55 protein-coding genes, 2 pseudogenes and 1 riboswitch (2 of these 58 cut by a window edge) are annotated in these 57,671 nt (G+C 39.4%); of the genes and pseudogenes, 43 read left to right on the top strand and 14 right to left on the bottom strand.

All coding sequences use genetic code 11. The features are described from left to right. Nucleotides 1-888, top strand: the 3' portion of a protein-coding gene (lacD, locus tag ACFQRG_RS19010) for a tagatose-bisphosphate aldolase (RefSeq protein ID WP_380969055.1). 84 nt of this gene lie to the left of the window's left edge; 888 of the gene's 972 nt are visible here — the last part of the coding sequence; its start codon lies off the left edge, out of view; it ends in the stop codon at nucleotides 886-888. A 152-nt stretch (nucleotides 889-1,040) separates the two neighbouring features. Here lacD and ACFQRG_RS19005 read toward each other — a convergent pair whose 3' ends face one another. After that, nucleotides 1,041-1,892 (bottom strand): Cof-type HAD-IIB family hydrolase, encoded by an 852-nt coding sequence (locus ACFQRG_RS19005; protein WP_380969052.1) that lies wholly within the window; start codon nucleotides 1,890-1,892, stop codon nucleotides 1,041-1,043. A 224-nt stretch (nucleotides 1,893-2,116) separates the two neighbouring features. On the opposite strand from ACFQRG_RS19005, the gene ACFQRG_RS19000 reads away from it, so the two are divergent. The 3 genes from ACFQRG_RS19000 to ACFQRG_RS18990 all read left to right on the top strand — a co-directional run bounded on the left by ACFQRG_RS19000 (nucleotide 2,117) and on the right by ACFQRG_RS18990 (nucleotide 5,124). Beyond that, a complete protein-coding gene (locus tag ACFQRG_RS19000; RefSeq protein ID WP_380969050.1) occupies nucleotides 2,117-2,263 on the top strand; it encodes a hypothetical protein in 147 nt (48 codons plus the stop codon). Between the two features lie 631 nt (nucleotides 2,264-2,894). Further along, complete coding sequence (locus ACFQRG_RS18995) at nucleotides 2,895-4,127, top strand: aminopeptidase (protein ID WP_380969047.1); 1,233 nt, start codon at nucleotides 2,895-2,897, stop codon at nucleotides 4,125-4,127. A 46-nt stretch (nucleotides 4,128-4,173) separates the two neighbouring features. Further along, entirely contained in the window at nucleotides 4,174-5,124 is a 951-nt protein-coding gene (locus ACFQRG_RS18990) for a D-2-hydroxyacid dehydrogenase (RefSeq protein WP_380969045.1), read from the top strand. A 143-nt stretch (nucleotides 5,125-5,267) separates the two neighbouring features. On the opposite strand, the gene ACFQRG_RS18985 is transcribed toward ACFQRG_RS18990, so the two are convergent. Next, nucleotides 5,268-6,158, bottom strand: coding sequence for a LysR family transcriptional regulator (locus ACFQRG_RS18985; RefSeq protein WP_380969043.1), 891 nt, complete (start codon nucleotides 6,156-6,158; stop codon nucleotides 5,268-5,270). Nucleotides 6,159-6,473: 315 nt separating this feature from the next. On the opposite strand from ACFQRG_RS18985, the pseudogene ACFQRG_RS18980 reads away from it, so the two are divergent. From ACFQRG_RS18980 to ACFQRG_RS18970, 3 genes and pseudogenes are all read left to right on the top strand, one after another. After that, a pseudogene (locus tag ACFQRG_RS18980) lies at nucleotides 6,474-7,319 on the top strand (amidohydrolase family protein); the annotation flags it as partial. Nucleotides 7,320-7,364: 45 nt separating this feature from the next. Then, nucleotides 7,365-8,585, top strand: coding sequence for an amidohydrolase (locus tag ACFQRG_RS18975; RefSeq protein WP_380969041.1), 1,221 nt, complete (start codon nucleotides 7,365-7,367; stop codon nucleotides 8,583-8,585). A 283-nt stretch (nucleotides 8,586-8,868) separates the two neighbouring features. Beyond that, a complete protein-coding gene (locus ACFQRG_RS18970; RefSeq protein ID WP_380969038.1) occupies nucleotides 8,869-10,323 on the top strand; it encodes an APC family permease in 1,455 nt (484 codons plus the stop codon). 47 nt (nucleotides 10,324-10,370) lie between these two features. Here the strand turns inward: ACFQRG_RS18970 and ACFQRG_RS18965 are convergent, their stop codons facing one another. After that, nucleotides 10,371-11,705, bottom strand: a complete 1,335-nt coding sequence (locus ACFQRG_RS18965) for an APC family permease (RefSeq protein ID WP_380969036.1) — start codon at nucleotides 11,703-11,705, stop codon at nucleotides 10,371-10,373. A 398-nt stretch (nucleotides 11,706-12,103) separates the two neighbouring features. On the opposite strand from ACFQRG_RS18965, the gene ACFQRG_RS18960 reads away from it, so the two are divergent. From ACFQRG_RS18960 to ade, 4 genes are all read left to right on the top strand, one after another. Then, nucleotides 12,104-12,856, top strand: a complete 753-nt coding sequence (locus ACFQRG_RS18960; protein WP_380969034.1) for a class I SAM-dependent methyltransferase — start codon at nucleotides 12,104-12,106, stop codon at nucleotides 12,854-12,856. 147 nt (nucleotides 12,857-13,003) lie between these two features. Next, complete coding sequence (locus ACFQRG_RS18955; protein ID WP_380969032.1) at nucleotides 13,004-13,765, top strand: SDR family oxidoreductase; 762 nt, start codon at nucleotides 13,004-13,006, stop codon at nucleotides 13,763-13,765. 185 nt (nucleotides 13,766-13,950) lie between these two features. Continuing rightward, nucleotides 13,951-15,252 (top strand): NCS2 family permease, encoded by a 1,302-nt coding sequence (locus tag ACFQRG_RS18950; RefSeq protein WP_380969029.1) that lies wholly within the window; start codon nucleotides 13,951-13,953, stop codon nucleotides 15,250-15,252. A 25-nt stretch (nucleotides 15,253-15,277) separates the two neighbouring features. Beyond that, complete coding sequence (gene ade, locus ACFQRG_RS18945; protein ID WP_380969027.1) at nucleotides 15,278-17,050, top strand: adenine deaminase; 1,773 nt, start codon at nucleotides 15,278-15,280, stop codon at nucleotides 17,048-17,050. Nucleotides 17,051-17,208: 158 nt separating this feature from the next. Here the strand turns inward: ade and ACFQRG_RS18940 are convergent, their stop codons facing one another. The 4 genes from ACFQRG_RS18940 to ACFQRG_RS18925 all read right to left on the bottom strand — a co-directional run bounded on the left by ACFQRG_RS18940 (nucleotide 17,209) and on the right by ACFQRG_RS18925 (nucleotide 19,225). Next, nucleotides 17,209-18,114: a sigma factor regulator N-terminal domain-containing protein gene (locus ACFQRG_RS18940; RefSeq protein ID WP_380969025.1), complete on the bottom strand. Its 906-nt coding sequence runs from the start codon at nucleotides 18,112-18,114 to the stop codon at nucleotides 17,209-17,211. Continuing rightward, nucleotides 18,114-18,605, bottom strand: a complete 492-nt coding sequence (locus ACFQRG_RS18935; RefSeq protein ID WP_380969023.1) for an RNA polymerase sigma factor — start codon at nucleotides 18,603-18,605, stop codon at nucleotides 18,114-18,116. Before ACFQRG_RS18935 ends, ACFQRG_RS18940 begins: the two co-directional genes overlap by 1 nt. A gap of 336 nt (nucleotides 18,606-18,941) precedes the next feature. Further along, on the bottom strand, nucleotides 18,942-19,064 hold the full coding sequence (locus tag ACFQRG_RS18930; protein WP_380969100.1) for a DUF4177 domain-containing protein: 123 nt from the start codon (nucleotides 19,062-19,064) through the stop codon (nucleotides 18,942-18,944). Further along, nucleotides 19,061-19,225 carry a hypothetical protein gene (locus ACFQRG_RS18925; RefSeq protein ID WP_380969021.1) on the bottom strand — a complete coding sequence of 55 codons (165 nt, stop codon included), beginning with the start codon at nucleotides 19,223-19,225 and terminating at the stop codon, nucleotides 19,061-19,063. Before ACFQRG_RS18925 ends, ACFQRG_RS18930 begins: the two co-directional genes overlap by 4 nt. A 487-nt stretch (nucleotides 19,226-19,712) precedes the next feature. Between ACFQRG_RS18925 and ACFQRG_RS18920 the strand changes: the two genes are divergently transcribed. From ACFQRG_RS18920 to ACFQRG_RS18885, 8 genes are all read left to right on the top strand, one after another. Further along, nucleotides 19,713-20,714 carry a DUF4030 domain-containing protein gene (locus ACFQRG_RS18920; protein WP_380969019.1) on the top strand — a complete coding sequence of 334 codons (1,002 nt, stop codon included), beginning with the start codon at nucleotides 19,713-19,715 and terminating at the stop codon, nucleotides 20,712-20,714. A 281-nt stretch (nucleotides 20,715-20,995) separates the two neighbouring features. After that, the gene (locus tag ACFQRG_RS18915) at nucleotides 20,996-21,358 is read left to right on the top strand and encodes a DUF2089 domain-containing protein (RefSeq protein WP_380969017.1); all 363 of its coding nucleotides are present in this window, start codon (nucleotides 20,996-20,998) and stop codon (nucleotides 21,356-21,358) included. 15 nt (nucleotides 21,359-21,373) lie between these two features. Then, the gene (locus ACFQRG_RS18910; RefSeq protein WP_380969098.1) at nucleotides 21,374-21,766 is read left to right on the top strand and encodes an SHOCT-like domain-containing protein; all 393 of its coding nucleotides are present in this window, start codon (nucleotides 21,374-21,376) and stop codon (nucleotides 21,764-21,766) included. A 5-nt stretch (nucleotides 21,767-21,771) separates the two neighbouring features. Then, the gene (locus ACFQRG_RS18905) at nucleotides 21,772-22,059 is read left to right on the top strand and encodes a hypothetical protein (protein WP_380969015.1); all 288 of its coding nucleotides are present in this window, start codon (nucleotides 21,772-21,774) and stop codon (nucleotides 22,057-22,059) included. A 258-nt stretch (nucleotides 22,060-22,317) separates the two neighbouring features. Then, nucleotides 22,318-22,638 (top strand): PadR family transcriptional regulator, encoded by a 321-nt coding sequence (locus ACFQRG_RS18900; protein ID WP_380969012.1) that lies wholly within the window; start codon nucleotides 22,318-22,320, stop codon nucleotides 22,636-22,638. Between the two features lie 71 nt (nucleotides 22,639-22,709). After that, nucleotides 22,710-23,051: a DUF1048 domain-containing protein gene (locus tag ACFQRG_RS18895; protein ID WP_380969010.1), complete on the top strand. Its 342-nt coding sequence runs from the start codon at nucleotides 22,710-22,712 to the stop codon at nucleotides 23,049-23,051. Between the two features lie 168 nt (nucleotides 23,052-23,219). Continuing rightward, on the top strand, nucleotides 23,220-23,981 hold the full coding sequence (locus ACFQRG_RS18890) for an ABC transporter ATP-binding protein (protein ID WP_380969008.1): 762 nt from the start codon (nucleotides 23,220-23,222) through the stop codon (nucleotides 23,979-23,981). Further along, nucleotides 23,982-24,731 carry an ABC transporter permease gene (locus ACFQRG_RS18885; RefSeq protein WP_380969006.1) on the top strand — a complete coding sequence of 250 codons (750 nt, stop codon included), beginning with the start codon at nucleotides 23,982-23,984 and terminating at the stop codon, nucleotides 24,729-24,731. 389 nt (nucleotides 24,732-25,120) lie between these two features. On the opposite strand, the gene ACFQRG_RS18875 is transcribed toward ACFQRG_RS18885, so the two are convergent. Continuing rightward, the gene (locus ACFQRG_RS18875; RefSeq protein WP_380969004.1) at nucleotides 25,121-25,927 is read right to left on the bottom strand and encodes a carbon-nitrogen family hydrolase; all 807 of its coding nucleotides are present in this window, start codon (nucleotides 25,925-25,927) and stop codon (nucleotides 25,121-25,123) included. Nucleotides 25,928-25,938: 11 nt separating this feature from the next. Beyond that, a complete protein-coding gene (locus ACFQRG_RS18870; protein WP_380969002.1) occupies nucleotides 25,939-26,598 on the bottom strand; it encodes an MBL fold metallo-hydrolase in 660 nt (219 codons plus the stop codon). A gap of 102 nt (nucleotides 26,599-26,700) precedes the next feature. Here ACFQRG_RS18870 and ACFQRG_RS18865 point away from each other — a divergent pair, with 102 nt between their 5' ends. Continuing rightward, the gene (locus ACFQRG_RS18865) at nucleotides 26,701-27,072 is read left to right on the top strand and encodes a winged helix-turn-helix transcriptional regulator (RefSeq protein ID WP_380969000.1); all 372 of its coding nucleotides are present in this window, start codon (nucleotides 26,701-26,703) and stop codon (nucleotides 27,070-27,072) included. A gap of 360 nt (nucleotides 27,073-27,432) precedes the next feature. Here the strand turns inward: ACFQRG_RS18865 and ACFQRG_RS18860 are convergent, their stop codons facing one another. Further along, nucleotides 27,433-27,558, bottom strand: a complete 126-nt coding sequence (locus tag ACFQRG_RS18860; RefSeq protein ID WP_380968998.1) for a hypothetical protein — start codon at nucleotides 27,556-27,558, stop codon at nucleotides 27,433-27,435. 789 nt (nucleotides 27,559-28,347) lie between these two features. Next, a riboswitch (SAM riboswitch) is annotated at nucleotides 28,348-28,493 on the top strand. A 191-nt stretch (nucleotides 28,494-28,684) separates the two neighbouring features. On the opposite strand from ACFQRG_RS18860, the gene ACFQRG_RS18855 reads away from it, so the two are divergent. From ACFQRG_RS18855 to ACFQRG_RS18800, 12 genes are all read left to right on the top strand, one after another. Further along, nucleotides 28,685-28,828 (top strand): YezD family protein, encoded by a 144-nt coding sequence (locus tag ACFQRG_RS18855; protein ID WP_380968996.1) that lies wholly within the window; start codon nucleotides 28,685-28,687, stop codon nucleotides 28,826-28,828. A gap of 136 nt (nucleotides 28,829-28,964) precedes the next feature. Next, complete coding sequence (locus tag ACFQRG_RS18850; RefSeq protein WP_380968995.1) at nucleotides 28,965-29,687, top strand: phosphoadenylyl-sulfate reductase; 723 nt, start codon at nucleotides 28,965-28,967, stop codon at nucleotides 29,685-29,687. Beyond that, nucleotides 29,684-30,748 carry an inorganic phosphate transporter gene (locus tag ACFQRG_RS18845; protein ID WP_380968993.1) on the top strand — a complete coding sequence of 355 codons (1,065 nt, stop codon included), beginning with the start codon at nucleotides 29,684-29,686 and terminating at the stop codon, nucleotides 30,746-30,748. Before ACFQRG_RS18850 ends, ACFQRG_RS18845 begins: the two co-directional genes overlap by 4 nt. An 88-nt stretch (nucleotides 30,749-30,836) precedes the next feature. Continuing rightward, on the top strand, nucleotides 30,837-31,976 hold the full coding sequence (sat, locus tag ACFQRG_RS18840) for a sulfate adenylyltransferase (protein ID WP_380968991.1): 1,140 nt from the start codon (nucleotides 30,837-30,839) through the stop codon (nucleotides 31,974-31,976). Between the two features lie 17 nt (nucleotides 31,977-31,993). Then, a complete protein-coding gene (gene cysC / locus ACFQRG_RS18835) occupies nucleotides 31,994-32,587 on the top strand; it encodes an adenylyl-sulfate kinase (protein WP_380968990.1) in 594 nt (197 codons plus the stop codon). A gap of 426 nt (nucleotides 32,588-33,013) precedes the next feature. After that, nucleotides 33,014-33,829 carry an ABC transporter ATP-binding protein gene (locus ACFQRG_RS18830; protein WP_380968987.1) on the top strand — a complete coding sequence of 272 codons (816 nt, stop codon included), beginning with the start codon at nucleotides 33,014-33,016 and terminating at the stop codon, nucleotides 33,827-33,829. Nucleotides 33,830-34,099: 270 nt separating this feature from the next. Continuing rightward, complete coding sequence (locus ACFQRG_RS18825) at nucleotides 34,100-34,975, top strand: ROK family protein (RefSeq protein WP_380968985.1); 876 nt, start codon at nucleotides 34,100-34,102, stop codon at nucleotides 34,973-34,975. Nucleotides 34,976-35,086: 111 nt separating this feature from the next. Beyond that, the gene (locus ACFQRG_RS18820; RefSeq protein WP_380968983.1) at nucleotides 35,087-35,377 is read left to right on the top strand and encodes a hypothetical protein; all 291 of its coding nucleotides are present in this window, start codon (nucleotides 35,087-35,089) and stop codon (nucleotides 35,375-35,377) included. 72 nt (nucleotides 35,378-35,449) lie between these two features. Then, nucleotides 35,450-36,238 (top strand): membrane protein insertase YidC, encoded by a 789-nt coding sequence (yidC, locus tag ACFQRG_RS18815; protein ID WP_380968981.1) that lies wholly within the window; start codon nucleotides 35,450-35,452, stop codon nucleotides 36,236-36,238. Nucleotides 36,239-36,587: 349 nt separating this feature from the next. Further along, a complete protein-coding gene (locus ACFQRG_RS18810) occupies nucleotides 36,588-37,220 on the top strand; it encodes a bifunctional 4-hydroxy-2-oxoglutarate aldolase/2-dehydro-3-deoxy-phosphogluconate aldolase (protein WP_380968979.1) in 633 nt (210 codons plus the stop codon). A gap of 13 nt (nucleotides 37,221-37,233) precedes the next feature. Continuing rightward, nucleotides 37,234-38,382 carry a galactonate dehydratase gene (gene dgoD, locus ACFQRG_RS18805; protein WP_380968977.1) on the top strand — a complete coding sequence of 383 codons (1,149 nt, stop codon included), beginning with the start codon at nucleotides 37,234-37,236 and terminating at the stop codon, nucleotides 38,380-38,382. Between the two features lie 354 nt (nucleotides 38,383-38,736). Further along, nucleotides 38,737-40,065 (top strand): M20 family metallo-hydrolase, encoded by a 1,329-nt coding sequence (locus tag ACFQRG_RS18800; protein ID WP_380968975.1) that lies wholly within the window; start codon nucleotides 38,737-38,739, stop codon nucleotides 40,063-40,065. A gap of 79 nt (nucleotides 40,066-40,144) precedes the next feature. On the opposite strand, the gene ACFQRG_RS18795 is transcribed toward ACFQRG_RS18800, so the two are convergent. Together ACFQRG_RS18795 and ACFQRG_RS18790 are read right to left on the bottom strand one after the other, a co-directional pair. Next, complete coding sequence (locus ACFQRG_RS18795) at nucleotides 40,145-41,794, bottom strand: thiamine pyrophosphate-binding protein (RefSeq protein ID WP_380968973.1); 1,650 nt, start codon at nucleotides 41,792-41,794, stop codon at nucleotides 40,145-40,147. A gap of 126 nt (nucleotides 41,795-41,920) precedes the next feature. Continuing rightward, entirely contained in the window at nucleotides 41,921-42,520 is a 600-nt protein-coding gene (locus ACFQRG_RS18790; protein ID WP_380968971.1) for a phosphatase PAP2 family protein, read from the bottom strand. Nucleotides 42,521-42,845: 325 nt separating this feature from the next. Between ACFQRG_RS18790 and ACFQRG_RS18785 the strand changes: the two genes are divergently transcribed. Continuing rightward, on the top strand, nucleotides 42,846-44,141 hold the full coding sequence (locus ACFQRG_RS18785; protein WP_380968969.1) for a LysM peptidoglycan-binding domain-containing protein: 1,296 nt from the start codon (nucleotides 42,846-42,848) through the stop codon (nucleotides 44,139-44,141). Between the two features lie 122 nt (nucleotides 44,142-44,263). Here the strand turns inward: ACFQRG_RS18785 and ACFQRG_RS18780 are convergent. Beyond that, a pseudogene (locus ACFQRG_RS18780) lies at nucleotides 44,264-44,443 on the bottom strand (C40 family peptidase); the annotation flags it as partial. A 278-nt stretch (nucleotides 44,444-44,721) separates the two neighbouring features. On the opposite strand from ACFQRG_RS18780, the gene ACFQRG_RS18775 reads away from it, so the two are divergent. The 3 genes from ACFQRG_RS18775 (at nucleotide 44,722) to ACFQRG_RS18765 (ending at nucleotide 47,658) form a co-directional block, all read left to right on the top strand. Beyond that, nucleotides 44,722-45,639 carry a permease gene (locus ACFQRG_RS18775; protein ID WP_380968966.1) on the top strand — a complete coding sequence of 306 codons (918 nt, stop codon included), beginning with the start codon at nucleotides 44,722-44,724 and terminating at the stop codon, nucleotides 45,637-45,639. A 93-nt stretch (nucleotides 45,640-45,732) separates the two neighbouring features. Beyond that, nucleotides 45,733-46,659: a TIGR03943 family putative permease subunit gene (locus ACFQRG_RS18770; protein ID WP_380968963.1), complete on the top strand. Its 927-nt coding sequence runs from the start codon at nucleotides 45,733-45,735 to the stop codon at nucleotides 46,657-46,659. A 75-nt stretch (nucleotides 46,660-46,734) separates the two neighbouring features. Next, entirely contained in the window at nucleotides 46,735-47,658 is a 924-nt protein-coding gene (locus tag ACFQRG_RS18765) for a nucleoside hydrolase (protein ID WP_380969094.1), read from the top strand. Nucleotides 47,659-47,781: 123 nt separating this feature from the next. On the opposite strand, the gene ACFQRG_RS18760 is transcribed toward ACFQRG_RS18765, so the two are convergent. Beyond that, complete coding sequence (locus ACFQRG_RS18760) at nucleotides 47,782-49,356, bottom strand: sigma-54 interaction domain-containing protein (RefSeq protein ID WP_380969092.1); 1,575 nt, start codon at nucleotides 49,354-49,356, stop codon at nucleotides 47,782-47,784. Nucleotides 49,357-49,547: 191 nt separating this feature from the next. Between ACFQRG_RS18760 and pruA the strand changes: the two genes are divergently transcribed. The 7 genes from pruA to ACFQRG_RS18725 all read left to right on the top strand — a co-directional run. Then, on the top strand, nucleotides 49,548-51,095 hold the full coding sequence (pruA, locus tag ACFQRG_RS18755; RefSeq protein WP_380968961.1) for an L-glutamate gamma-semialdehyde dehydrogenase: 1,548 nt from the start codon (nucleotides 49,548-49,550) through the stop codon (nucleotides 51,093-51,095). Between the two features lie 144 nt (nucleotides 51,096-51,239). After that, nucleotides 51,240-52,211, top strand: a complete 972-nt coding sequence (locus ACFQRG_RS18750; protein ID WP_380968959.1) for a proline dehydrogenase family protein — start codon at nucleotides 51,240-51,242, stop codon at nucleotides 52,209-52,211. Nucleotides 52,212-52,440: 229 nt separating this feature from the next. Continuing rightward, a complete protein-coding gene (gene putP / locus ACFQRG_RS18745) occupies nucleotides 52,441-53,949 on the top strand; it encodes a sodium/proline symporter PutP (RefSeq protein ID WP_380968957.1) in 1,509 nt (502 codons plus the stop codon). Between the two features lie 149 nt (nucleotides 53,950-54,098). Next, on the top strand, nucleotides 54,099-56,240 hold the full coding sequence (recQ, locus tag ACFQRG_RS18740; protein WP_380968955.1) for a DNA helicase RecQ: 2,142 nt from the start codon (nucleotides 54,099-54,101) through the stop codon (nucleotides 56,238-56,240). A 175-nt stretch (nucleotides 56,241-56,415) separates the two neighbouring features. After that, nucleotides 56,416-56,823, top strand: coding sequence for a GntR family transcriptional regulator (locus ACFQRG_RS18735; RefSeq protein WP_380968953.1), 408 nt, complete (start codon nucleotides 56,416-56,418; stop codon nucleotides 56,821-56,823). After that, complete coding sequence (locus tag ACFQRG_RS18730) at nucleotides 56,820-57,536, top strand: ABC transporter ATP-binding protein (RefSeq protein ID WP_380968952.1); 717 nt, start codon at nucleotides 56,820-56,822, stop codon at nucleotides 57,534-57,536. The genes ACFQRG_RS18735 and ACFQRG_RS18730 overlap by 4 nt, the downstream gene beginning before the upstream one ends. 2 nt (nucleotides 57,537-57,538) lie before the next feature. Beyond that, nucleotides 57,539-57,671 carry the beginning of an ABC transporter permease subunit gene (locus tag ACFQRG_RS18725; RefSeq protein WP_380968950.1) on the top strand. It continues 668 nt past the right edge of the window, so the window shows 133 of its 801 coding nt (coding positions 1-133); it begins with the start codon at nucleotides 57,539-57,541; the stop codon falls past the right edge of the window.

Raw genomic sequence — 57,671 nt, 5'->3', positions numbered from 1 at the left:
CAACGCGGGGCTTTGAAAAAAATGATGGGGGAACAAGCATCACAAGAAGCGATGGAATCTTTTAAAATTCTCGTTTCTGAAACCTTAACACTGCATGCTTCTTCCATTTTATTGGATCCTGAGTACGGATTGCCCGCAGCAAAAAAACGTGCATCGGGCTCGGGTCTGCTGATTGCCTATGAAAAAACCGGATATGATACGACGCAGCCTGGCAGGCTTCCGGATCTTTTGCCGGTTTGGTCAGCCCATAGATTAAAAGAACAAGGCGCGGATGCGGTGAAGTTCCTGCTATATTATGATATTGATGAACCGGACGCAATAAATGACCAAAAGCATGCTTTTGTGGAACGCATCGGTTCGGAATGTCTGGCGGAAGACATTCCTTTCTTCTTAGAAGTTGTCACTTACGATAGTAAAATTGATGATGTGAAAAGCAAAGAATACGCCAAAATGAAACCCCACAAAGTCAATGATATGATGGCAGAGTTTTCCAAGTCAAAGTACCATGTCGATGTATTAAAGGTGGAAGTTCCTGTCAACATGGATTATGTTGAAGGATTTGGGACTGAAGTTGTTTATACGAAGGAAGAAGCTGAGCAGCATTTTAAAGCGCAAAGCGATGCCACCGATTTGCCATTTATTTTCTTAAGTGCGGGTGTCAGCGCGAAATTGTTCCAAGACACCTTGCTCTTCGCCCATGAATCGGGCTCACAGTTTAATGGTGTTCTTTGCGGACGGGCAACCTGGAAAGACGGGGTTCAAGTCTTTAAAGAATCAGGTGTGGACGCGGCGAGAGAGTGGTTACAAACTCAAGGGAAAGCAAATATTGAAACATTAAATGAAGTCATTCAAAAGACAGCAGTCCCGTGTTTCGAAAAGCTGAAATAAACTAAAATATAAGGCGCAGTTGCACCAAAAATAAAAAGGATGGCAACCGCGCCTATCTCTATTAGAATAAGTATGAGTTGATCTAAAAACCGATTCTACCCTCTATAATGGGATCAACATCGCCGATCAACCTGTCACACCCTAACCTCAATCTACAATACATAATGTCTTAAGGCATAGGCGACGCCATCTTCATCATAATTTTTCGTTGTATAGGTGCTTTCTGCTTTAACTTCTTCTAAGGCGTTACCCATCGCTATGCCCATTCCGGAAACATGGAACATGGAAAGGTCATTTAAGTTATCCCCGATAGCCACGGTATCTTTGATTGGAATGGTTAAGTGATTTGCCATCATTGCTAATGCATTTCCCTTACTGACTTTGGTATGAGCAATTTCAAGTTTATACCATCCTGATGACGTTATGGACAGATCCTGACGTTTATTTAAGAGTCTTTCCAGTTGCCGCAGCATTTCTTGATCGAAAGACAAGATAAAAATTTTATAGACGCCTAAATCGGCAAGATTTATATCCTTATAGTCATTGATATAATGCAAACCATATTGTTGAAATTGTATATCCTTTTCTTGGGTTGCCCATTCCACTGGAAAATGTGCATCTTTTTCTTTTAAACGGCGAATTTCTTCTTCCAATTGCCCTTTTCCTTTTTTCAAAAGGTGAATGCCTTGGTTGGTATAAAGTTCAAAATATAAACCCCATTTTTCAAGCAACGGCAGAAGCTCTTTTATCACCTGTTCGGGAAGGATCAGTTCTTGTAAAAGTTCTTTCCCATGATAGCTGACTGCACCGTTACCTGTAATGATCGGGCAATTAATATCAGCCCTCTTAAGGATATTTTTTGTATCATGTAAAGAACGTCCAGAACAGATTACAACGATATGTCCTTGTTTCTGCGCTTCATGTATAGCATTTATATTTTCTGTGCTGATCGTTCCCTTTTTCGATAACAACGTTCCGTCTAAGTCAATGGCAATGAGTTTCACGATTGATCTTCCTCCCAACTATCCCTCTATTTTACAACAGGAATTGAAAAAAATCTTTTGTGAAGGGAAGGCATTTGATCAATTTAAGGCCAATTTTTTCTTCTGCAAGTTACCGATAAATCTAGATTAGATAAGGCGTTTTCGTGATGTTTCAGTAACGAAAGGGCAAGGTTTGGAATAAAATAACCAAAGTTGTGAAACCTTACTGACAAGGAGGGATTCATTTGGATAAGAAAAATTCATTAAAGCAAAGTTATGAATCAGACGGGAAAATGAATCTAACAGAAGCTGAAGCAAAAGAAAAGGAGCAAGAAGTTAAAGATAAAGAGAACGCTAATATGTTTTTCAACTCAACGCAATCAAGTGAGTAGTATAATTATTTAATAAGGAAGTAAAAAATTAAGAGTACTATCGAACATAGCTGCCGAATTAATTCGGCGGCTTTTTCATTAAATTGATTTAGGAACGAGTTAAGGGTAGCAAGAGATAGTTTATGAGCGACTTAAGCAATTTAAGAGTGGAAATTTGTTTTTATGAGCGACTTAAGTAATTTAGGAGCGGAAATTCGTCATTTAAGAGCGAAATTAAGCAATTTAGGAGCGGAAATCTGTTTTTATGAGCGAACTCAGCAATTTAGGAGCGAGAATTCGTTTTTATGAGCGGCTTAAGCAAGTTAAGAGCGGAAATTCGTTTTTATGAGCGATTTAAGCAATTTAAGAGCGGAAATTCGCTTTTATGAGCGACTTAAGCAATTTAAGAGCGGAAATTTGTTTTTATGAGCGACTTAAGTAATTTAGGAGCGAAAATTCGCCATTTATGAGCGGACTAAGCAAATTAGGAGCAAAAATTCCTTTTTATGAGCGAACTCACACAATTAAATTAATGGGAGAAAGTCATTATTAAGTTTAACGCTGTTTGGAATCAATCTTTACAGTTTCCGATCAGCTTCCCGAATAATATTTTCGAATGATACAATGGAAGAAGAAATGGAGGAGATTCACTTTGTCAACATTTGAGCAAAAACTTGAAAAATATGCAGAACTTGCTGTTAAGAATGGCGTCAATATTCAAGAAGGACAAGAACTTGTCATTACGGCACCCATTGAAGCAGCTGATTTTGTCCGTCTTGTGACTCAAAAGGCTTATCAGGCGGGAGCGAAATATGTTCATTTCAATTGGAATGATGATGAACTGACATTAACGCGTTTCAAGTATGCGCCTGAATCGTCTTTTCGAGAGTACCCGGAATGGATAGCCAAGGGTCTTGAGGGATTAGCGGAAAAAGGAGCGGCATTTCTCGACATCCGTATTCCGAATCCTGATTTGTTAACAGCAATTGATCCGGGAAAAATTGCTGCAGATAATAAAATAACCGCTGAAGCTTTGGCGCCTTATCGTCATTATCGAATGTCGGATAAAGTCAGCTGGTCAATCGTTGTGGTTCCTTCCAGCGGCTGGGCTCAAAAAGTTTTTCCTGATTTGAATGAAGAGGAGGCTGTCAGTAAACTTTGGGAAACCATTTTTCATTTGACAAGAGCCGACCGTGAAGATCCCGTTCAGGCATGGGAAGAACATAAGCAGCAATTAAGTGAGAAGGCAAATTATCTTAATGGAAAGAAATATAAAAAACTTCATTATAAAGCGCCGGGCACCGATTTAACGATTGAATTTAACAAAAAACATTTATGGGCAAGCGCTGCTTCAAGTCATCCGGACGGTACAGTTTTTATCAAGAATATCCCGACTGAAGAAGTGTATACGTTACCGTTAAAAACGGGTGTGAATGGAAAAGTGACAAGTACTATGCCGCTTAATTACAGCGGAACTTTAATTGAGGGACTTTCATTGACATTTGAGAATGGCAAAATTGTCGATTTTTCTGCAGAAAGCGGTTACGAAACATTAAAAGGATTAATCGAAACGGATGAGGGCTCTCATTATTTGGGGGAAGTTGCTTTAGTTCCTAACAACTCACCCATTTCACAATCCGGCTTGATTTTCTTTAATACATTATTTGATGAAAATGCTTCATGTCATTTAGCCATTGGTAAAGCTTATCCAACGTGTTTGGAAGGCGGAACAAAAATGACACAGGAAGAACTCGAACAGCATGGGGTGAACAATAGTCTGGTGCACGTTGATTTTATGATCGGTTCAAGTGAGCTAGATATAGACGGTGAAACGGAAAACGGGGAAATCGAACCAATTTTAAGAAAAGGGCTTTGGGCTATTTAAAAAGACAGCCATTTTGTAATTTAAAGCAAAAGGAGGAGATTCGGTTATGACACCAAAGCCTAACATTCTTGTATATAGCGCTGATCAAGCGGAAGCTTATGCTGAATGTATCCGCGGTTATGGGTTTTCATCGGTCAAGGCAGCCTCAACCTTGGAGGAAGCTAAAAAGTATTTACCGGGTACAGAAGTTATTTTAGGATGGAAATTTCCGACCCAATGTCTTAATGAGCCAATCGCTTCATCTGTCCGATGGTTTCAATCAATGGGGGCAGGCGTCGATGACTTGGTTAGTGATACCAACATACCTGAGAACATTATCCTAACGAGAATCGTCGATCAGTTTGGCGGTTATATATCTGAGTATGTTTTTACCTATCTTTTGTACATAGTAAAAGACGTTCCCCGTATGAGCAAGGCGCAATTAGAAAACCGTTGGGACCCTTTTATATCAGAAACTTTGGCAGGAAAAACGATGGGGGTAGCAGGGCTCGGATCAATCGGCGCTGAAATTGTCCGTAAAGCCCGTGCTTTTGACATGAATGTGCATGGATTAAGTTTTAGCGGAAAACAAGCGCAACTCGTTGATCGTCATTTTACTTCGGACAAATGGAAGGAATTTGTTAAAGAACTTGATTATTTAGTGTTAACCCTTCCTTTAACAGAGGCGACTCATCATGTTATTAACAGAGATGTTCTGTTAGCAATGAAACCGGAAGCTGCGATCATAAATGTTGGGCGCGGTGCTTTAATCGATGAAGGAGATTTACTCGCTGTTATGCGTTCGGGACATCTTCAAGGGGCGGTTCTTGATGTTTTTGAGACGGAACCGCTGCCAAAAGACCATCCTTTATGGCGAATGCCAAATGTATATGTTACTTCACATTTGTCTGGACCGAGCACAAGGGATGGCGTGAGCCGTTTCTTTGCAGAAAATTTAAAGCGATTCTTAAATGAACAGCCGTTACAAGGGTTAGTAGATCGTAATCGCGGCTATTAAAAAGACTGATGGTTTAAGAGTTTATAAAAAGTAGCCGATTTTTCTTACAAAGGGAAAATCGGCTACTTTACTCAAATGGTTATAGTGTTGCTTAATAGGGTGATTTTAAAAGTATAAACCTTAATATTTCTTTTAAACAAGGGTTAATTACTATTATTAAAATGATGATTTTTTATTAAATCAATAAAGTTTTGAGCTGTTTTAGATAAGTAATAATTTTTCAGCCATATTAATCCAATAGAGGCGGACATAACATCACTTGGAATTTTGTATGCCTGTATAGGATAGCCTTTAAAACATTTTAGCGACGTTTCCGGAACAATTGACGTACCAAAATCAGTTGAGACTAACTCCATTAAAAGCGAAATGTCAGAGCACTCACTGATAATGTTCGGCCGTAATTGAAATCGTGAAAATGCCTCTAAAATTAAATAATGTACCCCTAATCCTTCCGTACTCGGTATAATGAGCGGGCAGTTTTGGATTTCGTTAAGTGAAATCTGATGATCCAACGGCTTCTTATTTTTTGATGTAATAAAATAAAATGGTTCTGTATGAAGATGAATAATTGAAAATTCATCCAGATTGAGCGGCAATCGGATAATCGCCAGCTCTACTAAGCGCTCTCTTACTAATTGGCATAGGTGAAGGGATTCATTTTGCTGAATTTTGTATGTGACTTTAGGATATTGTTTTTGAAATTGATGAAGAATTTCCGGCAGTTCGATAACGGAATGTGTATTTGTCCCTATGGACAGCGTTCCGTTTACCCCATTTCCTACTTCTTTAACTTCCTTTTTAGCCTCTTCCATTAACTCATTCATTCGCAAGGCATATTTATATAAGGCTTTCCCGGCTTCTGTGAATTCTATAGACTTTCCTTTTCTCACTGCTAATTTGGAACCGAGCTCATCCTCCATGGCTTTTAAATGTTGACTTAACGGCGGTTGAGAGATATGGAGCCTTTCTGCGGCGGCCGAAATTTTTCCTTCTTCGACAATCGCTATAAAATATCGCAGCTGTCTAATGTCCATCGTCAAAAACCCTTTCTTTTAATATATGAAAAACTTAAGTAAAAGTTATTTTTTTATATTTTTCATATAACTATTTCCATGATAGCATAATTGTAAAGGTTGGGGTTTGATCATGTACCGCTTATTGTTAATGATTGTATCCACTATTTTTCTTACTGCTTGTCAGGCATCACAGCAATCTTTAAAGGATTCCAAAGAGGTAAGCAACATTAAAAAGGGCAGAGCGAATTAAATAATAAATAAGAAGCTATCATGTGTTTTGCATTCTTTAATTTGAATGTTAAGTATCATAATGGGAAGGATGGCTAAAGATAGATGACTGATAAAGTGTACTGGTTAACAAATGCTAGATTAGAAGTCGGTTACCGTTATAAAAATGGCACCGTTTGCGGTACAGAAACAGATATTTTTCACATACGTATCGAAGATGGAAAAATAAAAGAAATTGTTTCGGCAGGCAAACCGTTGCAAAATCATTTACCTATACGGGATGTCAAACGTCATTTATTACTTCCATCCTTTAGAGATATGCACATCCATTTGGACAAAACGTATTACGGAGGTCCTTGGAAAGCACCGAAGATACCAACAAAAGGCATCATATCAAGGCTCGAAGAAGAGCGGAAGTTACTTCCCCGCTTACTTCCTGTTGCAAAAGAAAGAGCGGAAAAGCTGCTGGATTTGTTGATACATTCAGGTTCCACTCATATTCGTACACATTGCAATGTCGACCCTGTGATCGGACTTGAAAATCTCGAAGCCACTTTGCAAGCAGTGGAAGCCTATAAAGGAAAAGCTTCCGTCGAGATTGTGGCTTTTCCGCAGCATGGTTTATTACGCAGCAACTCCGTTTCACTTGTCAGGGAAGCATTGCGAATGGGAGCGTCATTCGTCGGCGGTGTCGATCCCGCCTCAATTGATGGAGATATTGAGAAATCATTGCAAACAGTCATGGAGCTTGCGGTTGAGGCAAATGCAAATATTGACCTTCATATCCATGATTCTGGTCATCTTGGCATTTTTACTTTTAAGCGATTAGCTTCTTTAACGGAAGAAGCCGGATGGCAAGGAAGGGTCACTATCAGTCATGCCTTCGCATTAGCTGACATCCCGCCTGAAGAAGCAAGTGAAATCGCGGAACTGCTCGCTCATCAGGGCATTTAGTTGCCGGGAAACTCTAAAATAACAGGAAAGGAAAGATAGTGAATGAACGATGCTATTTGGCTGTTAAATGCCCGATTTGAGAGCGGTTACCACGTTGATCATGGCGTGATTACAGGGACGAAAACAGAATGTAACCATCTTTTAATTAAGGGCGGGAAGATTGCTGATATACGATCATCTAACGAAACGATCACAGACGATTTACCGCAAAAAGATGCAAAACAACTGTTAGTGCTTCCGTCTTTTATAGAAAAACATTGTCATTTGGATAAAACATTGCTCGGCGATCATTGGCGCCCTGTCACCCCTGTTAATAATATTTTTGAACGCCTTGAAATTGAGAAAAAAGTGCTTCCTTCCTTGGAAACCACGACACAAGAACGGGCGGAAAAGTTACTTGATATTTATTTAAAGTCCGGCGTGACTCACGTTCGTACACATGTAGATATTTATCCTGAGGTAGGATTGAAAAATTTAGAAGACGTCCAAAAAGCATTGGAGACGTTTGAAGGAAAATTATCTTATGAAATTGTTGCATTTCCTCAACATGGATTGTTACGTTCAAAGGCAAAAGATTTAGTAAGAGAAGCCCTTCGCCAAGGAGCAAGCTTTGTCGGCGGTGTTGACCCTGCAACTGTGGATGGTAATATTGAGGCTTCGCTGCAAGAAATGGTTGAACTTGCTGTTGAAGGAAACGCGGGTATTGACATGCATTTGCACGATGCCGATCACCTGGGTGTTTTTACAATAAAAAGACTTGCTCAGTTAACAAAAGAAGCGGGTCTTGAAGGCAAGGTAGCGATTAGCCATGCCTTTGCACTTGGGGATATCTCTCAAGCTGAGGCAGGGGAAATGGCAGAAATATTAGCCGATGCCGGGATTACTATTATTACTAGTGTGCCTATTGATCGAAGGTTTCCGCCTGTTGGCTTATTACATGAAAAAGGCGTGCCTGTCGCCGTTGGCTGTGACAATATTTTTGATGTTTGGTCACCGTTTGGTAACGGTGATATTTTAGAACGAGCCGGGCGTTTAGCGGAAATTTCAAATTGGTCAGATGAACGCTCATTGTCTCAAACGCTCCGCTTTATTACCGGCGGCGAAACACCGCTTAATCAAGACGGAGAACAAGTTTGGCCGAAAGCGGGCAATGATGCAAACCTTGTGTTTGTCGAAGCATCTTGTTCCGCTGAAGCCATTGCCAGAAGATCTGCACGGGCAGCGACGATGTTCAAAGGGAAAATTGTTTCAGGTTCATTATAAGTATAAAACTGCTCAATTTAAAAACTAACCGCGGGTTAAAAGGTACCTGCCGGTTGGTTTTTAATGTTAATCGGGGTAACACGGATGGAAAAATTCTTGGAAACTTATTCCAAGGTTGAATTTTATGATATAAGTCAGCCGTTTTACTGCTGTAAAGGAATTTATAAGAAAGGATTATTATCCCCCATTGATTGTTAGTTTCTTATTTATCTATTTTAACTAATAAAGGTTGGAAAAGCCGAATATTATTTTTTATGTATAAACTTTATGAGGGGGAAGTGACATGGGCTTACCGCCTGCTTCGTCGAAGGATCGGGGTCAAGGTCATTTAGGTTTATCACATAATGCTGTTGGTCTTCGTGAGGTTGTGTTCCAGTCTATCACAGGGATGGCTCCCGCTGGTGCGGTAGCGTTTGCTTTAACTTATGTGGCTTCTGCCGCCGGAGGTGCATTGCCGCTTTCATTGCTTTTGGCGATGATTCCAAGTTTAATGGTGGCCAGTACAGTGGCGCAATTTGCTAAAAAGTTGCCATCAGCAGGCGGTTATTACACTTATACTTCCAGCGGTCTAGGCCCGAACGCTGGGTTCTTGACGGCTTGGTTTTATTTGTTTTATGAACCGCTGATGCCATCAACGGTATTTGCTGTTGTCGGATTTCTGGTTCAAACGACATTTCCGACGGTCTTTGGTCTTGCGATTCCCTGGTATGTTTGGTCCGTAGCAGGCATCTTGTTATTATATTTTATTACTTATAGAAGCATTCATGCATCTTCCAAGGTTGCAAGTGTCTTGGGTATTTTAGAAATAGGTATTTTTTTAATTCTTGCTTTATCTATTCTTTTCAGTACACACCATACCCCGGGAGTTGCTCCTTTTACACCTGAAGCTTCATTGAATCACGGCTGGTCAAGTGTGCTGTTAGGCATGGTTTTTGGCGTATTTACTTTTGCAGGTTTTGAAACAGCTGCGCCTTTAGGAGAGGAGTCACGCAACCCGAGAAAGACGGTCGGCAGGGCAGTTTTGCTGGCTTCAGTGATTATTGGACTTTTTTATATGATTTCGGCCTATGCGGCTATAACCGGCTGGGGACTTGATAAAATGTCTAGTTACGCGGCATCTTCAAACCCATGGAATGTATTGGCCCACCGCTATTGGGGATGGGGATGGATACTTATCTTCCTGGCCCTTATGAATAGCCAAATGGGAAATGGCATTGCGTCGCAAACGGCCTGTACCCGTGTTTTATACGCCATGGGCCGTATTCGTGTTTTGCCAAAATCATTTGCCACCATTCACCCTAAATATCGAATCCCCTCTACAGCACTGAACGTTCAGACCATCATTACTCTCGTTCTCACGCTCGGAACAGGTTTTTTATTCGGCCCCTTTGCCGCAAGTCAGCTGATAGCGGAGGTTCTTACATTATCAATCATTATGGTATATATATTAGGCAATATAGCATTGGTTTTCTTTTACAGGAGACAATATCCTAAGGAATTTTCCTTTTGGCTGCATGGATTCTTCCCCATCGTATCAAGCGCTTTTCTTCTTGTCGCACTCTATGGTTCGATATTTCCAGTTCCCGCTTATCCTATGAATTTACCGCCTTACATTGTATTAGTTTGGATTGTGATTGGATTTATTGTATTGGTGTATCTGCGTCGTAATCGGCCCGATGCTATTAAAGCGGCTAAGTTAATCGTTTCACAAGATCAAGATACAGACAACAAACTATAATCATTTGCAATGCAATGCCCCGACTTCATTAGACGGGGCATTCATCATTAATCTATTTTTAAATCTTTTCCGCTTTTCTTTAATATGAAAACATTGATAAATAATATGATACAGCCAATAACGAACCAAGTGATGCCGAGATAAAAGGTCATCTTGTCAAAGTTAATCCATACATAGAGAAGGATAATGAAACCGAGCAGAGGCATGATGAGATGCTGCCACCATTTCCCGGACTTTTTCCTTATAAAAAAGTAGATAATGACTGTGATATTAAGGACTATAAATGTTGTGATCGCGCCAAAGTTTACGAGACGGCTCAGATTTCCGATTGACATAACATAGCCGATAATAACAGCGACAATGGCTACTAATAAAATGGCAACAATCGGTGTTTTATACTTCCGGTGAACCTTTGACAGAACATTTGGAAGGACACGATCACGCCCCATACTGAACAGAAGTCTTGAAATAGCAGCTTGAGCAGCCATTCCGCAACAAATGGCGGAGAAGAACTTCAGCACAATAACCGTTGTTTGCATCCAAGGGCCGCCAACTTGATTAAGGACATAATAAAATGCAACATCAAGGTTTGGAAAAGTGTTGTAGTTTGGATGAACGATAGCTCCCAGATAAACAAAAACAATATACATAATGGAAACAATAATCAGCGACCAAACAGTTGCTTTACCGACAATTGAGCGCTTTGATTTCGTTTCTTCTGCCAATGTGCTGATACCGTCAAAGCCAAGAAAGCTTAGCACGGCAATTGACATGCCTGAAGCAATTAAGCTCGGACTAAATCCATGCGGCTGATAAATCGGAGCGGCAGAGAATGAAGCTTTCCCTTGAATGACATAAATAACAGCCAGCACGCTAAATAAAAGGAAGAAAACAAATTCAGCTAAAAATACAATCCAGCTGACTGTCATCGCCAGCTTAACCCCTCTGATGTTAACGACTGTATTGATAATTACAAAAAGAAGGATCCAAACAAAGTTTGGAATGGACGGCATCCAAGCGTGCATCCAAGACGCCGCAATTAAATTATTTAAGGCTGGAATCAATATATAGTCCAGTAAAATCATCCAACCGGCCAAAAAGCCGATATGCGGATTCAAACCGTGCTGTATATAGGCATAAGCAGAGCCAGCGGACGGAAATTCCTTAGACATATAAAAATAACTATATGCTGTAAAAAGCATCACAACACAAGAAACTAGATATGTTAGAACAATCATGCCATGGGAAGCTTGAACAACGTCACCGTAAATACCCATCGGCGCAAGCGGACCCATGAAAATTAATCCATAGACGATTAAGTCCCTCATTGTTAAGGAACGTTTCAGCTGTTGTGTATTGTTTGATTGTGCGGATGTTGCCATAAGTCAGGCCTCTTTCCTATTCTCTATATTATTTTATCTGAATAAAGTTTAGTGAGATAAATCCGATTAGTCAAGTGGGGGAACTTATGCCCAGACTTATCCATTACCGGGGTCTGACCCTGTGAACTGTGGATAACTTTATTAAAGTTTTGGCTATATGGTGATTAATCATGCGGTGGTATAAAAATAGCTGTTCATACAACAGGCCTTAAATCTTTCATTTAGTTGTTAATTGAGTATTCAAACGCTCCAGCACCTCCGCATCCTGTAGATGATGTTAAGTTTCGTATACGCCAAAAGTCCTGTCAAGACTTGGTAACCCAATAATTGTAATGACAGGTAAGAACATATAATATATTAAATAGGCAAAACACTCATACACTGGCAGGGGTTTATTAATGAATGTGAATCATCGAAAAGGAAAATACGGTATTGACGCACCAGGTGTTGTTATAAATTTACCAATTATCGGTGTTATATTACTGATTCTAAGTATAGTAAGTTTCAATGTTTTTCCGGAACAAATGAGATGGATTGGGCGAATGATAAGTGCCGTCCTTTTCATTACTTGCCTTATCTGTCTCTTTGAAGCTGCGGCAATGATATGGAGCAGTAAAAAGGGTAAGGTTATAGAATGCGAAAGGCTGCTTGATCTCATAGGACTTAACGGTGATGAGAAGGTGCTTGATGTCGGTTGCGGGCGCGGAATGGTTCTTCATAGCGCGGCACGGCGTTTGACGACAGGCCAAGCTGTAGGTCTGGATGTTTGGAGTGAAAAAGATCAATCAGGCAATCATCCGGATGTGACGCTGCAAAATGCAAAGCTGGAAGGTGTAGAGGATAAGATTAAGCTTTTCAATGGGGATGCGCGTGACATGCCTTTTGCGGATGAGACATTTGATGTGATTGTATCGAGCTTGGCTATACATAATATTCCAAGCAGAGAAGAGCGGGAGATGGCATTAAGAGAATGTGTCAGGGTGCTTAAACCCAATGGACGTTTTGCAATACTCGATTTTCAATATGTTAAAGACTATGCTCATGTCTTTCAGCGGTTAGGGATTGAAAATGTTAAAGTTATCGGACCTCATTATGTAATGTTTCCGCCAGTAAAAATTGTGACGGGCAAGAAGCAAATTATTGAGAACTAACATCAAATAAATGTTAACCCATCAACATGTCTTCTTAATAAGCGTCATATGCGCGTCATAGGCACATGACGATGTTTGTTTTCAGAATAAATTGTACAATTTATATATGAATTTCATATTATAAAAAGGATTAGGAGGCTGCTACTGATGGGGAGATTAGACAGTAAGGTTTCATTAATTACCGGCGGCGCATCCGGTATTGGAAAAGCCATTGCCATGTTGTTTTCAAAAGAAGGTTCTAAAATTGCCATTACAGACATTAACAAGGACAATGGCCAATCTGTTGTCGATGAAATAAAAAATAGCGGCGGCGAGGCTATTTTTATCCAACACGATGTTACTAAAGAAGATGAATGGAAAAAGGCGATTGACATTGTCCAAAAACAATTTGGCAAGCTTGATGTTCTTGTTAATAATGCTGGGATTGGTTTAGCTGCAAACGTTGAAGAATGTACATATGAACAATGGCGAAAAGTGTTGAGCATTAATTTGGACGGTGTTTTTTTAGGCACTAAGTACGGTGTACAGGCCATGAAAAATAATCAATCAGGCTCCATTATTAACATGTCGTCTATTGAAGGATTTGTAGGTGATCCGAACTTAGCGGCGTATAATGCCAGTAAAGGCGGCGTTCGGATATTAACGAAGTCGGCTGCCTTGCATTGCGCAAAATCTAAATACGGTGTGAGGGTCAACAGCGTTCATCCGGGGTATATTAAAACACCTATGGTGGAAAAAGACGATGAAAAGAGTAAGGCTGTGGTAAAGTATCTTGAATCCCTTCATCCGGTCGGGCATTTGGGAGATCCTATCGATATTGCCTATGGCGCATTATATTTAGCTTCAGATGAATCTAAATTTACCACAGGCTCTGAGCTTCTGATTGACGGCGGTTATACGGCTCAATAGTATATTCATAAAAAGACATGTCCTTGCTTTAAAGCGGGAACATGTCTTTTTAAGTTTATACCTTTGCCAAAATCCGAACATTTTTCATAAAATGATTTTTAATGTTTGTATTTGGTATTGACCCTTTATAGCTATCATGTTATAAAAGTGATATAAGTTCAAAAATTCGACAAAAGGAGACAAAAATGAACTGGCTAGATAGGGTTTTTAATTTAAAGAAACTTCATACAAATGTTCGCACCGAAGTCTTAGCTGGGCTTACGACATTTATTACAATGGCTTATATTATTATTGTTCAGCCAAACTTAATGAAGGCGGCCGGGATGCCCGCAAATGAAGTCATGGTTTCGACAATTGGGATATCAGCAATTTTTTGTATTATTATGGGACTTTATACAAACAGACCGTTCGGGATAGCGCCGGGAATGGGAGGAAACGCCTTTTTTGCGTATACGATTGTTGCCGGCGGTCTTGCAACTTGGCAAACAGGGTTAGGCATGGTTCTTATTTCAGGTATTGTTTTCTTTTTATTAACATTATTCGGTATTCGCCAGGCCATCGCGGACATGATTCCAAAGAACATCAAGCTTGGCATTGGCGCTGCTGTCGGTATTTATATTTGCGCACTTGGTTTTTCAAATTCTGGACTTATAATTCAAAACAAAAGCGGCGGTAATTTAACGCTCGGAACCATGCATGACAAAAGCGTTATCCTTTCATTGGTTGGATTAGCAATTATCCTTGGATTAATGGCAAGAAAAGTGAAGGGTTCGATTTTATTCGGAATTTTAATTACGACTATTATTGGCATCCCTCTTGGTGTTACAAAAATGCCGCATACATTCTTCCAGCTGCCGCCATTTCCTAAGGACATTTTGTTTCAAGTCGATTGGCTATCAGCATTAAAGTGGTCATTTTTCCCATTAATATTTACGTTTTTTACGGGTGAATTCTTCTCGACATTGGGAACGGTTTTAGGTGTTGGAGCCAAAGCCGGACTGCTGGATAAGGATGGGAATTTACCAGGAATACAGCGGCCGTTTTATGTTGATGCAGCAGCAACCATCGTGGGACCTTTCGCCGGTTTGACAACTGTGACGACATACATTGAATCAGCCAGCGGGGTTGAAGCGGGCGGACGTTCCGGGTTAACAGCGGTGTCTACAGGAATTTTCTTTTTAATATGTTTGTTGTTAACGCCGATATTTTTAATGATTCCAGGAGCAGCTACTGCACCGGCACTCGTTGTCGTTGGTCTTTCTATGCTATTATCTTTAAAAAATATTGACTTTGATCATTTTGATGAGGCAGTTCCTGCACTGATTACGGTTCTCATGACTGGATTATCGTTCAGTATCGCTAACGGTATTGTTTTTGGCGTATTAAGTTATATCGTTATCAAAATTATCGCAGGGAAAATAAAGGATATTCCGATTGGCCTGTATGTGCTTTGTATTCCGCTTATTTATTATTTATGTTTAAAATAACAAGTCAAATTGATGGAGGAATATCATGAAAAATAAAATGGTGTCAGCTGCGCGCGGCGAACTTTCATTGGATTTATCTATCGAGAATATTAAGCTTGTGAATGTTTTCACCGGAGAGATTTATCCAGCAGCTATTGGTATTTTTGAAGATAAAATTGTCCATGTCACTCGCCCGGGTGAAACAGCCCTTGAAGCAAAGCAAGTGATAGACGGAAAAGGAAAGTATGCGATCCCGGGTTTAATTGATACGCATTTGCACATCGAGAGCAGCATGTTAACACCCTGGGCATACGCCGAAGCGGTTCTTCCGCACGGTACAACGACGATCGTCACTGATCCCCATGAGATCGGAAACGTTTTGGGAGCAGAAGGCGTTGACTATATGATTAAAGCAAGCAAAGGGCTCGCTCTGCGGATATTGACTTTTCTCCCTTCTTGCGTGCCATCTGCTCCAGGTGTTGAAACATCCGGCGCGGATTTTACGCCTGAGGTCATTGAAGAATTAATTAACAGGGAAGATATTGACGGTCTTGCTGAGGTTATGAATTATGTCGGCGTGATTCAGCAAGATGACAGGATGCCGAAAATTTTAGAAGCTGCCAAAAAGGCTGGGAAAATCGCGCAAGGACATGCACCGACCGTCACTGGCCGCGATCTATCCGCATATTTAGTTTCTGGGGTTGACTCTGATCACGAATGCCGCACCGGAGAAGAAGCGCTTGAGAAAATTCAAGCCGGCATGTTTGTTGAAATAAGAGAAAGCTCCTTCTCGCTTAATGCTGCAGCGATTTGCGAATATATTAAAGATAAAGGCTATCTGCCGAATGTTTGTCTCTGTTCCGATGATGTAAAAGCAAACGATCTACTTCAGAGAGGTCATATGAATCATGTTGTCAGGCGCTGTATAGAAGAAGGCATTTCGCCGGTTAATGCGATCCGTTACGGTACATTGAATGCGGCTGAAAGATTAAAGAGAAGAGATTTAGGCGCTATAGCTCCTGGAAGAATTGCTGATATTGTGCTGCTTGAAAATATTGAAACAATGGTCGTCTCCGATGTGTTTACTTCAGGAAAGCAAATTTTCTCGGACGGAAAATTATTGAGAGAGCAAAACAAAGTGAACCCGCCCAGCCGCTTTTTTAATACAGTTAAAGTACCTGATATTAAGGAAGATGATTTTACAATCACGGTGGAACAGAAAGGTGCGTCTAAAGCAAAAGTCAGAGTGATTGAATATGATTATGCACCGGGTATTCCGACGAATTTCATGGAAGTGACTTTACCGGTTGTTGATGGGGAAATTGTTCTCAATCATTATGATGGTAAAAAAGCACCGTTAAATTATATTGGCGTTTATCACCGCCACGGTAAAAATAACAACAAGACTGTAGGCATTCTTGCAGGCTACGGGATCGAGGAAGGTGCTGTCGCAACTTCTGTTGCCCATGATTGCCATCATTTAGCCGTACTTGGAACGAATAAGAAGGACAGGGCGTTAGCGGCTAATCGTGTTAAAGAGTTGAACGGCGGCATGGCGGCTTTTAAGAATGGTGAGCTTGTCGCTGAATTGCCATTGCCTGTAGCCGGCTTAATGAGTACAGCAACAGCAGAAGAATTGGCGCCTGAAATAGACAAGTTTGTTAATTTGCTTGAAAGAGAGATCATGCCGGGGAAAAATCCAATCCACCGTTTAATTGCAGTCACACTCCCGGTTATTCCGAAAGCAAAAATTTCTGATCTTGGATTGGTTGACGTTGATAAACAGGAAATTGTTCCATTAGTTTTAGAGGTTGTTTAAAAATGTTAAGTTGAAATACTCTATACAAAATAAAACTTCACCTAGATAAATTTGGCATTACCTAGGTGAAGTTCACGTTTATTAGGAACATTGGATTGTGCTTGTCATTCATTAATTAATATTTTTTATCTTTACTAAGGACATTAATTTTATACGGGTCATTTTTCAGGTTTAATATAAGGGACAATTTGCGCCGTAGCTCCTACTGAAGCACCACGAATAAATTCTTTATTTTTCAAGGCTTTAAAATTTTTTGTTTGGCCCGTGAGCATTACCCCTAAAATTTTCACTTTACTAAACTGTTTACCCTTATTTGATTTTAAAAATTTTTTTATTGTATCGTCATCACCATTATATTTTTTAAGCGCATTAATGAAGTTGTTGTATGCTTTTTTTGGCGAGTCAGATGGATCAAATCCATAAACCGGCAAACCCGCGGGTCCTTTATTTTCATCTGTAATTGGTGATGTCATATACAACCATACGATGTTTAAATTGTCAGGGATTTTTGCTTGTATTTCTTGAAAGGTATAGGGCTTATCGAAAGAAATAGCAACTTCCGCAACGTGATTTTTCATTTGTGAAACTTCTCCCAGTTCATTAGGTATGCCATCATCGTACTTTTTAATGGATGGATTATAAAATGTCGCGACTTTATTCTTTGTTTGTTTATCATACTCATATAACTCTTTGTTAGACCCATAAGATCCCGGTACTAACTCATTGTAATCAATATTGGTGCGAACCCAATCATACGAGCTTGTAAGTGTACTCCATTGAACTAAATAGCCATCGATATTTTTAGAACGATTTGTAACAATATTGCCGCCAAACATCGATGAATTATTTGTTACTTGTGAGTCGATTTGAATATTAGGTTCAGCAATTTCATTATGTAAAAAAAGCTGTTCATGAAGTCTTGAGGAACTTTTCGCGGCAAAGTAGTTGCCTGTTTTATAGAGAATTGGCAATAGTATTATTACAACAATAATTGTTGTAATAATGATTTTTAGGAGTTGTTTTCGTTTAGCCTTTTTTAAAGCACCATTTAACGAATTGTCCATTAATGTTTTCCTCCTATTTTTGAGTGAATAAATTTACGTGCGCGATATAATTTTTGCTTTACGCTATCTACTCGAATGTCTAAAATAATGGCAATTTCCTCATATGAAAAATCATAATAATACTTTAAAAAGAAAATTTCTTTATATTCCTTTTTGATGTCTTTTAACAAACAGAAAATCTCATCTTTATTTAAAATGACATCAAATTCATGATCTGTATATTGCAGCTTTGAATAAATTTCTTCAGATAAGTAAACGTTTTGCTTCTCCTTTTTCCTTTTCAAGTCAATATATTCATTGAGTGATACTCGAAAAAACCACGGGCGTATATTGCTCTCTGTTAGGTCATCCATCAATAGATAAACTTTGTAAAAGGTATTTTGAATAATATCTTCCGCATCTTCTTTTTTGGCTCCTTTTGCTAGTAATACCCGGTACACTTCCTTTCCTAAATTAATAAGATAGGAGGCTAGTACATTTTCCTTTTTCATATTTTGACCTCCCTACACTTATACAACGGATGAGCATTTAAAAATGTATACACATAAATTGATTTTATATAAATTAAATTATGAATGGGAAGTAATTCTGTATTTGCGATGTTTCCAGCAATACATTTGAGAGATAATTTACATGGGAGTTAATCTGTAATAACGGGGCATTTTGAAAGAAAAATTGTTTAGTTAAAGGTTGGAATTATGATTTAGTATTCCATTAAAGGGTGCAGTTGGTGAAGATTTTCTCCTGTATTTTGGTCCTGGCATTACATAATCCTTTTATAAATATGAAAACCGATTTTCCTTTGATTAAGGAGAATCGGTTAATTATTATTGAACTTCTTTTTCAAAAATGATTTCTACAGCAATTGTTTGCCCAAAACCTCCGGCTATTCCGGAAGAAAGTGGAGCGAAGGTATGTAAACGCCAGCCGTCTTTTGTGTGTTCCTTTATAATTTCTTCATACTTTCCACTTTGAGTGTGGCATTAATCACTGCATTTGTTCTGGCATCTATATAACTTCTGATTGCTGCTGTGATTTGATAACTTTGTACTTGATGCTTGTGAAGAGTTATTTGAATAATTGACAGCTTCAGACCCACTATTTTTATCACTACTGTTGGTGCCTTCGCAAGTACTTACAGTATTACTTTTCTGTCGGTTGCTTGATGAATTTTTTGCTTTAGAGGAAGAGTCTGATTTACCATTGGATGTGCTGTTCGAATTTGATTGATTTTCAGATGGTGAACTGGCAGCATTAGAAGAGTTTCCGCAGGCAGATAGCACAATCAGTAAGAATGCCAACAAGCAACCGAGTATCAATGTGTTTTTTTCTTCACTCTTTTCCTCTTTTTAATAAAACTTACAAGTAAATTTTACTATACCTTTTGTTGTTTAAATCATCGAAAATAATCTTAGTTAAAGGGATAATGAAAAACTTTGATTAATTTACATAGCCCTGTTTATCAGAAATTCTGAAACCTGATTCTACTTTATTTTAAAGAGAATCAGGTTTCTTTATTTTATTTAACTAACACAAGTTTGATAATGAACCGTTAAATGAATACTCTAAACGCTCGTACATATTTTAATTAAGAAAGGGTGTCATTAAGGGGGGAGATAATTCATGAAGAAAAAGGTTTTTTAATTGGTGGCGGCATAATCATTTGCGTGTTCTTTACTGTCTTCTTAACCTATTCCCATTTTGAAGGATCTAATAGGGCTAAATCGTTTGAAGAAACGCATGCACCAACTGATATTAAAAGACTAAGAATCGGTCATTTGGATGAAGTTATAAAAGATGAATTGAATAAAAAAGGATACAAAATAAGCTTGAATGACATAAATATTCCTGTGTATACCCCACATTCCCATAAAATATTAAACGTTAAGGTCAAGGGAACAAAAACCTATTACAACAAAGTGAAAAGTGGTGTGAAAGAGACAGTCAGTGATGTATTAAAAACAAGAGGATATGATGCCTATACAATAAAAGTAAGTAGGGAAAAGAAAAATAGACCGGATTCCGTAGATCAAAAGAATGAACTGAAAATAAATGAAGAACAAAAAAAGTATAAGGAATTATCGAATGACATTTCTCGAGTAGTCGAAAAATATAAAATGAAAATTGTATTCTTAACCATGGATTCAAAGGCGATTACAATAGAACTTGTTGGCCCAAAACAAGATTATATTAAGACTAAAAAAGATATCCTAAATCAGATTAAGTCTGTCGTTCAATCTTCTGGTTTTAGGGATTGCATTATTAAGGTCAGGAATATTGAGAATAATGGTGATGACAAAAGCCAGAGTGAGATAAAAGATCTTAAATGGAATGAACATATTTTCCCAGTCATCCTTGAAGAGATGATGTCCAAAAAGGCATACCACGTTTACGGGTTTGCTTATTCCTTTCATCCAGAACCCTTACAAATCATTATAAAAACATCAGTAATGAGTAAAGCGCCCCAAGCAAAGGAACTAAAACAGGAAATTGTGAGAAACATTCATACTATGCTTCAATCGAAATATCTAGCTCAATGGGTTGATCACGAGCCTTATAAAGTAATAGTTCGCGGTAAGGACTATAAAAATATAGAATGAATTTTAAAAGTCACTTCTGATATACATAATCGTGATTATAAGAATGAAAAGCCAATTTCCTAAATAAATGGGAGATCGGCTTATTTTGCAGAGATTACTCACATTTAACCGATTTGAGGTTAACCCTTTTTAAATTTTGTTCAATCAGTGTTTCATTTTCTGATTAACGATTTAAGATTAATTAATTATCTTTATTTGGTTATTAAAAAAATCAATTGAAATCATTTACTTTATTAAATATGTGTAATAAAATATTAATAACATTAAGAGAGGGGAAGAATATGGCTTACCAAGTTATCACAAACTGCCCTGTTTGCAGTGAAGTGTTAAAGATTACAAAGTTACAGTGTACGCATTGCCATACAACAATTGAAAATGAATTTGAGCTATCCAAGTTTGCAACTCTTGATCAAGAACAGCTATTTTTTATCGAAATCTTCCTTAAAAGCCGTGGAAATATTAAAGAAGTTGAAAAAGAATTGGGGGTTTCCTATCCAACTGTACGCGGGAAGTTAAACGAAATTGTTTCTGCACTTGGGCTCGCCGAAAAGAAAAGCGATGTAGATGATAAGAAAGTAATTGACATGCTCGAAAAAGGAGAAATCTCTCCTGAAGAAGCATTAAAAATAATAAAGAGAAATTAAAGGAGAAACTGGATGATGAAAGAAGAAATTACGAAGGTACTTACAATGGTTCAAGAGGGAAAGCTTGATTCAGATGAGGCTAGTGAACTAATTCAAGCATTAAAGATAAAAGGTTCGACTTCAGCTGCGATTAAAGGCTCAAACTATCTGGATAAAATGTTAAAAGTTCGCGTTATGTCGGAAGAAGGCGATAAAGTAAATGTAAACTTGCCATTGAGACTAATCAAAGTTGCGTTGAAAACAGGTCTTAGCATTGCTACGGCAATACCTGAATCCGCTAAGTACGTAAAAGATATCGACGTTCTTGACGTGGATTTGATTTTGAAAGCAATTGAAAACGAATTGTCTGGTCAAATTGTCGATGTCGAAAGTAAAAAAGGCGAAAAAGTCTCCGTCGTCATTGAGTGATCGCCATGTTAAAAGTTAAAGTGAAACTTAAAGGCAAGAGGAAATTCACGGTTCCTTTGCCATACACCCTTTTACGTGCCGGTGGTTGGATTGCAACTTCACCATTACTATGGAAATTTGTAAACAGTAAGTTTATCCAGAAGAACGTAGATGAAAATACAAAATCGTTTATTCCCATGTCAATTGATCGTAGAGAAGTTAGGCATTTATTGAGGGAAATCAAGCGATATCGAGGATTAACAATCGTTGAAGTGAAAGATAAGGACGGGGCAGAAGTCGTTATAAGGTTATAAATGTCATGCAAAAAGGGGTAGCGCCAATAAGGAAACTCATCTTAGTCCAGTTTTTATGGAAAAAGGAAAAATCGCAGCTCAAATTGGTATCGAAATATTTTTAAGAAAAATAGTTGACACCTCTTCTACTCGGTGTTACAATGTACCTGTAATAAGTAATACTTAATAGCGTGATTTCCAAAAAGTTATTTAAAAAAATTTACCTCGCTACTAAGTTACATTGAATATAAGTCAGACAAAATAGAGGTGGCTCTGAACATGGAAAATTTAACCGAAATGCTGAGGGGTTCGCTGGAAGGCTGCGTGCTGGAAATCATCAGCCGCCATGAAACCTATGGCTACGAGATAACCCGCCGCCTGAACGAGCTTGGGTTTACCGAAGTCGTGGAAGGGACGGTCTACACCATCCTCATGCGATTAGAAAAGAAAAAACTGGTGAACGTAGAAAAGAAACCGTCAGATATGGGGCCGCCCCGCAAGTTTTACTCACTTAATGAGGCTGGCCGCCAGGAACTTGAATTGTTTTGGAAAAAATGGGATTTTGTATCATCAAAAATTAATGTCTTAAAGTCAACCTAGCTTCATAAGATAATCCGTCCGATATTTTTGGAGTGTCTTGTACAGCTTTATAAAAAAGGAGGAAAAATAATATGATGGAAATGTTCAAAAAAATGATTGGTGATAAAAAAGAGTACAAAATGATGATGGCACGGGTTGAAGCCCTGCCAGAGGACTACCAGTATGTATTTAAGAAAATTCAAAACTACATGTGGAATTTCTCAGCGGGCAACGGGATGGATATGCTGCACATACAGTATGAATTAATCGATTTGTTTGAGGACGGTGCGGCGGAAGGCAAACAAGTTCTGGAAATCACCGGGGACGACGTGGCGTCCTTTGCCGACGAACTAGTGGCAAACGCTAAAACCTATGTCGCCAAGTATCGTGAAGATTTGAATCAGAGTATCATGAAGCGATTGGGAAAAAAGTAAATTCAATGGATAATACCGACTGAATAGCTGGTTACAAATGTGAATTGCCGCTTTCGCTATTCAGTTATATTTTCAACTTGGTACTAAGTCATACAGATTATCAGCCAGACTAAATAGGGTATAGGCAATCCAGCTCCGCAAAGCGATTTTTATAAGGAGGAAAAAAGTATGAGCAATGCAGCGATTTCTGTAAAAGGGTTAAAAAAGTCCTTTAAAGACAAGGAAGTCTTAAAGGGGGTGGATTTTGAGGTGCGGCGCGGCGAAATTTTCGCACTGCTGGGATCAAATGGAGCGGGCAAGACGACGACGGTCAGCATCCTCTCAACGCTGATGAAGCCCGATGCCGGCGAAGTAGGCATTTGCGGCTTTGACGTCCAGCGTCAACCGGATCATGTTCGCCAGAGCATCAGCCTGACAGGTCAGTTCGCAGCTTTAGACGGCATGCATACCGGGCGGGAAAACCTGATGATGATCGCCAAGTTGCGAGGGGTTTCCAATCCCGCTCAAGTCGCCGATAATCTGCTTGCAAGATTCAGCCTGCTTGACGCGGCCAACCGCCGGGCGGACAAATATTCCGGCGGGATGAAGCGCCGGCTCGACATCGCCATGAGTCTGATTGGGGCGCCAGCAGTCATTTTTCTCGATGAACCAACGACAGGGCTTGACCCCGAAGCGCGGATTGAAGTCTGGGATACCGTCAAGGAGCTTGCCGGCAGCGGCACGACCATCTTGCTGACGACTCAGTACCTGGAGGAAGCCGAACAACTGGCAGACCGCATCGCCATCCTGCATGGCGGGAAAATCATCACGACCGGTACCCTTGCCGAACTCAAAGAGATGTTCCCGCCGGCGAAAGTGGAGTACATTGAGAAGCAGCCGACATTGGAGGAAATTTTCCTCGCGATCATCGGCAAAAAGGAGGAGATGTAAATGAAAAGCAAAACAGGGGTATTGCTAGGGCGTTTAATGCGCAACATCATGCGCAGCCCGGATACGATTATCACGGTGGCAATTACGCCGATTATGATGATGCTGCTGTTTGTCTACGTATTTGGCGGCGCCATAAAGACAGGTACGGACAACTACGTCAATTATTTATTGCCGGGAATACTGCTGATGGCTATCGCATCCGGCGTCGCTTACACTTCCCTGCGGCTGTTTACGGATGTAAAGAGCGGGCTGATGGCGCGTTTCATTACCATGCCCATTAAGCGCTCGTCGGTATTGTGGGCTCACGTGTTGACCTCGCTCGTTTCCAATGCGCTTACTGTCGTGGTAGTTATCTTCGTTGCGCTCTTGATGGGCTTCCGTTCCAACGCTGATATCCTGCATTGGCTCGCGGTGGCTGGGATACTCGGGCTGTTTACACTGGCGCTGACATGGCTGGCGGTCATTCCCGGATTGACAGCGAAATCTATGGAAGGGGCGACAGCCTACTCATACCCGCTGATTTTCCTGCCGTTTATCAGTTCGGCCTTTGTTCCCACCGAAACCATGCCTAAAATTGTCCGTGCGTTCGCTGAGAACCAGCCCGTGACTTCAATCGTGAATACGATTCGCGCCCTCTTGTATGAAGGGTCTGTCGGCAACGGTATTTGGATCGCGCTTGCCTGGTGCGTCGGCATCATGGTCATCGCTTACTTCTTCGCCATTAAAGCATTTAAACGCCAGTTAGGGTAAGCATGCGTTAGCTTAACAAGATAAATTAAAAAAAGTCGGTTCCTTAGCGTATGAAGTGACCCCATAAAGTTAGACAGATTATTTTCTTAGGCGGCTTGTAAGGTCTGAATTCGGTATTGTACCGGGCTCAGGCCTTTTAATTTTGCCTTTATGTGGCCGTTAAACTATTGGGAGCCTTTAACTGTTTATTCGTTCTTTATCCTCAAAATCAAAGTTAATATGGGAACAAGACCCCAAGGGGCAGTAATTACGCCAAACGGAACCCGTGCTTATGTTGAATGGATTTCACAGTTATCAAATTTGAAAACTATAAAAGTAATTTGATTATACAACTTATGTTGTGTTTACATAAAGCGCATTTTATAGGATACAAAACTTTATGCACAGTTTTACTCCGCATACTTATAAACATCCGGTCTCAGGTTTTCGAAAATTGGGATGTTTTGTTGTTGTTTTGCTACTTTCTGTATATCGATTTCTGCTGTTATGATTGCTTCTTGGTTGCCCGCTTCTTCTACGATGTTTCCGTTTGGGTCGATGACGATTGAATGCCCCGCATATGTGTTGCCGACATGATTTTCATTATTAACGTCCCCCACACTGTTACATGCAATGACATAGACACAATTTTCTATGGCTCTTGCTTTCAATAGTGTTCTCCAATGATCTATGTTTTTTGTAGTCCACTGCGCAACATAAAATATGATTTTGGCTCCTTGAGACGTTGGGTAGCGGGTAATTTCCGGAAAACGCAAGTCATAACATATAATTTGACTCGCTTTGATACCATTAATTTCAAATACTTCTGGAACTTCATCTCCACTAGTTAAATACAAATGTTCATCTAACATCGGCACGAGATGTATTTTATCTTTTTGATAGAGCAGCTTACCCGTTTTTGATACCGCAAAGGCTGTATTATAAATGTTGTCATTGCGTTTATTTGAAACTGAACCTGCAATAATATCCACGTGATGTTTGGTTGCTAAACTTTGGATAAAAGGAAGGCTTCTTGTTAAATTGATATCTGCTTTTTCCGCTAAATGGTGTAAATCATAACCGTTATTCCACATTTCAGGTATCACAACAATCTCAGTATCTGCTTCGAGATTTTCTTCAAATAAGGCTTTTATACGGCTTTCGTTTTGCTCAACTTCTCCTTCTATAATCTCAATTTGAAATAATTGTATTTTCATTTTTCTACCTCCTATTCATATCTAAATTTATAAATGGCATATAACTCATCATTGTATTTAACATCTTCGCCATGTGATGAAGATATGATAGAGGGTTTTATTTCATCTATAACTTGCCCGCTAGTAATATTTTCGTCCATATCAACTGTGAACTTTTGAATTGGTGGGTGTAAGGTTTCAGCATGAGAAATGAACAAGTCTCCAGTTAACAATACATTGTCATCTTTATGATGGTATATCACATGCCCCGGAGTATGACCGGATGTTAAATATATGTCTAGGGGTAAAGTTTTAATGATATTGTCACTTAAACCTTCAACTTGATGTTCAACACCTGTTGTTTCCTTTTCTGTTTTGTTTGGATATGGCTTTTCACCATTGATAAACGGAATTTCAATTTCGTGCGAGTATATAGGAATGTTTAATTCATCTCGTAAATACTTGGCACCATTAATGTGGTCCAAATGACCGTGTGTCAGTAAGATACTTTTGGGAACACCTAAAGATTTTGCTGCGTTCAACTGCGTACGTGCATATTCTTTCATTCCGGTATCAATGATATAAACATCCTTACCATCCACCACGTACCATGTATTGATTTTGACCGGAATGCCAACGACGGTTTTATAAGTAAGTTTATAAACATGTTCAGAGATTTGAACAAGTTCCAATTCATACACCTTCTTCTTATTTATTTGATATCATTAGTTTAATAAGTGAAAAAAGGTGTAACAAGAAGGCACATTTTTGTTACTGCCCATTGAGGTGAGAAAATGTCAGGCTTTAAAAGCGATCAATATGGTACTTGTACATTTACTGTAAAGCAAGCTTGTCCAATTGAATTAACAATGCATATTTTTGGTGGTAAATGGAAAGGCATCATTTTATCTTTATTGTCGCAATCACCAATGTATTACAATGCAATGCGCCGTGAAATACCAGGTATAAGCCAACGTATTCTTACACTGCAACTTAGAGACCTCGAAAATGATGGCATCATTGAAAGGGAAGAAACAAACGATAACCCTAAGAAGGTTTTATATTATTTAACAGCTCTTGGAGAAGATTTTGTCCCAATACTTAAATCTATAGAGACATGGGGCAACGCTTATTTATGTAAAAAGAATGAAAATAAAAGATCTTAAATTTTTGTCTTAGTTGACTTAATGATCGTTATAAGAACTCTAAACTGACCATCCTATGATATAAGGAGAATCAGTTTGGAGTTACATATCATTATTCTTTTCATCTTTTATATGAAAAAAGATAAAGTATAAACTAATGAAAAAGTAATATATAGCTGTAACAGATAAAGCATTCATGAAGCCTAATGAAAAATCATTGTTGTTAAGAAATACATTAATTAACATAAATACCAACATAAAAATTATGGGTGACATTAAAAAAAGTAATTTAAACAATAATTTGTTACTAAGACTCACTGCGAGTCTCCTTTTTAAAGTACTTTTGGGGTTATTTTCATGCACTAACTCAAATCAGTTGTTCTACTTTTTTAAATATCTCATAAACGCCATGCCTTTTTCTGTTTCGACTTTTTCAACTTTGATCCCTTTACCAGCAATCACATTGTAAATTTTGTCCGCTGTTTCGTAAATCTTGTTTTTTTCCAAATAAAAAACCTCCTCAATAAAAAGGGTATTCATAATATGAATTAATTTTTGAAATCCTTATATTATGAAACTCTCTAATGGTTTATCGTATGCAGGGGCATGTGGCGGTTACCCCCATATGTGTTTAGAAGTTAATTTACTTCCATGTGAGGGAAGCCACCGGCGCTATGGCAGGTGGTTTTGCTTACTCATGATTTAACCCTTTGAAAGGTCAATTTGGTTATTCGAGTTGATTTTGTAAGCGTTATCATTTATAATGTTATTAGGTTGAACAACAAATGTGGTTGTTATGGCATCTGGCGTAGGTGGGGCCAATGCTGCAGGGCGCATATATCATGGGTCCTTTTTTCTTTTGATAATTAATATTACTAGGAAACTGTTTTTAAAGCGATCAGGAGTTAAGAAAATTAAATGGTTCTTGAAGTAGAAATCAGAATCCCGCCCTTCGGCGGGATTTTTTTGAATTAAAGTACTATACACTCCTTGATAAGTTATCCACAGTTTATGGGGTCTGACCCCCGAAATGTGGATAAGCCTAAAATTTTCTTCACACTTTTTATGATTATTTATATGATAAATTAGCCGCGATTACTGAACGGGATGAAATGAACTGAACAATACTTTTAATTCAAATCAGCCTTTTTGTAATAAAAATTACTAATTTCAGTAAATTTTTTCGTTGAAAATGCTGTGAAATAAAACATTTTATTAAAAAATACTATTCCGACCCAAAAAGTCGGGTTGACTTTTCTGTTTATTATGATAAGATTTTAAATCAATAACACTTAATACTTATCAAGAGAAGGCGGAGGGATATGGCCCGATGAAACCCCGGCAACCTGTCCGTTGCTCAGCTCAGTTTTTCATTATATTACCAGAGTATGAGGATAAGGTGCTAAATCCAGCAAAATGGATACCATTTTGGAAGATAAGTAAGGTTGAGAAATTACCTCGCAGTCTTTCTGAAGTGGAGGCATTTCCTAATTTACTATCAAAAATATCTTGGTTAGCTTGATTGAGTTTATGCGTTAGGGCCAAGACGGCGGATAGTATATAGCAACTAGGAAATCATCAGCTAAAGACAGCTTGATGATTGCCAAGTTTTCTAATTGAAGGGGGGACTGAAGTGGGTAATAGTGAACAATTAGATCCAGTCATTTCACAGATAAAAGAAATGCTTAAATCCATGCATTTTGGATCAATTACACTTGTTGTCCAAAATGGTAAAGTCATTCAGCTTGAAAAAAATGAAAAAGTAAGATTAAAATAATACGCTGACTAGACAAACTAGAGGCGGTTTTAGCTTACGATTGTTCAAAGGGGTCCGGGAAGATTCTTTTCCTCTTTTTTTGAACACGTATTAAAAAGCTAAGGCCGCCTCTTTTGATGAAGGGAGTATAGAAAAATTGATAACGTATCAAAATTGGCTAACACCGGAATTATCATTTGATTCAAATTCTGAAACAAAGGGTGCGCTTGAAGTTCTTGAATGGGCTTATTCAACATATGGAGATGAAATTTTATATTCATGCAGCTTCGGAGTAGAGGGCATCGTTTTAATTGATCTCATCTCAAAAGTTAACCCGTATGCACATATCGTTTTTTTAGATACAGGATTACACTTTCAGGAAACTTATGACGTGATCGATCAAATTAAGGAAAAATACCCGAATTTGACGATTATATTAAAAAAGCCGCAGTTAACATTAGAAGAACAACAAGAAGAATACGGCAAGGAACTTTGGAAAAGTAATCCTAACTTATGCTGCCATTTAAGAAAGATCGAACCGTTAAAAGAATCATTGGATCATGTATCTGCCTGGATTTCCGGTCTAAGAAGGGAGCAGTCTCCTACACGAAAAAATGTCCAATATATTAATAAGGATGATAAATTTCACAAAGTGAAAGTTTGTCCGCTCATTCATTGGACTTGGAAAGATATTTGGAGATACGTTCATAAGAACCAATTACCTTATAATGTTCTTCATGATAAAGGATATCCAAGCATCGGATGCCAACCTTGTACACAGCCTGCTTTTAACGAACAAGATTTACGCTCAGGCCGGTGGGCAGGACAAGAGAAACTTGAATGCGGATTACATGTCAGTACAAGAGGAACGTCATCATGACATGGATAGCAATATTGGTTGGCTTGCTCTTTGCTCTAAATATTGGCGGGAGCGGAGCAGCCGCTTCCTTAGGTGTCGCTTACGGTTCTGGCGCTGTTAAAAAGGTTTACTATGCATTACTGTTGTGCTCAATTGGCATTTTACTGGGTGCAACCATTGGCGGGGGAGAAGTTATTAAGACGATTGGATCAGGGCTTATCAACGAAAAATATCTAAGTGTCCAAATCGTTATCATTATCTTAGTATCAGCCGCTTCCTCATTGTTTATGGCAAATATTATGGGCATTCCGCTGTCAACAAGTGAAGTGACTGTTGGCGCTGTAGTAGGTATAGGGGTTGCCTATCAATCTATGTATTTATCAAAACTCATCTTTATCATCATTTGCTGGCTTGTGGTTCCTGTACTTGCTTTTATAATCACAATTATCTTAAAGAAGCTTTTTGAAAAAATAAAACTAACCAGCTTTCTTGAAAATAAAACAATTTTATTAACGGTCTTGCTCATTATTGCAGGTTTTTTTGAAGCATTTTCATCAGGAATGAATAATGTAGCCAATTCTGTGGGCCCGCTTGTTGGCGCCGGTATCTTGAATATTGGCGAAGGAAAATGGATTGGCGGGATTGCTGTAGGTATAGGGGTCCTGCTTTTAGGAAGAAAAGTGATTGAAACTAACGGAAAGAAAATCGTTATTTTTTCAAAAATTGAAGGGATTATTATTTCGTCTACTGGCGCCAGTCTTGTTATATTAGCCTCAATTTTTGGCATCCCGGTTCCGATGGCGCAGATTACGACCTCTTCAATACTCGGAATAGGTTACACCAAAAATGGCGTGAATGTTTTTCAAAAAAGTATTGTAAAAAGGTTATTGAAAATCTGGATTGTATCTCCAATGTTTTCATTGATTTTATCTTATGTGTTTGTCCAGGCTTTTATTTTCTCAAACTGGTATGCCTTCGTTGTAGTCGTCATTGTTTTTGCTGCAACGATTGGAGGGATCAGTTTAACAAAATCAGTTGGATTGAAATTATTTCAGGACAAAATTGACTATAAAACCAAGTAAACAACTATGAAAAATGCGCATTTGAATGTGCATTTGATAGATAAGAAGAACCTAAAAACTTTGTAACAAAAATGAGGAGGAAATATTGATGACTATTGCACCGCATGGAGGAACATTAATCAATCGCTATCAACCAAATTATGAGGTTTCAAAAATCAAACATTCGGTGGAACTTGATGTAATTGCACTTCGTGACCTTGAATTAATCGGTATTGGCGCTTACAGCCCGTTAACAGGATTTCTTAATAAGAGTGACTATGACAGTGTTGTAGAGAACATGAGACTTTCAGATGGGACGGTTTGGTCAATCCCGATCACATTGCCTGTCGATGAGAATAAAGCATTATCTTTAAATGTTGGTGAAGAAACAAAGCTTGTCCATCATGGTGAGGTTTACGGGGTGCTGCGCATTCAAGATAAATTTAAACCAGATAAACTGAAAGAAGCGGAATTCGTATATCGGACAACCGAGCTTGCGCATCCTGGTGTCGTTAAGCTGTTTGAACGTCCGGCTGTTTATCTTGGCGGTGAGATTATCCTGACAAAAAAACCGGAGAAGTTATTCCCTGGTGAAACATATGAACCTGCTGAATCAAGACAGCAATTTGAAGAGCGCGGCTGGAAAACAGTAGTTGGCTTCCAAACAAGAAACCCTGTTCATCGTGCCCATGAATATATCCAAAAGACGGCGCTTGAAACAGTTGACGGGTTATTTTTACAGCCGCTTGTCGGGAAGACAAAGAACGATGATATTCCTGCAGACGTCCGTATGAAGAGTTACCGGGTATTGCTTGAGAATTATTATCCTAAAGATCGGGTATTATTAGGGGTCTTTCCGGCAGCAATGAGATACGCTGGACCAAGAGAAGCTGTTTTTCACGCAATGGTACGCAAAAATTATGGCTGCACGCATTTTATTGTCGGCAGGGACCATGCAGGTGTTGGCAACTATTACGGCACCTATGACTCTCAAAAAATATTCAGCAATTTTACTAAAGAGGAATTAGGGATTACGCCGTTATTTTTTGAACACAGCTTTTACTGCCTAAAATGCGACAGTATGGCATCGTTAAAAACCTGCCCGCATTCTAACGAGGACCGATTAATTCTTTCAGGAACAAAAGTAAGGACCTTATTAAGAAACGGGGAGGCACTTCCAAGCACATTTAGCCGTCCGGAGGTTGTTCAAGTACTTGTAGAGGGACTGGCAGAAAAGGTACCGCAGTAACGAAGGGAGCTAAGAAAATGTCTGCAAATATCACCTGGCATTCCGCGTCTATTTCAAAAGAGGAACGGAGAAGTCGAGCCGGACATCATAGTTTTGTGATCTGGTTTACAGGGTTATCGGGTTCAGGTAAATCAACATTAGCTAATGCTGTTGCCGGGAGGCTCTTTGAAGATAATCTGCAATCTTATGTTTTAGACGGGGATAACATTAGGTTTGGATTAAATAAGGATTTGGGATTTTCGGAGACTGACAGGAAAGAAAACATTCGCCGCATAGGAGAAGTAGCAAAACTGTTCGTTGACAGCGGGAGCGTTGTTCTGACAGCTTTTATTTCTCCTTACAAAGAAGATCGCGAGTCAGTGCGGCAATTGCTGGAGGCCGATGAATTTGTTGAGGTCTATGTTAAATGCTCGTTAAATGAATGTGAAAAACGCGATCCAAAAGGACTCTACCAAAAAGCACGCAAAGGAGAAATTCGTGAGTTTACTGGGATAAACGCACCTTATGAGGAACCGGAGAATCCGGAAATTACCATCGATTCGGAATACCTGACAATCAATCAATGTGTTGATCAAATCATTGACTATCTAAAGGGAAATGGTTTCATTTAAGATAGAAGGGCTGTCTCATAGCATAAGAGACGGCTTTTTTTTATGCCGGCCATAACGAGGTCAACTTCAGTTATCCACATTATCCACACGTTTCTGGGGTCTGACCCCGTGAACTTTGTGAACTGTGGATAACTTTTTCTTAATATTGATAATCGTTATCAAATATTGATTGACAACAGTTGGAGGCAACATTAATATAGTAATTGATAATGATTATCATTTTTAATTATTGTATTTACTATTGGTTTTAAAAGGGTTTGTGAAATGCCTAAAAAGGAAAATCAACCCTACGAAGTATTTTTTACTCTTCTTATTGGATCTGACATAATCAACTCCGAAGTTTATTTTACTTTTGTTGATGTTCTTTGTTTCTATACTTATGGTAGCGGAAATAGCGAAATGGAAAAAGATAAGGGGTGAAGTGAATTGTCAATTTCTGCAAAGGGTATTTCCACAGGATATGGAGATCAATTAATTATAAAGGATTTGTCATTGGAAATTCCTAAGAGAGCCATTACAACAATTATCGGACCTAATGGGTGCGGAAAATCTACTTTTCTTAAAACGATAGCCCGGATTTTACAACCGAAAAATGGTGCCATATATCTTGACGGAAAGGCGATTCATAAAGAACCGACGAAAGAAATAGCAAAGCAGATGGCCATTCTCCCGCAAAACCCGGAGGCGCCAAACGGCCTGACAGTCCGCGAGCTTGTCTCTTACGGGCGTTTTCCCCATCAAAGGGGCTTCGGCCGGCTCAAGAAAGAAGATAAGGATGCTATTCAGTGGGCCTTATCTATTACCAACACATTGGAATTTGCAGAAAAACCTGTTGAATCACTATCCGGGGGACAGAGACAGCGCGTTTGGATCGCTATGGCGCTCGCCCAGGAAACCGAGCTGCTGCTTCTTGATGAACCAACAACTTTTTTGGATATGGCCCATCAGCTTGAAGTCTTAAAACTATTAAAGCAATTAAATATAGAGGAGCAGCGCACAATTATTATGGTTATCCATGACCTTAATCTTGCAGCGAGATTTTCAGATTATATGATTGCAATGAATTCAGGTGCTTTAGTCGCAGAAGGCACCTGCAGAGATATTATGACAAAAGAGACTCTCAGAAAAGTCTTTGATATCGATGCATACATCATTAACGATCCTCAATATCATAAGCCCGTTTGCTTAACATATGATCTTATAGGCTCCGTTCAAGAACCAAAACAAAAAATATCTATATAAGCCGCGTGTTCAAAAAATACGGTTTCCCTTCAGCAGGGCACCGTATTTTTTCATTTTAAGAAAGTTTAAATTACCAGCAAAGATGGTTATTCGGCGCAGGGGATTTAACGTTAAAAATGCAAATTCAACTGGGCCCCTGTCTGCATCTTCGGCTTGCCAATCGGCAAGTTTTCTTTAATTTAGTCTTTAATATTTCAGGACGAGTGAGTAAGTTTGATAAAATAAAAGAGACTATAATTAACGAAGATGTTGTCAGGGAGGAAATTAACCATGCTTTTTGGAGCAATAGAATCTGGAGGAACAAAATTTGTGTGCGGTATCGGGAATGAAAACGGCGAAATACTTGAGAGAGTGAGTTTCCCTACTACAACACCAGATGAAACGATGGGGCAGGTCATTGAATTTTTTAAGAATAAACAAATGGATGCCATGGGCGTTGGTTCATTCGGACCGGTCGATCCGAATAAGGACAGCCCTACTTACGGTTATATTACAAGTACACCGAAAACAAAATGGAGAAACTTTAACTTTATTGGTGAATTAAAAAAACATTTCGATATGCCAATTGGCTTTGATACAGATGTTAATGCGGCGGCACTTGGCGAAACTGAATGGGGTGCTGCGAAAGGCCTGGACAGCTGTGTCTATATGACAGTAGGCACAGGCGTAGGGGGAGGCGCTATTGTTGAAGGGAAAATGCTTCATGGCATGCTTCACCCTGAAATGGGCCATATTTTAATTAAACGGCATCCTGAAGATCATTTTACCGGCAATTGCCCATATCATAACGATTGTCTCGAAGGTATGGCTGCAGGTCCGGCTATTGAAAAAAGATGGGGAAAGAAAGGGATTGAACTTCAAGAAGTCGATAAAGTTTGGGAGATTGAGGCTTATTATTTAGCACAAGTTGTTGTTAATCTTGTCTATACCATCTCTCCAAAAAGAATTATATTAGGCGGAGGCGTCATGAAACAAAAGCAGCTGTTTCCAATGATTCGAAAAAATGTTAAAGAACTGCTGAATGGTTATGTAGAAACGAAAGAAATCCTCGTCGATATCGATAATTACATTGTTTCCCCCGGACTGGGAGATAATGCGGGCTTATGCGGTGCCATTGCTCTAGCTAAAAGAGCTTATCAAGGCTAAAACTTTTTTTAAAACTTTTTCGTAGAATTTATATAGATAAGTTCCAAAGCATGTCATAATATATAAACAGGGAACAAATCTGTATTTTTATAAAATTGGGGGGACTCCGGGATGATAGAAGCAATAGTCAATATACCGAATGATCCAATTGTCTATACCGTTATAATGGCTTTGATTGTTACTTTCTCCTTCAGTGCAGCCTGGGCTATTTTAATTCGATATCATAAATCGGAATCATTTCAAAACCCTCATTTTGTTAATATAAAAAAAGTCAATGATTCATCAGATCAAAAAAATGTCATTCCGCATAACTTTGTCATTATATGGATTTCAAAATATATCAAACGTAAGGATAGACCATCTGCAGCTGATTCCGCTGACCATTTAATCTCCTCATTATAAGAGTATATAAAAGTTTGAGGTATTGCTCTCTTTTTAGAAACCTCGCGTTTAGAAACGATAATGGGGAGGAAAATGATGAAAAAGCTTTATTTAGCCATACTTACTGCAGCCGCGATTTTTACTTTATCGGGATGCCAGGGACAAAGTAATCAATCGCATCTTCACCTTGGAATATTTCAGGATTATTTAGTCGAGCCGTTTGCAAAGTTAATCCACTATACTGCTTCTATCTTTAATGGCAGCTACGGCATTGCGATAATATTAATAACAATTGTAATTAGACTTATACTCCTGCCTTTCATGCTAAAGCAATACAAACATCAACAGCAAATGAAAGAAAAGATGAATATTGTTAAGCCGGAAATGGATGATATTAAAAAGCGGTTAAAAGAGACGAAAGATCCTGTAAAACAGCGGGAAATCCAACAAGAGATGCTTTCGCTTTACCGAAAGCACGGTATTAATCCAATATCGCCGATGGGCTGTTTGCCTATCGTTATTCAATTACCTGTACTCATGGGTTTTTATTATGCGATTAGAAGTTCTAAAGAAATTGCTTCACACAATTTTATGTGGTTCAGTCTTGGTCATACGGATATCGTATTGGCGATACTTGCAGGAATTGTTTATTTTCTTCAATTCAAGGTGCAGCAATTTAACATCCCTGAGGAACAGCGAAAAATGATGCAGTGGATGGGGCTTATGTCGCCTATTATGATTTTATTTGTATCGTTTAATTCCCCTGCCGCTCTGCCGCTGTATTGGCTTGTCGGCGGACTGTTTCTTATAGGTCAATCGTTATTGGCAAAATTCTTATTTACAAAAGAAGATAACAAAAAAAGTATGCCTGTTGAACAATGATTATTGGGTGCTCATCTTTAATGATGGGCACTTTTTTTAATCATAGAAGTTCAGATAAAAGAGGATGAGGGTCCGCTAAAGGCGTCGTTAATTCGAGCAACTTACAAAAGAGTAGAAAGTTATTTTCAAAGTAAAAATTCTAGGCTGTGTCTAACACTTTATATCATTCTTAGTTGATTAGGAGCAGAACTCACCGGATGAAAGTTCTACTTTTATTATTGACGGAATTCTAAATAAACACTATTATAATAATTCAAAAAAGGAGAGGGTGTTCAAAGATAAGATTTTAAATATAAACTGATGTGACAAATGCAGCAATCTGAGCTTCTATTTTCAAAGGAGGAAGATCATGGATACTTTATCTAAAATTTTAGAAAACAAAATAATTGCTATTATCCGCGGTGTTGATTCAAAAAAAATACTGCCTGTCGCCCGGGCTTTAAACAAAGGCGGAATCAAGCTGGTCGAAGTGACTCTAAATACGCCTCATGCACTTGATTCTATTAAACAACTAAATGAGGAAATGGGAGAGGAGATGGCTATAGGGGCCGGAACAGTTCTTGATCCGGAGACAGCCAGACAATCTTTGTTAGCCGGCGCGGCCTTTATCATATCGCCTTCTTTAGATATTGACACAATCAAGATGACAAAGCGTTACGGTGCGGTTAGTATACCGGGTGCCTATACACCAACGGAAATTTTAAAAGCCTATGAAAGCGGCGCAGATATCGTCAAAGTTTTCCCGGCTGATAGTGTTGGTCCTGCTTTTGTAAAAGGGGTAAAAGGTCCGCTTCCGCAAATCCCTTTGGCACCGACAGGCGGTGTGAATCTATCTAATGCAGCTGATTATATTAAAGCTGGCGCCTGCGCAGTCGGCATTGGCGGATCCCTAGTTCCTTCAAACATTGACACCTCAGAATCATCACTCAATGAACTGATTGATAAAGCTAAACAATATGTACAAGCTGTCCAAAACATCTAAAGGAGAGATTCAATTGAAAATCACAAATTATGAACTGTTTCTTGTTCCGCCGCGCTGGTTATTTTTAAAAATCGACACAGATGAGGGTATTTCAGGTTGGGGAGAGCCTGTTGTTGAAGGTCGGGCCAAAACGGTCAAGGCCGCTGTTGATGAATTAATGACCTATTTAATAGGGAAGGATCCATCGCGTATTGAGGATCATTGGAATATGCTCTATCGCTCAGGCTTTTATAGAGGCGGCCCAATTTTAATGAGTGCTCTCGCCGGGATTGACCAGGTACTTTGGGATATTAAAGGTAAATTTTATAATGCGCCGGTACATGAACTGATGGGCGGCGCCTGCCGGGATTCAATTAAAGTATATTCGTGGATTGGCGGGGACCGTCCAACTGATGTCGGTGAGGCTGCCAAAAAAGTCGTTGAAAGCGGATTTACCGCCGTAAAAATGAATGGGACGGAAGAATTGCAATACATAGATTCCTTTGAAAAAGTAGAGCAGTTAGTAAGCAGAGTAGCAGCAGTTAGAGAAGCAGTCGGGAACCATATTGGCATTGGCGTTGATTTTCATGGCAGGGTCCATAAGCCAATGGCGAAAGTTTTGGTAAAGGAACTTGAGCCGTTCCGTCCAATGTTTATTGAAGAACCGGTCCTGCCGGAAAATAATGAAGCCTTAAAAGAAATAGCTTCCATATCTGCTGTACCTATTGCAACGGGTGAAAGAATGTATTCGCGCTGGGATTTTAAAAAGGTTCTAGAAAATGGTTATGTTGATATTATTCAGCCGGATTTGTCCCACGCCGGCGGAATTACCGAAAGCAAGAAAATATTATCAATGGCTGAAGCTTATGATGTTGCTGCTGCACCTCATTGCCCATTAGGCCCAATTGCGTTAGCTGCTTGTCTGCAGGTTGATGCGACGTGCCACAACGCTTTTATACAAGAGCAGAGCCTAGGCATTCACTACAATGTTAAAAGTGATTTATTGGATTATATCACCGATCCATCTGTTTTTAATTATGAAAACGGATATGTGAAAATTCCGCAAGGCCCTGGTCTTGGCATTGATATTAATGAAGAACTTGTCAGGAAATTAGCGGAAGAAGGCCATGATTGGAAAAACCCGGTCTGGCGCCATAAGGATGGCTCTATTGCAGAGTGGTAAAAAAATCTTAAAACCTCTTTAATTCCCGGCGATCTATAAGTCATGTTTTAAGGAGTTTTTAAGTTAAATTTACCCAATTAACAAAAGTGGTAAAATATTTAGTATAATTAAGATAGACATTAATTAGGGGTGACCTGTCCTCAATAACTTTTCACGTCTATGGCAAGTCATTAAATAAATTTAAGATATTTGAAGCAATGGATGGGGAAGGTGCTTTTAAAGCTTATGGCCATGAGGCTGGTTACACATCCAGGCAGATTTAAATGGTAATTAGTCATTGAAAACTTTGAACAGCAAAAAGATGATCAAGCCAGTGTACATGGTATTTCCATAAAAACTTATGGAGGGTTAAAAATGACAGATATAAATAATATGATAGAGCAGCTATATCCAGAAATGGTAGAATGGCGCCGCGATTTTCATAAGTATGCTGAATCCGGCTGGGTTGAGTTCAGAACAGCTTCCCTTGTTGCAGCCAGGTTAGAACAGTGGGGATTTGAAGTTAAAGCAGGGGAAGAAGTTATTGATAAAGATTCACGTATGGGAGTTCCGCAAGAAGACTTTTTAAGAAGACATGAAGCACGTGCCGAGCAACAAGGCGCCGATATGAAATGGCTGCCCCGTTTTTCAGGAGGCTTTACAGGTGTTGTCGGCATACTCGATACCGGGCGCCCGGGTCCGACAATCGGTTATCGTTTTGATATGGATGCATTAGATATCCAAGAATCCAATGATCAAGACCACCAGCCGTTTGCTGATCAATTTGCTTCGGTAAATGACGGCATGATGCATGCCTGCGGACATGACGCCCACACGTCTATTGGTCTGGGACTTGCCAAGTTGTTATCCGCAATCAAATCACAATTAAATGGAAGAATTAAAATGATATTTCAACCGTCTGAAGAGGGTGTTCGGGGCGCCAAATCGATGGTTGAGGCAGGCGTGCTCGACGATGTGGATGTTTTATTTGCTTCGCATATTGGTACGGGGGTACCGCTTGGTGAAGTGGTTTGCGGTTCTAACGGGTTTTTATCCACGACTAAGATGGATGTCTCATTTACTGGCGTTGCTTCGCATGCCGGAGCGAAACCTGAGGAAGGAAAGAATGCATTGCTGGCAGCGGCAACTGCTGCCCTTAATCTTCATAGCATACCGCGGCACAGCGGCGGCGCCTCACGTGTTAATGTCGGTGTATTAAATGCCGGCAGCGGGAGAAATGTCGTTCCTGCTTCAGCGCATTTAAAGCTTGAAACACGCGGGGAAACGGCTGAAATCAATCGCTTTATGTTTGAAAATGCCCAACAGGTAATTAAGGGCGCCGCTCAAATGTACGATGTTGAAGCGAAGATTGATATTGTCGGTGCTGCGACAAGCTGTAATTCCAGTCCGGAATTAGCACCGTATATCCGTTCTCAAGCTGAACAGGTTGATACAGTTAAATCGATTCAAGATATTTCTTCATTTGCTGCAGGATCAGAGGATGCCACTTATATGCTGGACAAGGTTAAATCAAATGGCGGGCTGGCCTCTTATGCTATCTTTGGGACGACCTTAGCGGCAGGGCATCATAATGAAAAATTTGATTTTGATGAGTCCGTAATGATAATTGCTTTAAAAACACTTGCTTTGGCAGCAATTAATATTGAGCAATTAGCAAAAGATAAACAAATTTTATCTCATTAAATCTATATGTATGTTCATCTGAACGCGACTTGAATAGGCCCGTCTTTGTGACGGGCCTATTCAAATGGTGAAGAATGCTTTAACGATTAATATCATTTGATCCTTTTAAAATTTTAGCATGCGGTAAAATTGGTGCGGTGCAATGGATATCAATGACTGATGTCTGCTTGGAAGCGAGTGCTTGCGTTATAGCGGGTTCAAGTTCTGCAAGTTTATCAACCCTGTATCCTTCGGCACCGCAAGACTGCGCCATAGCGGCGTAATCGGGATTTGGAATCTGTGAACCGAGTGTGTTTAAGCTTTCTGTGATCATTTTACTCGTTTCCATAAAGTAGGCGCCATTATTAATAATGATTAGTGTCAGCGGCAGTTGATAGGTCACGGCTGTAATCAAGTCAATAATTGAATGAGCAACACCGCCATCACCCGCGATGCACACGACTTGTTTTTCAGGATGGGCGAGCTGGGCAGCAATTCCTGCAGGCAAACCAAACCCAAGTGTTCGCCATGTTCCGGATAGAAGAAGTTCCTGATTTTGATATTGAAAGATCCGCTCTAACCATAGGGTATGGTCTCCTGTATCCACCGTCATAACGGCGTTAGCATCAATATATTTGTTAAGTTCCGCTATAATGTGTGCTGGTGTTGGAACGTCGGTTTTTTCACCGGTCTCCGATTCAATTTTTTTATTCCAGGCGGCTTTCTTTTGTTCAATTTCATTAAGGTACGTTTGATTCTGTTTTACTTGGGCTTGAGCGATTAAGCTTGGGAGGATGCCTGCCATATCTCCGACTAATGCCCCGGCTGTCGGATGGCTGTGACCAATGTTTTCGGCAATCGCGTCTACTTGTACAATTGGAATGCCTGAAGGAACATAATCCTTCGGCCACCATGACGCTCCTAAAATAATACAAAGATCTGCTTGATTGAGGAGTTCCCGGGAAATATCGGTTCCGCCTTGACCCAGTCCTCCAATAAAAAGAGGATGATCATTAGGGATGCAGCATTTGGCAGGCATTGTCGCCATGATCGGCGCTTGGATTTTTTCCGCAAATTGAATCACTTCTGTTTTCGCTTGTTTGATGCCGCGTCCGGCAAGAATAATCGGGCGTTTCGCTTTATTAATTTCAGCCATCACCTTTTGATAATCATTTGCCGGCGGTGCCGGAATCGGTTTGCTTGGCGGAAGGGGAAAAAACCCGCCGTTTACTGGCAGCTGCCAAACATCTTTCGGCACTGACAGGTGGGCGACACCGCCTTTCCCGAGAGCTGTTTTCATTGCGATATTCAGAAGTTCCGGGAAGGCATGGCTGTCTGATACTAAGGCAGAATAAAGTGCAAGCGGATGAATTAACGCTTGCTGGTTAATATCTTGGACATCGCCTGTGCCGATTTGCGTTCTTTGCACCTGTCCCGTAATAGCCAGAACCGGCGCTTTATCTTGCCATGCATCTGCTAAACCATTAAGTAATAAAGTGATGCCGGGTCCGCAAGTTGCCGTGCAGACAGCTAATTGCCCCGTTAGCTTTGCTTCGGCGGATGCCATGAGGGCGGCATTCATTTCATTACGGCAAGGAATATATTGAATCTGATTTTGTTTCCCCAATTCATCAAGGAAAAACAGGTTGGCATCGCCAATCACACCATAGATTCTTTTGCATCCCCATAAGGTAAGCTGCTGGACAAGATATCTGGCAACATTTCGCTCACTGTTAACTGCATTGTTCATAACCAATCATCCTTATTGTTGTTGTCCCCTTTAATATTGTGGATAACTTGATGTTTTATACACAGTTCACAGGGTCAGACCCCTAAAAAAAAGGCCGACTTTTGAGTCGGCCTCTTTGTGTGTATATTACATACGGCTAATATTTCTATCCTTTGGTTCAAGGCGGAATAATTTAATACCGAATTTTGTTAAAGGGTAAAGTAAGGATGATAGTTTCCAGCCTAATCGTCCGGCAATCGTGCCAATAATCATGCCTGCAATAACATCGGTTGGCCAATGGACGCCGGTATAGACCCTGGAAAACGCAACAACAATAGCAAATACAGTAAATATCCAGCTTACCCATTTCGTATTTTTCCCCCAGGTAGCCGAAGCGAAAGCGAAACTTCCCGATGTATGATCACTTGGGAACGAAGCATCCGCGGCATGAGGAATAAGTTTATGGAAGCTATCATGAGGCAAAGCAACAAAAGGACGGGTACGAAACCAAATATGAGAAATAATAAAGTTAATAATTAAAGCGATAATTCCCGCAAAAAATGCAATAACTAATGTGTGCCGGTTATTGACTTTGGCTCTCGGCAGCGTAAACCAAAAAATAACAAACAAAACAGCGTATATTTCTAATGCGTAATGTGCTATAAATGCCATAATATTGTCGAACCACAGAACATGACCGGACAAATTATTGATAGCATGATAGACAGCTGTGTCAAACGGATTCATAGATTACTCCTTTGATTTTTTATGAATTTTTTATTAAAGAACCATTAAACCTAACAATTAGAGTATACGGATATAAATTTCGATTATCAACCTTAAAATGAGGGGTTTTCAAGAAATTGTATTAATCCTGGATTAAGATAAACTTCTTGCATATTATGACGAAAATAATAGTATATGGGCATTTTAAATAGATATTTGTAATATAAACGTAAAATAATTGGAAATATTGTTATGTTATGATGAAAATGCTGCCAATCTATGAAAATATTAAAACTATTAAAATGATAGATAAATAATAGAATAACAATATTATGGGGGAGATTCTATGAATAAAAAGACCACAGCAAAAAAGTTTATACCTGCGGCTGTGTTAGCCACAGGTATTATATTCACAGCTAATGGTGTAGGACATGCAGCCAGCGGCGGCCAAGTCTTAAGTTATGGTAATCAATTTCTGGGTACGCCGTATGTATTTGGTGCTCCTTATGGACAGACTAATTCTTTTGATTGTTCCTCTTTTACAGAAACGGTATTTGCTCATTTCGGCATTCAATTGCCTCGGACTTCCTCGGCTCAGGCGAATGTTGGCGTACCCGTTTCAAAAAGTAATTTACAAGCCGGGGACTTGTTGTTTTATGATACAGACGGAGACGGCGTTATTAACCACGTAGGTATTTATGACGGGAACGGCCAAATGTTAAACGCTGATTCAACACATGGTGTTAAATACTCTCCAGCTTTTTCACCTACATACTGGAACAAATATTTTGTAACGGCAAGACGTGTTTTAGACGGAAGCAGTTCAAATCCTCCGAGTTCAAACCCGACACCTTCACCTGCACATGACAACGATTCTTCAGGCGGGAACAGCTCAGTATACACAGTGAAATCCGGTGACTCACTATGGAAAATCGCTTCATCTCACGGCATGTCAACAGCACAGCTTAAATCAATGAACGGCTTAACATCAGATATGATCTATGTTGGTCAAAAGTTAAAGTTAAAAGGCAACGCATCTTCAGCGAACGAATCAAATAAATATACACCTTCAGGCAGTCATTCAACATCCTCCGGCGGCACTTATGTCGTTAAGTCAGGAGACTCGTTATGGAAAATTGCCTCGGATCACGGCATGTCAGTAGCGCAGCTTAAATCGATAAACGGTTTAACTTCTGATATGATTCATCCAGGTCAAAAGTTAAAGTTAAAAGGTAACGCATCTTCAGCGAGCGAATCAAATAAATATATACCATCAGGCAGTCATTCAACATCCTCCGGCGGCACTTATGTTGTTAAATCCGGCGACTCGTTGTGGAAAATTGCTTCATCCCACGGCATGTCAGTAGCGCAGCTTAAATCAATAAACGGTTTAACTTCTGATATGATTCATCCGGGTCAAAAATTAAAGTTAAGCGGCAGCGCATCAGCATCCGGTGATACCAATCATAAGACATCGTCTTCATCGAAAAAACCGGCAGCATCTTTTTATAAGGTTAAAAGCGGTGACTCACTTTGGGAAATTGCTTTATTAAATGATACGACTGTTAACAAACTCATGAAGGCAAACCATCTATCATCAATTGTTATTTATCCTGGCCAAAAACTGGCGATACCTAAATAATTTTTGTAAAAGAAAAGCGCAACAGAACACCCTGATATCCTTTAAATAAGGAATTAGGATGTTCTGTTTATCTATAATGAAATGATCTTTAGCTGTTTGATGAAATTAAGTATTTTTTATTGTTATTCAACAAGGCGTTTGGCCCCTGCGTAATAATCCTCCCAATATTTTGTCTTAAGAGATTGTACTCTAACCCCTTTGGAAGTTGCACCAATAAAATTATTGTTATCTAAGTAAATACCTGCAAACGAAATGCTTTTTCCATTGGTTTTAAAGAAAACCAGATCCCCTGCTTTTAATTGTTTTTGAGAAAAGAAGTTCTTTTAAACTTTTTACAAATTATTGTCTAAAAAGAAAATGATAAATCACAAGGGGGGATTCTAACGTATAAAAAATACATCATGCTGTAAGCGGAAGTTTTTTCCTTGGCGAAATCTTGTCCCCAATCCAAATGTTTATCAAAAAAATTACACAAGTTTGCCGCAAAATCTATGTTAAAATAATTGAATCGGTTTGAACGAAATTAATAGGTTATGAAATTGATAGATGATAAACATGAAGTATTGGAGAGAAATTAAATATGTTTAGTCAATCTTTTTTACAAATGAACACGATTTTTATCAGCTTGTTAATCGAGGCAGTTCCATTTGTTGTTGTAGGTGTATTTATTTCAGCGCTTATTGAACTGTTTATTACAGAAGAAATGATTGCCAAGGTTATACCAAAAAACCGATTTTTATCGGTAACAATGGGGACATGCGTCGGGTCACTGTTTCCGGGTTGTGAGTGCGGTATTGTGCCGATTACACAACGGTTAGTGAAAAAACGTGTGCCGCTTCATGCTGCGATTGCCTTTATGTTGACAGGGCCGATTATTAATCCGATTGTTATTTTTTCTACTTATGTCGCTTTCGGCAACAGCTGGAAGATGGTATTCTATCGCTGCGGGTTAGCGATGGTTGTTTCTTTCGTTGTCGGGCTCATCATATCGTATATTTTCCGTGATGACCAATTAAGAGAGTTTATTAATAAAAAGGCGAAAAAACATAAACATCATCATGACCATGCACATGATCATCATCACAGTCACAGCAACCTTTCAGTATTAGGAAAAATTAAAGCAGTCATTGATCATGCAATTGATGAATTCTTTAGCGTCGGCAAGTTTCTTGTTATCGGTTCATTAATTGCATCAGCTATGCAAACGTTTATAAAAACAAGTACTTTAGTTTCGATGGGGAATACGAAAGCTACTGCTATTCTCGTTATGATTCTTTTGGCTTTTATACTGTCTGTATGTTCAGAGGCCGATGCTTTTATCGCGTCATCTTTCCGAAATACTTTTCCTTTAGGTCCGTTATCAGCCTTTTTGGTATTCGGAGCGATGGTAGATATGAAAAATTTAATTATGATGCTCAGTGTCTTTAAGAAAAAGTTTGTTTTGACTCTTGTATTGTTGATTTTTGTTTGTGTATTTACAGGGGCATTATTCATTTAAGAGGTTGTTCAAAAAGTCCGGGAAACATGGCTTGCGTCGCCGCCATGTTTGTCCTCCTTTTTGAACTTACATTTTAAGAGGGGAGTGAGTGAAGTGATCCGGCTTATTATTTTGTTTGGCTTTTTCTTTTTATTTATGCATTTGCATGTAACAGGGGATATTAGTAAATATATAAATATGAAGTATTCATATTTATCTTTTACCATGATCTTTATTTTTGCTTTCTTAACTCTATATCAATTGTTTAAGTGGGTGTCAGAAGGCAACAAAAAGGAAAAAAACGCCAACAGCCATCATCACGAACATAGTCATGACCATGATCATGACCATCATCACGATCACGATCGCGCGCATCATCATGACCATGACCATGCGCACGGTCATTCGCATGGTGAAAAAACGATACTTCAGAAAGTTCTTGTCTATGGATTACTGCTTATACCGATTGTAACAGGACTGTTCTTGCCAGTCGCAACCCTTAATTCAAACATTGTAAAAGCAAAAGGCTTTCACTTTTCTCAAGTTGACGATGGCAACAAAGAAGAAATACACCAGGTTTTGCGACCTGATACAAGTATGTGGTATAACAAGGACTATTATAAAAATATGGAGCAATCTGATTTAAAGAAATATGGCTCTTCTAAAAAACTCGTGCTTAATGATGGGAATTATCTGCGTGCTTTAGAAGTCGTCTATAATTTCCCCGGTGAATTTGTTAATAAACAGTTATCAATGAATGGGTTTGTCTATCATGATACAGATGACCATAATTCAAGTAAAAAGCAATTTTTCCTATTCCGATTTGGCATCATACACTGTATAGCGGATGCCGGCACATACGGCATGATGGTTGAGTTTCCTAAGAATGTCAATTATAAGGATGATCAGTGGCTGCAAGTCGAAGGGAAAATTTCTACAACATATTATCAACCCTTCCAGCAAACAATACCGGTTCTGAAAGTAACCAAATGGCAGCAAATTAATCAGCCGAAAGATCCGTATGTCTATCGTCAATCATAATGGGGGGAGAGTAGCCCCCCGTTATTTAAGAACGTTATATCGGCGGATTAATCATCCAGAGAGGACTGATAATTGATGAAGAAAGTTATTTTAGATATTGACACTGGCATTGATGATGCATTAGCGCTTTTATTAGCTTTTAAAAGCGGGGAACTCGATATTTTAGGGATTACAACGGTTTCCGGCAATGTTTCCTTAGATCAGGCGACTTTAAATACTAAAAAGGTCTTAACATTACTTGGTCTCGACAATAAAGTCCAAATTTTTAAAGGTGCTGACCGCCCCTTGTTGCGGCAACCTGTTTATGAACATGAAGTGCACGGCAATGATGGTCTTGGCGGCGCGCTTAAAGACATGCAAGTAAGTATGCCTGAAGATGATGGTGCTGTTGACTTTATTATTGAACAGGCCGAAAAACATAAGGGTGAACTAACGCTTATCCCAACTGCACCTTTGACTAATATTGCTCTCGCTATCCGTAAAAAACCCGAGATAACGAAATGGATTAAAGAGATGGTAATCATGGGCGGATCGGTTAAGAGTCTCGGAAACATAACGCCGCTGGCTGAATTTAATAGTTATGTTGATCCGGAAGCGGCAAAAATCGTTTTTTATTCAGGTATTCCGATAACACTTGTCGGTTTGGATGTTACAACGAAAGCGTTGCTGACGGACGAACATGTCGCGCAATTGGAAGGGTCGGATGTCGGTAATTTTGTAAAGGACTCTACCGCCCATTACATTAACGACTTTTATAAAAAGAACGGTATTAAAGCATGCGCTCTACACGATCCATTAGCTGTGGGTGTTACATTAGACAAATCGCTTGTCAAAACTGAGAAATTTTTTGTCGATGTAGAAACAAAGAGCGAATTGTGCGATGGACAAACTGTTTGCGACTTTCATAACAAACTTGGTAAAGAGCCAAATATTGACGTTTGTCTGGAAGTTGATCATGAGAAGTTTATTCGCATGTTTATTGATTATCTGAAAAGATGATATTACTTATTGTTGTAAAAAAATAATCCCCGAGCGTATGAATTCCAAACCAGGCTCATAAGGGGATTATTTTTCTTTGTTTAACAGCCGGCGATTTTTTATAAAATTTAATCTTGGGTCATTTCAATCTAATTTGTATCTTTTTATTTTATTGTACAATGTAACTCTTGAAATCCCGAGTAATTTTGCTGCCGCTGATTTATTTCCATATGTTTTCTGTAATGCATATCTTATTTTTGTTTCTTCATTCTCAATTTCAGGGGATGATGATTCCATCATTGGCATATTCATTTTTGAATCTGTTTTATTTTTAATAAAATTATTCGGCAGGTGATTTTGGCGAATAACATCTTCATCTATTAGAATCATGATCCGTTCAATCGTATTACGAAGTTGTCTGACGTTTCCCGACCATGGGTAATGCAGAAATGTATACATCACTTCAGGTTCCAGTTGAGGAACCGCTTTTTTATACTTAATTGAAAATTCCTTTAAATATAACTGTATAAGTTCCGGGATATCCTCTATTCTCTCCCGCAGCGGCGGAATCTCCACAGAAACAACATTCAATCGATAAAATAGATCTTGACGAAACAATCCGTTATTTACCATTTCTTCTAAGTCTCTATTCGTGGCAGCAATGATTCGAATGTCAGTAGGGATAGGTGTATTTCCCCCGACTTTGTAAAACTCTCTTTCTTGAATAACGCGCAATAATTTTACTTGGAGGTCCAGTGGCAATTCGCCTATTTCATCTAAAAATAAACTGCCGCCTTTTGCTGCCTCTATTTTTCCTTTTTTTCCTTGCTTGGCTGCCCCTGTAAAAGCGCCCTTTTCATAACCAAATAATTCACTTTCAAATAAAGACGCAGGTATAGCACCGCAATTGATATCAATAAATGGCTGATCTGAGCGCGGACTGGATTTATGGATGGCTTGGGCAAATAATTCTTTACCAACGCCGCTTTCTCCTGTAATTAGTACAGAAGCATCTGTAGCCGCAACTTTTTTTGCTAAATTAACAGCCGTACATAATGATGGGCTTCTTCCTTTAATTTTATAAAAGGGATCATCAGCATATTTCGTTTCTATTTTACTTTCTAGATCGTGTATGATAGCCGTTGTTGTTGACAACTCATCATTAAGCTTAACGATATCACTAATATTTCTTTCTACAGAAACGCCTCCTATAACGGATTCACCTTCATAGACAGGCTGTGTATTTATTAAAACGTGAACATTAGGCTGAGGTTGATTATATTTTCGAACCGCACCTTTACCTTCCTTCAAAGTTGACATTAATACGACCGCTTCCTTTTTGAAAAAGTCAGTAATCGGTTTGCCTAATATATCTTCACCTGAACATTGATAGAGTTCCTCGGCTTTAGGATTCCAAGAAATAATTTTCCCGTTGTTGTCTACAACGGTAACGGCGTCATCAACAGCCTGAAGCAAAGTATGATAAAAGGCTAATGCAGTCTTCCAATCATTGAAAATCGTTTGTGTAAGTTTAGTAAAAGGTATCCATCCAATTGGCATGCCGTTATGGTCTATCAGTGCGATATCCCTTTGATCTAAAAGATGGCTAATTTCTGAAATTAAAGTACCTTTAGGAAGGATTCTCATCTTTTTAGAATCCAGCGTTTCCTCCCATGGTAATGATAGTGAGATAAGCGGCATTTTTTGATTCAACAACATCATCACCCCAGTAAATAAAGTCACTAAAGCGTTTACAAAAGTGTATAGACTTTACACTTATTTTACAAAAGTGTTAACAAAAAGTGAACACTCTTTTCTATAAAACTTTTAATTATCTTATAAATTTTTTTGGCATAAAAGTTGCATTAAATAAAGTTGAATCATAAAAAAAGCTATTTGGAGGGAAAACAATGGTCTTATCATATAAACATGAACAATTAACCGATTTTACGAATTTGGAAAATAAAAAAGCCTTTGAAGAAGCATTGCAGGTTGTTAACTCACAGCTGGGACAAGATTATCCTCTTGTGATCGGCGGAGAACGTATTACAACAGATGAAAAAATCATCTCCAAAAATCCGGCCAATAAAGAGGAGATTATTGGTACGGTTTCTAAAGCCAATAAAGACTTAGCTGAAAAGGCAATGCAAACTGCTGTTGCGACATTCGAAACATGGAAAAAGTGGGATCCGGAGGCACGTGCAAATATTCTATTCCGGGCAGCAGCAATGATACGCCGCCGCAAGCATGAATTCTCCAGTTATCTTGTCAAAGAAGCAGGTAAGCCTTGGAAGGAAGCGGATGCGGATACAGCCGAAGCCATAGACTTCCTTGAGTACTATGCGCGCCAAATGATTAAATTGAAAGACGGTGTACCTGTAGAAAGCCGTGAAGGAGAAATTAATAAATTTAACTATATTCCTTTAGGTGTCGGTGTTATTATTTCACCGTTTAATTTTCCTTTAGCCATCATGGCCGGAACGACAGTCGCTGCTATTGTAGCTGGTAATACGGTTCTTCTAAAACCATCTAACAATACACCGGTTGTTGCCGCGAAATTTGTCGAGGTAATGGAAGAAGCTGGCCTTCCGAAAGGTGTGCTTAACTATATTCCGGGAAGCGGAGCAGAAGTAGGGGATTACCTTGTTGATCATCCGAAGACACGTTTCGTATCATTCACAGGTTCCCGTGAAGTCGGCTGCCGTATTTATGAGCGTGCGGCAAAAGTGCATCCGGGGCAAATCTGGTTAAAGCGTGTGATCGCTGAAATGGGCGGTAAAGATACTGTTGTCGTAGATAAAGACGCTGATTTAGATCTAGCAGCATCATCAATCGTTTATTCTGCGTTTGGATTCTCCGGTCAAAAGTGTTCAGCCGGTTCCCGTGCTGTCATCCATGAAGATGTCTATAATGAAGTACTTGAAAAAGCAGTAGCATTAACAAAGACATTAACAGTTGGCAACCCTGAAGATGTGAATAACTATATGGGGCCTGTGATTGACCAAGCTGCTTATAACAAAATTATGAAATATATCGGCATTGGCAAGGAAGAGGGCAAACTGATGTGCGGCGGTGAAGGAGACGACTCAAAAGGATACTTCATTCAACCGACTATTATTGCCGATGTGGATGAAAAGGCAAGGCTTATGCAAGAGGAAATATTCGGTCCTGTTGTTGCCTTCTGCAAGGCAAGGGACTTTGATCACATGATGGAAATTGCCAATAATACCGAGTATGGTTTAACTGGTGCGTTACTTTCAAATAATCGTGAACATATTGAACGTGCAAGAGCGGAATTTCATGTAGGCAACCTATACTTCAACCGCGGATGTACAGCAGCGATCGTCGGTTATCAGCCATTTGGCGGATTTAACATGTCGGGAACGGATTCGAAAGCAGGGGGACCTGATTACCTTATCCTGCACATGCAAGCGAAGACAACAGGCGAACTGCTTTAAAAAGATGGGCAACTTTTCTTAAGTTGCCCAATTCAAACTAGAAGTTAGAATAACGAGAGAAAAATAAGCGATGTTACTTGCTTCGTAACAAAAGACACCCTAGTTAACGGGATAAAAGAAAAAAAGACTAAAGAGGGATACACTATGACGCCAAAGGACTTTTTCATCGGTCTATCACAAAATAAGCTATTAAATGACCTTGCAAAAAAATATGGTCTCCAGTTAGGTGCAAAATCCGTTGTTGCCGGCACCAATTTGGAAGAATTGATGGCAAGTGTCAAAGAATTGAATGCACAAGGCATCTCCACAACGATCGATAACCTCGGGGAATTTGTTTCAGATAAAAAAGAAGCAATCGAAGCGAAAGAGCAAATTATTCAGGTTATTGAAGCCATTCATGAAAACAATGCAAATGCTCATATATCTGTAAAAGCGACTCAGCTTGGCCTGGACATCGATTACCATTTTTGTCTTGAAAATGTAAAAGAAATCGTAGAAAAGGCAAGCAAATATAATATATTTATCAACTTTGACATGGAAGATTACAGCCATTTGCAACCGTCGTTTGATTTAATCGACGAGCTGTCAAAGGACTACGACAATATCGGTACAGTCATCCAAGCCTATTTCTTTGAATCCGGCGAAAACATTGAAAAATATAAAGACTACCGGCTGCGCATCGTAAAAGGCGCCTACAAAGAACCGGAAAACTTAGCATACCAGGATAAAAAGGAGATCGACCGCAATTTTATCGAATTGATAGAATATCACTTGCTGCACGGCAAATTTACGTCGATTGCAACGCATGATCATCACATTATTAATCACGTAAAAAGATTTGTTGATGAACATCATATTTCAAAAGATAAATTTGAATTCCAAATGCTGTACGGGTTCCGCAAAGACCTTCAGCTCCAGCTTGCTAAAGAGGGCTATCAATTTTGCACTTATGTTCCGTTCGGCAGTGATTGGTATGGCTATTTCATGCGCCGCCTGGCTGAACGGCCGCAAAATATCAATCTTGTAGCCAAGCAAGTATTCAATAAGCGAACCAATACAATACTTGGCATCGGAGCAGGTGCATTCCTATTAGGAAGACTAAGCAAAAGGCTATAAAGTTTTCTTAATAATTTTTATAAAAATAGGGGAAGCGAGCACGTTTTTTGCGCCGGCCCCTTTAAAGGTTTTTTTCAAGTAAACATTACAGAGATTTAAATCTGCTTTTGATGAGACCGGTTGTATGAGGAAATACCCAATAATAGAAAAAACGATAAATAAGGTTTCGTGACTTTGGTTTATAATAATAACCGTGGAGAGAAGAAAAATAGACGAGAGGAGAATAGATATGAAAGCTGAAGTTTTTATATCAATTGGCATCTATATGATAGTCATGTTATGCATTGGGTATTTTGCTTACAGAAGAACAGCCAACTTGACAGATTATATGCTTGGGGGACGAAATCTTGGACCCGCGGTTGCAGCGTTAAGTGCCGGTGCATCAGATATGAGCAGCTGGCTGTTAATGGGACTGCCTGGTGCAATGTATGTCAGCGGATTAAGTGCGGGATGGATCGTTGTCGGTCTTTGTTTAGGAGCATATTTGAACTGGTTGTTTGTTGCACCGCGCTTGAGAATTTATTCAGAAGTTGCCAATAACTCGATTACAATTCCAGACTATTTTGATAACCGTTTTAAAGACAATACTAAAATTTTAAGAATAGTTTCAGCCTTTGTTATCTTTGTATTTTTTACCTTTTATGTATCATCTGGAATGGTTTCCGGCGGACAGTTGTTTAAAAGCGCTTTCGGACTTCCGTATGGATGGGGAATTTTAGTAACAGCAGGTGTCGTTATTTTATATACATTATTTGGAGGATTCCTTGCTGTCAGTTGGACGGATTTCGTTCAAGGGACACTTATGTTTTTATCTCTTATTCTAGTACCTATCGTTACGATTATTCATATCGGAGGCTTTTCAAACACTTTTCACGACATCCATTCTATTAATCCAAAATTGCTCGATGCTTTCAGGGGAACAAGCGTCATAAGCATTATTTCTCTTATTGCTTGGGGACTGGGATACTTTGGACAACCCCATATTATCGTTCGTTTTATGGCAATCACATCGAAAAAAGAGGTTAAAAGCGCCCGCCGTATCGGTATGGGCTGGATGATTTTTTCGATTGTCGGGGCTATGTTTACAGGTCTTGTTGGTATTGCCTATTTTAGTGAAACAAATGCAAAACTTGGCAATCCAGAAACAGTGTTTATTGTGTTGGCCGATATACTATTCGACCCGATTATTACCGGCTTTTTATTAGCGGCTATATTAGCAGCGGTCATGAGCACTATCTCCTCACAGTTACTTGTGACATCAAGTGCATTAACACAAGATTTTTACAAGACATTTTTACGTAAGTCTGCTACAGATAAAGAACTTGTTCTCGTTGGGAGGCTTGCTGTTCTCGGTGTTGCCGTCATTGCCTTATTAATGTCTTTACACCCAAATCAGACAATCCTGAATTTAGTTGGATACGCATGGGCAGGGTTCGGAGCCGCATTCGGTCCAGTTGTATTGCTTAGTCTTTATTGGAAGCGAATGACAAAGTGGGGAGCGCTGACCGGTATGATCACCGGTACCGTCACAGTTATCGCGTGGGTTCAAATAAGGAAACATCACGCATTTATCCCAAGTTTCATTTGGCATAAAATTCAACCTATCATTAGTTTCTATGAAATTATTCCAGGTTTTCTTGTATGTACCGCAGCTATACTTATAGTAAGCTTGTTAACAGCAAAACCTTCAACAGAAGTAGAAAAAGAATTCGATCAAACCGTAAAAAAAATAGCATAGCTATAAAGTCATGCCCACCTCAAAGGAGATGGGCTTTTTGTATGCTTGACGACTTTTTTAAAACTTTATTCATTTGTCACCTATCACATCTTGTTATCTAAATGGTAAAATAGGATTAATATATAAATCATTTTTTAAGGAGAATCCTCATGCTTGATCAAGCGCTAAAGATTCTTAAAGATACTTTTGGTTATGATTCGTTTCGGAGCGGACAAGCTGACATTATTCAGAACCTGCTTCAGGGGCGGGATACTGTCGGTATTATGCCGACAGGAGGCGGAAAGTCTATTTGTTATCAAATCCCTTCTTTGCTTCTCCCTGGTGTAACCCTCGTTGTATCTCCTTTGATTTCATTAATGAAAGATCAGGTCGATGCTCTTGAGAAAGAAGGGGTATCAGCAACTTTTATTAATAGCACTATTTCTTCTGCTGACGTTCGTGAACGGTTAGATGGCGCGATACAAGGGCGTTATAAATTAATTTATATTGCACCGGAACGTTTGGAGTCACCTGCCTTTTTGGATTGGCTGAATAATATCAATCTTTCTTTAATCGCTATCGATGAAGCGCACTGTATTTCACAGTGGGGTCACGATTTCAGACCAAGCTATCTTTTAATTAAAAGTATGATTGATCGGATTAACGCGAAGCCCGCCATTGTTGCTTTGACAGCGACGGCGACGCCTAAGGTAACCGGCGATATTTGCGATATGCTGAATATTCCTTCTGAGAATGTTGTAGCTACTGGATTTGAAAGAGAAAATCTATTTTTTCAAGTCATCAAAGGCCAGGATCGCGACCGGTTTTTAGAATCATATATTCATAAAAACGCCTCGCAATCAGGCATTATATACGCAGCCACGCGCAAAGAGGTTGAGCGTCTTTATACATTTTTAACAAATAATAAAATTAACGCCGGGAAGTATCATGCCGGTATGCCGGAACAAGAGCGGAACGATAATCAAGAGCGTTTTCTCTATGATGATCTCACCGTTATGGTAGCAACATCTGCGTTTGGAATGGGTATCAACAAATCAAATGTGCGTTACGTGATTCATTACAATATACCGAAGAACATTGAATCCTATTACCAAGAAGCAGGACGCGCCGGGCGTGATGGCATTGAAAGTGAATGTACACTTCTGTTTAGTGCGCAAGACATTCAGATTCAGAAATTCCTTATTGACCAGTCGGAAATGGACGAAGGCCGAAAAAGAAATGAATATGACAAGCTGCAGCAAATGGTTGGCTATTGCCATACGGAATCGTGCCTGCAGCAGTATATTTTAAAATACTTTGGTGATTCAGACGCAGCGGTATGCCGTCATTGCGGTAATTGTACAGATGAACGCGAGTCTGTTGATGTGACGCGTGACGCACAAATGGTATTTTCGTGTATTAAGCGGATGAAGGAACGTTTCGGTAAAACTTTTATTGCGAAAGTTTTAACAGGTTCATCTGATCGTAAAATAAAAAGCTTTGGCTTTGATAACCTGTCTACCTACGGGATTATGAGTGACAGAACGCAAAGCCAGGTCTCCGGGCTGATTGATTATTTAACAGCTGAACAGTACCTTGCACCAACAGGCGGCAATTATCCGGTGCTGGTATTGACACCAAAAGCAGTAGAAGTCCTTTTAGGCAAGCGAAATGTGTTGAAAAAGGAAGAGGTGCAAGCGAAACAGTTTGTTGTCCAAGACGAGCTGTTTGAGCGGCTGCGGAAAATTAGAAAGGAAATCGCCGAAGCCGAGCAAGTGCCGCCTTTTGTTATTTTCTCAGACGCAACGTTACGGGAAATGAGTGCCAAGCTGCCTGCAGATGAACAGGGACTGCTGAATGTTAAAGGTGTTGGCGGACAGAAGCTGGAATTATACGGGCAAACATTTATAAATGAAATTGTTAAATACTGCGAGGAGAACGAAATCACTCAGCCGGAACCAAGCATAGCCCAACCCAAACCGCAAATAAGGGTGAATAACAGTTCTAAGGAAAAATCCCACCATTTAACATATAAAATGTTCAGTGAAGGCCTGCCAATCCAGGAAATAGCCGATCAACGCGGCATTTCAACGACAACTGTCGAAACGCATTTGGTTCGCTGTGATGAAGATGGTTTTGACATTGATTGGGAACAATTTATCGACGCGGATTACGAACCGCTCATCGCAAAAGCGATTGAAGAAGCCGGAACCAAAAGATTAACCCCAATTAAGCAAAGGCTGCCTGAAGAAGTCAGTTATTTTATGATCAGAGCCTATATGCAAAAAAACTTAAAAGAAGCAGACAAATAAATTTAACAGCAAAAACCTCCAGATTGGGGGTTTTTTCGTTTATTTTAGTACCCCGCAAAAAGGGAAAAGCCTTTTTTTAAAAAAACCACTTGTATTAAGTGTGTTAAGTGATATAATACACTTAAATCACACAAAATCATAATATATAACGCGCCCCTTGGATGGAGGGAAAGCAATGGAAGTACGACAGGTTGGGACTTTGACATTTCAATTAGACTTTAGCCAACCGCTTTATGAACAAATATTAGAGCAAATCCGCAGTTCTTTAGCAAAAGGAGAGATTGGTTTGGGTGAGAAAATTCCATCAGTACGTGAAATGGCGCACGCGCTGAAGATTAATCCAAATACGGTGATGCGGGCATATAAAGAGTTAGAACGAGATGGTTTAACAGAAAAGCGCCGCGGTCAAGGCACTTATATTACGACATCAGAAGAAAGGGTAAAAACATTTCGCAGCGAACTAGTTAAAGAATATATAGACGACTTTTTAAATAAAGTGGAAAGTCTCGGATATACATGGGAAGATATCGAGGGATATATGTACGAAAAAGGAACCGGGCGGAAAGGCGGCGATTTAAAATGACCACAGCTGCTGTCAACTGCAATCAAATTGCAAAAAGATATGGCGATAAATACGCCTTAGAAGAATTAAGCATCTCAATACCTGAAAATAAAATTGTTGGGATTCTTGGGCCGAACGGGTCAGGTAAATCGACTTTATTTCGCATGATTACCGGATTGGTCAAACCCGACAGCGGGGAAATAGAAGTGTTAGGGAAGACGCCTGGCTGGAAAACAAACCGGGACATTGCCTATTTGCCAGACAGAGCACGCTGGTATCCCAATCAAACGGTGGCTGATGCCTTTCAATGGGCAGAACAGCTGCTGCCCGGTTTTGATATGGATAATGCAAAGGATTTGGCGAATTTTATGGAAATGGACTTAGACTTGCGGGCAAACGGTATGTCACGCGGCCAAGAAGCAAGGCTTATGTTAATCCTATGTATGGCAAGGAATGTACCGCTTGTTATTTTAGATGAACCATTCTCCGGCATTGATGTGATATCACGGGAACGAATTATCGAAGGGATGATCGATTACCTTAGTGATCGGGATCAGACCATTCTCATTAGTACACACGAAATCTATGAAGTAGAAGGCATGTTTGATTATGCAATCTTCCTAAATCAAGGGAAGGCTATTTTATCCGAAGATGTCGAAGAACTCCGTGCGCAATATGGATCAATGCATGACATCTTTCGACAATTCTATGGTCTGCAAAAGGGAGGATTTTAGCTTTGTCATCATCTAATGTTTTTTGGACGCTTTTTAAATACGAATATAAAGCAGTTTTTGCCAATAGAAAATTAGGGCGTAAGAATAAAATGCCTCAGAAAGTTTGGCTTGTGTATGCTGCGCTGCTTTATATTG

This window comes from Scopulibacillus cellulosilyticus (assembly GCF_042665295.1).
Lineage (GTDB): Bacteria > Bacillota > Bacilli > Bacillales > Sporolactobacillaceae > Scopulibacillus_A > Scopulibacillus_A cellulosilyticus.
Note: the sequence above shows the minus strand (reverse complement) of the source record. Positions and strands in the feature narration are given on the sequence as shown.

Bases quoted from the DNA above. Each gene is read 5' to 3' on its own strand.
- ACFQRG_RS18990 (WP_380969045.1), top strand. From the start codon at position 4,174: ATGACACCAAAGCCTAACATTCTTGTATATAGCGCTGATCAAGCGGAA.
- ACFQRG_RS18985 (WP_380969043.1), bottom strand. From the start codon at position 6,158: ATGGACATTAGACAGCTGCGATATTTTATAGCGATTGTCGAAGAAGGA.
- ACFQRG_RS18975 (WP_380969041.1), top strand. From the start codon at position 7,365: ATGAACGATGCTATTTGGCTGTTAAATGCCCGATTTGAGAGCGGTTAC.
- ACFQRG_RS18970 (WP_380969038.1), top strand. From the start codon at position 8,869: ATGGGCTTACCGCCTGCTTCGTCGAAGGATCGGGGTCAAGGTCATTTA.
- ACFQRG_RS18965 (WP_380969036.1), bottom strand. From the start codon at position 11,705: ATGGCAACATCCGCACAATCAAACAATACACAACAGCTGAAACGTTCC.
- ACFQRG_RS18960 (WP_380969034.1), top strand. From the start codon at position 12,104: ATGAATGTGAATCATCGAAAAGGAAAATACGGTATTGACGCACCAGGT.
- ACFQRG_RS18955 (WP_380969032.1), top strand. From the start codon at position 13,004: ATGGGGAGATTAGACAGTAAGGTTTCATTAATTACCGGCGGCGCATCC.
- ACFQRG_RS18950 (WP_380969029.1), top strand. From the start codon at position 13,951: ATGAACTGGCTAGATAGGGTTTTTAATTTAAAGAAACTTCATACAAAT.
- ade (WP_380969027.1), top strand. From the start codon at position 15,278: ATGAAAAATAAAATGGTGTCAGCTGCGCGCGGCGAACTTTCATTGGAT.
- ACFQRG_RS18940 (WP_380969025.1), bottom strand. From the start codon at position 18,114: ATGGACAATTCGTTAAATGGTGCTTTAAAAAAGGCTAAACGAAAACAA.
- ACFQRG_RS18935 (WP_380969023.1), bottom strand. From the start codon at position 18,605: ATGAAAAAGGAAAATGTACTAGCCTCCTATCTTATTAATTTAGGAAAG.
- ACFQRG_RS18915 (WP_380969017.1), top strand. From the start codon at position 20,996: ATGGCTTACCAAGTTATCACAAACTGCCCTGTTTGCAGTGAAGTGTTA.
- ACFQRG_RS18910 (WP_380969098.1), top strand. From the start codon at position 21,374: ATGAAAGAAGAAATTACGAAGGTACTTACAATGGTTCAAGAGGGAAAG.
- ACFQRG_RS18905 (WP_380969015.1), top strand. From the start codon at position 21,772: ATGTTAAAAGTTAAAGTGAAACTTAAAGGCAAGAGGAAATTCACGGTT.
- ACFQRG_RS18900 (WP_380969012.1), top strand. From the start codon at position 22,318: ATGGAAAATTTAACCGAAATGCTGAGGGGTTCGCTGGAAGGCTGCGTG.
- ACFQRG_RS18895 (WP_380969010.1), top strand. From the start codon at position 22,710: ATGATGGAAATGTTCAAAAAAATGATTGGTGATAAAAAAGAGTACAAA.
- ACFQRG_RS18890 (WP_380969008.1), top strand. From the start codon at position 23,220: ATGAGCAATGCAGCGATTTCTGTAAAAGGGTTAAAAAAGTCCTTTAAA.
- ACFQRG_RS18885 (WP_380969006.1), top strand. From the start codon at position 23,982: ATGAAAAGCAAAACAGGGGTATTGCTAGGGCGTTTAATGCGCAACATC.
- ACFQRG_RS18875 (WP_380969004.1), bottom strand. From the start codon at position 25,927: ATGAAAATACAATTATTTCAAATTGAGATTATAGAAGGAGAAGTTGAG.
- ACFQRG_RS18865 (WP_380969000.1), top strand. From the start codon at position 26,701: ATGTCAGGCTTTAAAAGCGATCAATATGGTACTTGTACATTTACTGTA.
- ACFQRG_RS18845 (WP_380968993.1), top strand. From the start codon at position 29,684: ATGACATGGATAGCAATATTGGTTGGCTTGCTCTTTGCTCTAAATATT.
- sat (WP_380968991.1), top strand. From the start codon at position 30,837: ATGACTATTGCACCGCATGGAGGAACATTAATCAATCGCTATCAACCA.
- cysC (WP_380968990.1), top strand. From the start codon at position 31,994: ATGTCTGCAAATATCACCTGGCATTCCGCGTCTATTTCAAAAGAGGAA.
- ACFQRG_RS18825 (WP_380968985.1), top strand. From the start codon at position 34,100: ATGCTTTTTGGAGCAATAGAATCTGGAGGAACAAAATTTGTGTGCGGT.
- ACFQRG_RS18820 (WP_380968983.1), top strand. From the start codon at position 35,087: ATGATAGAAGCAATAGTCAATATACCGAATGATCCAATTGTCTATACC.
- yidC (WP_380968981.1), top strand. From the start codon at position 35,450: ATGATGAAAAAGCTTTATTTAGCCATACTTACTGCAGCCGCGATTTTT.
- ACFQRG_RS18810 (WP_380968979.1), top strand. From the start codon at position 36,588: ATGGATACTTTATCTAAAATTTTAGAAAACAAAATAATTGCTATTATC.
- ACFQRG_RS18800 (WP_380968975.1), top strand. From the start codon at position 38,737: ATGACAGATATAAATAATATGATAGAGCAGCTATATCCAGAAATGGTA.
- ACFQRG_RS18795 (WP_380968973.1), bottom strand. From the start codon at position 41,794: ATGAACAATGCAGTTAACAGTGAGCGAAATGTTGCCAGATATCTTGTC.
- ACFQRG_RS18790 (WP_380968971.1), bottom strand. From the start codon at position 42,520: ATGAATCCGTTTGACACAGCTGTCTATCATGCTATCAATAATTTGTCC.
- ACFQRG_RS18785 (WP_380968969.1), top strand. From the start codon at position 42,846: ATGAATAAAAAGACCACAGCAAAAAAGTTTATACCTGCGGCTGTGTTA.
- ACFQRG_RS18775 (WP_380968966.1), top strand. From the start codon at position 44,722: ATGTTTAGTCAATCTTTTTTACAAATGAACACGATTTTTATCAGCTTG.
- ACFQRG_RS18765 (WP_380969094.1), top strand. From the start codon at position 46,735: ATGAAGAAAGTTATTTTAGATATTGACACTGGCATTGATGATGCATTA.
- ACFQRG_RS18760 (WP_380969092.1), bottom strand. From the start codon at position 49,356: ATGTTGTTGAATCAAAAAATGCCGCTTATCTCACTATCATTACCATGG.
- pruA (WP_380968961.1), top strand. From the start codon at position 49,548: ATGGTCTTATCATATAAACATGAACAATTAACCGATTTTACGAATTTG.
- ACFQRG_RS18750 (WP_380968959.1), top strand. From the start codon at position 51,240: ATGACGCCAAAGGACTTTTTCATCGGTCTATCACAAAATAAGCTATTA.
- putP (WP_380968957.1), top strand. From the start codon at position 52,441: ATGAAAGCTGAAGTTTTTATATCAATTGGCATCTATATGATAGTCATG.
- recQ (WP_380968955.1), top strand. From the start codon at position 54,099: ATGCTTGATCAAGCGCTAAAGATTCTTAAAGATACTTTTGGTTATGAT.
- ACFQRG_RS18735 (WP_380968953.1), top strand. From the start codon at position 56,416: ATGGAAGTACGACAGGTTGGGACTTTGACATTTCAATTAGACTTTAGC.
- ACFQRG_RS18730 (WP_380968952.1), top strand. From the start codon at position 56,820: ATGACCACAGCTGCTGTCAACTGCAATCAAATTGCAAAAAGATATGGC.